At 48.4% G+C, this 57,671-nt stretch carries 37 protein-coding genes (1 of these 37 running past the window's edge); 15 read left to right on the forward strand and 22 right to left on the reverse strand.

What is annotated here, in order from left to right; translation table 11 throughout:
- Positions 1–328: 328 nt before the first annotated feature.
- Genes tsaB through rseP form a run of 6 tightly spaced genes read left to right on the forward strand, consistent with a single transcriptional unit; the run spans position 329 to position 6,015 of the window.
- Positions 329–1,018, forward strand: coding sequence for a tRNA (adenosine(37)-N6)-threonylcarbamoyltransferase complex dimerization subunit type 1 TsaB (tsaB, locus tag BLU97_RS00005; protein WP_013063291.1), 690 nt, complete (start codon positions 329–331; stop codon positions 1,016–1,018).
- A 21-nt stretch (positions 1,019–1,039) separates the two neighbouring features.
- Positions 1,040–1,630, forward strand: a complete 591-nt coding sequence (locus tag BLU97_RS00010) for a DUF4290 domain-containing protein (RefSeq protein WP_074759677.1) — start codon at positions 1,040–1,042, stop codon at positions 1,628–1,630.
- A gap of 5 nt (positions 1,631–1,635) precedes the next feature.
- Positions 1,636–2,940: a UDP-N-acetylglucosamine 1-carboxyvinyltransferase gene (gene murA, locus BLU97_RS00015; RefSeq protein ID WP_074759679.1), complete on the forward strand. Its 1,305-nt coding sequence runs from the start codon at positions 1,636–1,638 to the stop codon at positions 2,938–2,940.
- A 4-nt stretch (positions 2,941–2,944) separates the two neighbouring features.
- Positions 2,945–3,454, forward strand: coding sequence for a ribosome maturation factor RimM (rimM, locus tag BLU97_RS00020; RefSeq protein WP_074759681.1), 510 nt, complete (start codon positions 2,945–2,947; stop codon positions 3,452–3,454).
- Entirely contained in the window at positions 3,451–4,608 is a 1,158-nt protein-coding gene (locus BLU97_RS00025; protein ID WP_074759682.1) for a 1-deoxy-D-xylulose-5-phosphate reductoisomerase, read from the forward strand. The genes rimM and BLU97_RS00025 overlap by 4 nt, the downstream gene beginning before the upstream one ends.
- 6 nt (positions 4,609–4,614) lie before the next feature.
- The gene (rseP, locus tag BLU97_RS00030; RefSeq protein ID WP_074759684.1) at positions 4,615–6,015 is read left to right on the forward strand and encodes an RIP metalloprotease RseP; all 1,401 of its coding nucleotides are present in this window, start codon (positions 4,615–4,617) and stop codon (positions 6,013–6,015) included.
- Positions 6,016–6,173: 158 nt separating this feature from the next.
- Here the strand turns inward: rseP and BLU97_RS00035 are convergent, their stop codons facing one another.
- The 5 genes from BLU97_RS00035 to BLU97_RS00055 are packed head-to-tail and all read right to left on the reverse strand — an operon-like array spanning position 6,174 to position 18,492.
- Positions 6,174–8,393 (reverse strand): glycoside hydrolase family 2 protein, encoded by a 2,220-nt coding sequence (locus BLU97_RS00035; RefSeq protein ID WP_074759686.1) that lies wholly within the window; start codon positions 8,391–8,393, stop codon positions 6,174–6,176.
- 1 nt (position 8,394) lies between these two features.
- The gene (locus BLU97_RS00040; protein ID WP_139208663.1) at positions 8,395–13,017 is read right to left on the reverse strand and encodes an alginate lyase family protein; all 4,623 of its coding nucleotides are present in this window, start codon (positions 13,015–13,017) and stop codon (positions 8,395–8,397) included.
- Positions 13,018–13,026: 9 nt separating this feature from the next.
- Positions 13,027–13,626: a hypothetical protein gene (locus BLU97_RS00045; protein WP_139208665.1), complete on the reverse strand. Its 600-nt coding sequence runs from the start codon at positions 13,624–13,626 to the stop codon at positions 13,027–13,029.
- A gap of 32 nt (positions 13,627–13,658) precedes the next feature.
- A complete protein-coding gene (locus BLU97_RS00050; protein WP_175456269.1) occupies positions 13,659–15,332 on the reverse strand; it encodes a RagB/SusD family nutrient uptake outer membrane protein in 1,674 nt (557 codons plus the stop codon).
- Positions 15,333–15,354: 22 nt separating this feature from the next.
- On the reverse strand, positions 15,355–18,492 hold the full coding sequence (locus tag BLU97_RS00055; RefSeq protein WP_074759692.1) for a SusC/RagA family TonB-linked outer membrane protein: 3,138 nt from the start codon (positions 18,490–18,492) through the stop codon (positions 15,355–15,357).
- Between the two features lie 266 nt (positions 18,493–18,758).
- On the opposite strand from BLU97_RS00055, the gene BLU97_RS00060 reads away from it, so the two are divergent.
- Both BLU97_RS00060 and BLU97_RS00065 read left to right on the forward strand, forming a co-directional pair.
- A complete protein-coding gene (locus BLU97_RS00060; protein WP_175456270.1) occupies positions 18,759–21,482 on the forward strand; it encodes a triple tyrosine motif-containing protein in 2,724 nt (907 codons plus the stop codon).
- A gap of 44 nt (positions 21,483–21,526) precedes the next feature.
- A complete protein-coding gene (locus BLU97_RS00065; RefSeq protein WP_254771621.1) occupies positions 21,527–22,426 on the forward strand; it encodes an AEC family transporter in 900 nt (299 codons plus the stop codon).
- Here the strand turns inward: BLU97_RS00065 and BLU97_RS00070 are convergent.
- Positions 22,380–23,513 (reverse strand): ComEC/Rec2 family competence protein, encoded by a 1,134-nt coding sequence (locus tag BLU97_RS00070; RefSeq protein WP_175456271.1) that lies wholly within the window; start codon positions 23,511–23,513, stop codon positions 22,380–22,382. The genes BLU97_RS00065 and BLU97_RS00070 overlap by 47 nt on opposite strands.
- 136 nt (positions 23,514–23,649) lie before the next feature.
- Between BLU97_RS00070 and BLU97_RS00075 the strand changes: the two genes are divergently transcribed.
- Together BLU97_RS00075 and BLU97_RS00080 are read left to right on the forward strand one after the other, a co-directional pair.
- Positions 23,650–24,645, forward strand: coding sequence for a TerC family protein (locus BLU97_RS00075; RefSeq protein ID WP_074759699.1), 996 nt, complete (start codon positions 23,650–23,652; stop codon positions 24,643–24,645).
- Positions 24,646–24,648: 3 nt separating this feature from the next.
- Positions 24,649–25,719 (forward strand): M20 family metallo-hydrolase, encoded by a 1,071-nt coding sequence (locus tag BLU97_RS00080; RefSeq protein ID WP_074759700.1) that lies wholly within the window; start codon positions 24,649–24,651, stop codon positions 25,717–25,719.
- A 19-nt stretch (positions 25,720–25,738) separates the two neighbouring features.
- Here BLU97_RS00080 and BLU97_RS00085 read toward each other — a convergent pair whose 3' ends face one another.
- The 4 genes from BLU97_RS00085 to dut are packed head-to-tail and all read right to left on the reverse strand — an operon-like array spanning position 25,739 to position 30,273.
- The gene (locus BLU97_RS00085; RefSeq protein ID WP_074759702.1) at positions 25,739–27,349 is read right to left on the reverse strand and encodes a murein hydrolase activator EnvC family protein; all 1,611 of its coding nucleotides are present in this window, start codon (positions 27,347–27,349) and stop codon (positions 25,739–25,741) included.
- A 17-nt stretch (positions 27,350–27,366) separates the two neighbouring features.
- On the reverse strand, positions 27,367–28,230 hold the full coding sequence (locus tag BLU97_RS00090; RefSeq protein ID WP_081352782.1) for a DUF4292 domain-containing protein: 864 nt from the start codon (positions 28,228–28,230) through the stop codon (positions 27,367–27,369).
- Positions 28,230–29,822, reverse strand: a complete 1,593-nt coding sequence (locus tag BLU97_RS00095; protein WP_254771622.1) for a tetratricopeptide repeat protein — start codon at positions 29,820–29,822, stop codon at positions 28,230–28,232. Before BLU97_RS00095 ends, BLU97_RS00090 begins: the two co-directional genes overlap by 1 nt.
- A 13-nt stretch (positions 29,823–29,835) precedes the next feature.
- On the reverse strand, positions 29,836–30,273 hold the full coding sequence (gene dut / locus BLU97_RS00100; RefSeq protein WP_074759705.1) for a dUTP diphosphatase: 438 nt from the start codon (positions 30,271–30,273) through the stop codon (positions 29,836–29,838).
- Positions 30,274–30,424: 151 nt separating this feature from the next.
- On the opposite strand from dut, the gene dgt reads away from it, so the two are divergent.
- Positions 30,425–31,762, forward strand: a complete 1,338-nt coding sequence (dgt, locus tag BLU97_RS00105) for a dGTP triphosphohydrolase (protein WP_074760358.1) — start codon at positions 30,425–30,427, stop codon at positions 31,760–31,762.
- On the opposite strand, the gene BLU97_RS00110 is transcribed toward dgt, so the two are convergent.
- From BLU97_RS00110 to BLU97_RS00165, 12 genes are all read right to left on the reverse strand, one after another.
- Entirely contained in the window at positions 31,755–32,906 is a 1,152-nt protein-coding gene (locus BLU97_RS00110) for a glycoside hydrolase family 18 protein (RefSeq protein ID WP_081352783.1), read from the reverse strand. The genes dgt and BLU97_RS00110 overlap by 8 nt on opposite strands.
- 14 nt (positions 32,907–32,920) lie before the next feature.
- A complete protein-coding gene (locus BLU97_RS00115) occupies positions 32,921–34,276 on the reverse strand; it encodes an IPT/TIG domain-containing protein (protein WP_081352784.1) in 1,356 nt (451 codons plus the stop codon).
- 34 nt (positions 34,277–34,310) lie between these two features.
- On the reverse strand, positions 34,311–36,005 hold the full coding sequence (locus tag BLU97_RS00120; protein ID WP_074760359.1) for a RagB/SusD family nutrient uptake outer membrane protein: 1,695 nt from the start codon (positions 36,003–36,005) through the stop codon (positions 34,311–34,313).
- 10 nt (positions 36,006–36,015) lie between these two features.
- Positions 36,016–38,793, reverse strand: coding sequence for a SusC/RagA family TonB-linked outer membrane protein (locus tag BLU97_RS00125; protein WP_074759710.1), 2,778 nt, complete (start codon positions 38,791–38,793; stop codon positions 36,016–36,018).
- Positions 38,794–38,827: 34 nt separating this feature from the next.
- A complete protein-coding gene (locus BLU97_RS00130; protein WP_074759712.1) occupies positions 38,828–40,783 on the reverse strand; it encodes a RagB/SusD family nutrient uptake outer membrane protein in 1,956 nt (651 codons plus the stop codon).
- Positions 40,784–40,794: 11 nt separating this feature from the next.
- Positions 40,795–43,926 carry a SusC/RagA family TonB-linked outer membrane protein gene (locus BLU97_RS00135; RefSeq protein WP_074759714.1) on the reverse strand — a complete coding sequence of 1,044 codons (3,132 nt, stop codon included), beginning with the start codon at positions 43,924–43,926 and terminating at the stop codon, positions 40,795–40,797.
- A gap of 180 nt (positions 43,927–44,106) precedes the next feature.
- On the reverse strand, positions 44,107–45,378 hold the full coding sequence (locus BLU97_RS00140; protein WP_074760360.1) for an MFS transporter: 1,272 nt from the start codon (positions 45,376–45,378) through the stop codon (positions 44,107–44,109).
- A gap of 13 nt (positions 45,379–45,391) precedes the next feature.
- On the reverse strand, positions 45,392–46,123 hold the full coding sequence (locus tag BLU97_RS00145; RefSeq protein ID WP_074759716.1) for a 6-phosphogluconolactonase: 732 nt from the start codon (positions 46,121–46,123) through the stop codon (positions 45,392–45,394).
- 12 nt (positions 46,124–46,135) lie between these two features.
- Positions 46,136–47,080, reverse strand: coding sequence for an ROK family protein (locus tag BLU97_RS00150; protein ID WP_028911368.1), 945 nt, complete (start codon positions 47,078–47,080; stop codon positions 46,136–46,138).
- A gap of 19 nt (positions 47,081–47,099) precedes the next feature.
- Positions 47,100–47,882, reverse strand: coding sequence for a DNA-binding response regulator (locus BLU97_RS00155; protein ID WP_175456272.1), 783 nt, complete (start codon positions 47,880–47,882; stop codon positions 47,100–47,102).
- Positions 47,883–47,956: 74 nt separating this feature from the next.
- Positions 47,957–50,812, reverse strand: coding sequence for a ThuA domain-containing protein (locus tag BLU97_RS00160; RefSeq protein ID WP_081352785.1), 2,856 nt, complete (start codon positions 50,810–50,812; stop codon positions 47,957–47,959).
- Between the two features lies 1 nt (position 50,813).
- The gene (locus BLU97_RS00165; RefSeq protein ID WP_074759721.1) at positions 50,814–51,620 is read right to left on the reverse strand and encodes a ThuA domain-containing protein; all 807 of its coding nucleotides are present in this window, start codon (positions 51,618–51,620) and stop codon (positions 50,814–50,816) included.
- A 380-nt stretch (positions 51,621–52,000) separates the two neighbouring features.
- On the opposite strand from BLU97_RS00165, the gene miaB reads away from it, so the two are divergent.
- The 4 genes from miaB to BLU97_RS00185 form a co-directional block, all read left to right on the forward strand.
- Positions 52,001–53,335 carry a tRNA (N6-isopentenyl adenosine(37)-C2)-methylthiotransferase MiaB gene (gene miaB / locus BLU97_RS00170; RefSeq protein WP_074759722.1) on the forward strand — a complete coding sequence of 445 codons (1,335 nt, stop codon included), beginning with the start codon at positions 52,001–52,003 and terminating at the stop codon, positions 53,333–53,335.
- 27 nt (positions 53,336–53,362) lie between these two features.
- Positions 53,363–55,189 (forward strand): ABC transporter ATP-binding protein, encoded by a 1,827-nt coding sequence (locus tag BLU97_RS00175; protein ID WP_074759723.1) that lies wholly within the window; start codon positions 53,363–53,365, stop codon positions 55,187–55,189.
- A gap of 61 nt (positions 55,190–55,250) precedes the next feature.
- Positions 55,251–56,987: an LTA synthase family protein gene (locus BLU97_RS00180; protein WP_175456273.1), complete on the forward strand. Its 1,737-nt coding sequence runs from the start codon at positions 55,251–55,253 to the stop codon at positions 56,985–56,987.
- Positions 56,984–57,671: the 5' end (the start) of an LTA synthase family protein gene (locus tag BLU97_RS00185; protein WP_074759725.1), read on the forward strand. The gene runs 1,193 nt beyond the window's last position; the window shows 688 of its 1,881 coding nt (coding positions 1–688); the start codon lies at positions 56,984–56,986; its stop codon lies off the right edge, out of view. Before BLU97_RS00180 ends, BLU97_RS00185 begins: the two co-directional genes overlap by 4 nt.

A 57,671-nucleotide genomic window follows, 5' to 3' on the forward strand; every position in this document is an offset into this window, starting at 1 on the left:
GTGCTTGTCAGGTGGTGTTCCTGATTTGCGGGTGCAAAGGTACGGCTTTTTTTGAAACTACCAAAACTTTTCGAGAGAAATTTTCATTTTTCATGCATTTTTCTGGTCGCTCTTGATAGATATCAATCGCAAAAACAGCTTCACATTATTATATATTATATAGACGGCGACACCATGCGCCAAAAACCGTGAGTTAATTCAAAACCCCTCGTGAATTAATTCATTGCCCTTTTTGAATTAACTCACACGTTAATTTCTGATAAAACGATGGTGATTGGGAAAAATTTGCGTACCTTTGCACTTTATTAGTATAGGTTAATTAAAAAGTATGTCGACGATATTACATATTGAAACCAGTACGGATGTTTGTTCCGTTGCTGTTTCGGAGGATTCGCATGTTATCTTCCAGCAAGAAGATCATAGCGGACCTAACCACGCAGAAAGTTTAGGTACCATGGTTGACGAGGCTCTCTCGTTTACCGATAATCACGCCATCCCTTTTGATGCGGTGGCTGTAAGTTGCGGTCCTGGCTCATATACCGGACTGCGTATTGGTGTATCGATGGCTAAGGGTATTTGCTACGGCAGAAACCTGAAGCTGATAGCTGTTCCTACACTGGAGCTGCTTTGCGTACCTGTATTATTAAGAGAGATTCCAGAAGAGGATGCCCTACTCTGTCCCATGCTCGATGCCCGACGCATGGAGGTGTATGCCGGTATCTACGATCGCGCCTTGAAACCTGTTCGTGAGATTGGCGCCGATGTGGTAACGGCCGAGACTTACAAAGAGTATCTGGATAAGCACCCTGTGTACTTCTTCGGTAACGGTGCCAAGAAGTGCATGGAGACCATCAATCATCCCAACGCCCACCTGATTGAGGGCATAGAGCCACTGGCCAAATGGATGCAGCCCCTGGCCGAGAAACGATTGTTGAACAACCAGACAGAGGATGTAGCCTACTTTGTGCCTTACTATCTGAAGGACTTTGTGGCCAAACTACCCAAGAAGCTCCTTTAATTAAGAATTTAGAATTTAAAGATGGATATAAAAGGATTAGATTACAACACACAGCGCGAGAAGCTGGTGATGTCGGAATACGGACGTGAGATCCAGAAGATGATTGAGTTGGCCTGCGAGCTGCCCAACAGAGAGGAGCGCCTGCAGTGTGCCCAGACCATCGTGAAGCTGATGGAGACCAAAAACCCACAGCTGAAAGAGAACGATGACTACGAGCAAACACTCTGGAACCATCTGTACCTGATGAGTCACAGAGAGTTGGAGATTGACTGGCCTTACGATATCAGCGAAGCCGACAAGATTCTTTCGAAGCCCCAGCCTATGAAGCTGCCTCAGGAGAGCGTGCGACTGCGCCACTACGGCAGATTGGTTGAGGAGCTCTTTAAGAAACTGAAGACTATGCCCGATGGTGAAGAGCGCGATGCGTTGGTAAGATACACAGCCAACCAGATGAAGCGCGACCTGGCTCAGTTCGGACATGGTTCGATGGACGATGAGCGTGTGGCCAGCGACCTGGCTCGCTTTACCGACGGCGCCATCCAGATTGACCTGAATGCTTTCAGATTTGAGAAAGTGGCTCAGGCAGATGAGAAAAAGAAGAAAAAGAAGTAACCTATATGGCATCATTTATCATTGAAGGCGGCCATCTGCTGCAAGGAACCATCACACCACAGGGTGCCAAGAACGAGGCCCTGCAGGTAATCTGTGCCACATTGTTGACAGAGGAAGAGGTGATTATCCGCAACATCCCGAACATTCGCGATGTGAACAACCTCATCCAGCTGCTACGTGATATTGGTGTGAAGGTAACCAAAAAGGAAGAGAATACCTATACCTTCAAAGCCGACGAGCTGAACCTGGATTACTTGCAGAGCGACGAGTTTGTGAAGAAGTGTGCTGCACTGCGAGGCAGCGTGATGATGATTGGTCCGCTTTTGGCCCGTATGGGTAAAGCCGTTATCACCAAACCTGGTGGCGATAAGATTGGTCGCCGTCGTTTGGACACCCACTTCTTAGGATTCGAGAAACTCGGTGCCACCTTTAACCGTGTGGAAGGACGCGACGTGTATGAGATCTCGGCCAAACAGCTGAAGGGCACCTACATGTTGCTCGACGAGGCATCGGTAACAGGTACAGCCAACATCATTATGGCCGCCGTATTTGCCAAAGGAACAACCACGATATACAATGCAGCTTGTGAACCCTATCTGCAACAGCTTTGTAAGATGCTGAACAGTATGGGTGCCCGCATCAGCGGTATCGCCTCGAACCTGCTCACTATCGAGGGGGTTGACAGTTTGCATGGCACCGACCACCAGATTCTGCCCGATATGATTGAGGTAGGCTCGTTTATCGGTATGGCAGCCATGTGCGGCAATGGCGTTCGCATCAAAGATGTAAGTGTTGAGAACTTAGGAATCATCCCTGATGCCTTCCGTAAGTTAGGTGTAGAAATCGAAGTTGAAGGCGATGACCTGTGGATTCCCCGTCAGGATCATTACGAGATACAATCGTTCATGGATGGTACCATCATGACACTGGCCGATGCCCCTTGGCCCGGCTTGACTCCCGACCTGCTGAGTGTACTGATTGTGGTTGCCACCCAGGCTCGCGGTAGCGTGCTGTTCCACCAGAAGATGTTTGAAAGCAGACTGTTCTTTGTGGATAAGTTGATTGACATGGGTGCCCAGATTATACTTTGCGACCCACACCGTGCCGTAGTGGTTGGTCACGATAGAAAGATTACCCTGCGCGGCGGTCGTATGTCGAGTCCTGATATCCGTGCCGGTATTGCGCTGCTGATTGCAGCCATGAGTGCCAAAGGTACCAGTCGCATCGACAACATCGAGCAGATCGACCGCGGTTACGAGAATATCGAAGCCCGTCTGAATGCTCTGGGTGCGAATATTGTTAGAGGTTAGAAATATGATAAGACGCGAGGACGTATATAAGATAGGTAAGTTGGGTAAGGCGCACGGCGTGAAAGGAGAGATTAGTTTTCTCTTCGACGACGACGTGTTCGACCGTACCGATGCCGACTACCTGATACTTGATATGGATGGTATCCTGGTACCTTTCTTTATAGAGGAGTATCGTTTTAAGACCGACGACAATGCCCTGATGAAGTTTGAGGGTATCGACACCCAAGAGCGTGCCAGAGAACTGACCGGCTGCGAGGTTTACTTCCCCCGTGAGATGGCAGAAGACGACGAGGAGCAGCTTTCGTGGGCAGCCATCGTGGGCTTTGAACTCATCGATGCCAACACCGGCAAGGTTGCAGGAAAAATTGCCTCGGTGGATGATGCCACTATCAATATCCTCTTCGAACTGGAAGACGGCAAACTGATTCCAGCTTCAGAAGAGCTGATTACTAATGTAGATACAAAGAAACAACAAATAATAGTAAAACTGCCGGAAGGCATTTTAGAATTATGAAGAAACAAATAGCCATTCTCGGCTCTACGGGGTCGATAGGAACACAAGCACTCGAGGTCATCGAGGAACATAGCGACCTGTACGAGGTCTATTGTTTGACTGCTAATAATAAGATAGAGTTGCTGGCCGAGCAAGCTCATAAGTTCAAGCCCGCAGCCATCGTGATTGCCAACGAGGCACGTTACGACGAGCTGAAGAGCCTGATGAGCGACATGCCCGACGTAAAAGTATATGCCGGTGCCCAGGCACTGAACGAGATTGTAGAAGCAGGTCCCATCCATATGGTACTCACAGCGATGGTTGGTTTCGCAGGACTGAATCCCACCATCCATGCCATCAAGGCCGGTAAGACCATCTGCTTAGCCAATAAAGAGACGTTGGTGGTTGCCGGTGAGCTGATTCTTCAGCTGGCCCAGCAGTACCACACTCCTATCCTACCAGTAGATAGCGAGCACTCAGCCATCTTCCAGAGTCTGGTTGGCGAGGATCAGAACCCTATAGAAAAAATTCTGCTCACCGCTTCTGGCGGTCCGTTCCGTCTGAAGTCGATGGAGGAGATTGCTCACGTAACCAAGGCCGACGCCCTGCGCCATCCAACATGGGACATGGGGGCTAAGATTACCATCGATTCAGCTTCGATGATGAACAAGGGCTTTGAGGTGATCGAGGCCAAGTGGCTGTTTGGTGTGGACGCCAAGCAGATTCAGGTGTTGGTTCACCCCCAGAGTATTGTTCACAGTGCCGTTCAGTTCCAGGATGGTAGCGTAAAGGCCCAGTTGGGTGTGCCCGATATGCGTCTGCCCATCCAGTACGCCTTCTCGTTCCCACAGCGTTTGCACCTGAGTGGCGAGCGTCTCGACCTCTTTAAAACCCAGCATCTGGAGTTCTTCGAGCCTGACTTGGAGAAGTTCCGCTGCTTAGCTCTGGCTTTCGAAGCTATCGACAAGGGTGGAAACATGCCATGTATCGTGAATGCAGCTAACGAGATTGTGAACCGTGGATTCCTGGAGGACAAATGCGGATTCCTGCAGATGGGCGACATCATTGCCGAGACCATGCAGCGTGCTACCTTCGATAAGAACCCCAGCTACGACACCTACATCGCTACCGATGCCGAGGCCCGTCGTATTGCTACAGAACTCATGAATAAATAATCAACAATGGATATCTTTTTAATTAGACTTTTACAATTCATGCTGGCCATTGGCCTGCTGGTGCTGCTCCATGAGGGTGGCCACTTCTTCTTTGCCAAGCTCTTTGGCATCCGCGTAGAGAAGTTCTATCTCTTCTTCGACCCCTCCATCTGGAAGTGGGACGGCAGTCTGTTTAAGATCAAGCCTAAGAACAGCGACACACAGTATGGTGTAGGTTGGTTGCCATTGGGCGGCTACTGTAAGATTGCCGGTATGATTGATGAGAGTTTTGATACCGAACAGATGAAACAGCCCGCACAGCCTTGGGAGTTCCGCAGCAAACCTGCCTGGCAGCGTCTGCTGGTGATGATTGGCGGTGTATTGGTAAACTTCCTGCTGGCCCTGTTCATCTACTCAATGATACTGTTCTACTGGGGCGACACCTATATCCCCACCAAGAACATGACCTTGGGTATGAAGTTCAACACCGAGGCTAAGCAGTACGGCTTTAAGGATGGTGATATCCTGGTAGGTACCGAGAACGGCGAGTTCAAGGACTTCAGTGCTGATATGTACCGTGCCCTGAGCGAGGCTACCCGTGCCGACATTATTCGTGATGGTAAGGCCATGAGCATCAAGTTGCCTGGCGACATCAATCTGTTAGGTATGCTGAAGGCAGAGCCCTCATTCGTTCGTCCACTGATTCCTGCCGTGGTTGACAGTGTGATTGAGAACACCCCTGCTGCCAAGATGGGATTGCAGAAAGGTGATAAGATTGTAGGCATCAACGGCAAGCCTGTTGACAGCTACAATGAGTTTACCGATCAACTCGGCATACTCGAGGATATGATGACAGCCGCCAAGACGCAGGCCGACAGCCTGAAGGTGCGCACTGCCACGATTGTAGTTTCGAGAAAGGAGATAGGAGGAATGAGTAAGGAGGATACGCTTGCTGTTACTCTGACACCTGATTTGAAACTCGGCTTCATGGTGCAGACCATCGCTGGCATCTACCAGCCCATCACCAAGGAGTATGGATTCTTTGAGAGTTTCCCTGCCGGAATAGCATATGGCATCAACGTGCTGAAGGGTTACGTGGGCGACATGAAGTATGTGTTCACAGCCGACGGTGCTAAATCGATTGGTGGTTTCGGCGCTATCGGCAGTCTGTTCCCACCCATGTGGGATTGGTATCTGTTCTGGAAGATGACCGCCTTCCTCTCAATCATCCTCGCCTTCATGAACATCCTGCCCATCCCAGCCTTGGATGGTGGACATGTACTGTTCCTGATTTATGAGATGATTACCCGCAGAAAGCCTTCAGAGACCTTCATGATCCGTGCCGAATACTTCGGATTCGGATTGCTCATCCTACTGATGGTATTTGCCAACCTCAACGACATTCTTCGTTGGTTAGGTTACATGTAGATTTTTTTAGCAAAAATATACAAAAGTATCACTTTTTGCTATAACATCCTATACATCAATAAGATACGAGAGTGATAGGTAATATCAAACCATCACTCTCTTTTTCTTATCATCTTTCACAACAAAACAACTTGTTTTGCTATCTAAAATCTATTGTTTTACCTTGTAAGATGTATTGTTTTAGAGCACAAAACAAGTTGTTTTGTTATCAAAGATATATTAGATAGCCTTGCAAAGACTATTGTTTTACCCTTGATATCCACACGAATGGCAGCTTTACCATTGGCAGCTTGGATGCGATAAGAACCAGTGTTGGTACCTTCGTTCTGGTGCATCAAACCATCGCCAACCATCGAAAACTCCACCCAATCCTTTGAATCCAAACAAGGCACCCCATCTTGGTCGCATATCTGCGCTGTCACCAAACCATCCTGACAGGTCAGTTTAATCTGTGCAGGTGCGCCCCATTTGGCCGTTTGGTAGTCGCATGTGATCTCATCAGTCAGGCGCCCCGACACTGCACGGATGTGATTTTTCCCAGCCACAAACGGCACCATCCAATGAAAACCCTGTGCGGGATAATCGGTCAAAGAGCGCTGTTTCTTACCATACGACACGCCGTTGACAAAGAGTTCCACCTCGGGTTCGTTCGAATATACCAGCACCTCTTTCTGTTCGCCCTCATTGCCCCAGCGGATAGGCCAGGTATGTCCATAGATATGCAGCATCGGTTTTTTCGACCAATAACTCTGAAACACATAATAGCTCTCCTTAGGTGTGCCATCGCGCTGGCAAACGCCCTTCTGATTTACATAGGGTATCGGGTTATTGGGGCGCAAGGGGGTACAAAAGTCCTTAAAAGTCCAGAAAGCCGACCCCGTCAGGTTGGGCATCTGTGCCTGTTCTTTCAGATGCCAGTCAAATAATCGCACCATATAACTCTCCGACCAATCGCCATTTCTGTCGCCAGCTTCTATGTCAAATCCGCTTTCTGCATGGCGCCCAGCATGACTGTCACCGCCCCATTCGGCATGTAAGAAACGCGGGAAACGGTTGATAGCCGTCTGTTCCATCTCGCGATAATCGGTAAACCTACGTGCATACCAACCAGCCCAGATGGAAGGCGAATATACATCCACGATGTCGGCACAGAAATCACAGCGCCGAATGGTGGTGAGGCGATTAGCATCCAACTGATGCGCCAGGGTATTCAGCGAGGTCATCAACAGTCGGATGCCCAGGGTGTCCACCTTCGTCCCGAAATCGCCCGGCCAGTCGTTCTCATTACCTAAGCCCCAGAGAATCACCGAAGGGTGATGGCGATGTTGCTGAATCATATTGGTCAGCATGCGATGCGCCTGTGCCTGATAGCGCTCGCCCCCCACTCCGCCTCGGCACCAGGGAATCTCTTCCCATACCAGTAAGCCCAGCGAGTCGCACAACTGTAGCACCAGATCATTCTGCTGATAATGCCCCAAACGGATAAAGTTTGCCCCCATATCCTTGATTTGTTGCATCTCACGACGAATCTGCTCGTCGGTCATGGCAGCCCCTACCCCAGCATGGTCTTCATGGCGGTGGGTACCGTTAAGCAGCAGTCGGCGACCATTGAGATAGAACGGTCCATGCGTTTTAAACCCGAATGTACGCAATCCAAAATGTTTCTCTATCTGCTGCTCACCATAACGGATGCGAGCCGTATAGAGTTGGGGATGATCCACATCCCAAAGCACAGGCTTCCTGATGGTAATCGGTCGACGGTTGGTACCCTTAAACACGCGTTTGCCATCAGGCGCCATGATTTCTACCTGGAGTGGGTACTGCTGATCGATGACCACCTGGTTTCCACACACATCGATACATACATCTTCGATATACTGCTTGGGCATATACAACAGATTGACGTGACGATAGAGGCCACCATAAAGACAGAAATCTGAGAGGTCCGAAGGTATCATCTGCACATCGCGACTGTTATCGCAGCGCACCACCACAGGCAGTCGGCCATTGCCATAACGTGTGATATCAACCGTCCAACGGTCGTAGCCACCCACATGTGTGCCAACAAGCATCGTATCCACATACACCTCGGTCTTCTGTCCTGCGCCTTCAAACTCCAGTAGCGTATGCCCTCCAGAATACGGATTCGCAACCTGTAACGTGGTACGATACCAACCGACACCCTGATAATACTTTATATCAGGGTTCACCCCATCGAGGGCATTATAGCAATGAGGCAGGTTTACCGACTGCCACGCATGAGCAGCATCCTGGCGTGCAAACTGCCAACCGGCATCAACACAAAGTTTAACCTGCGCGCTGGCAGAAGTCGCCAGCACACAGGCCGCAAGTATGAATCGAAAAGAATGTTTCAACATATTATAATCTCCTTATTTTAATACCCGACAAAGCAGTAACCGATGCCATAGGAATCACCAGACGGCTACCGGTATGATTCACAAAAAGTCTGCGTCGTGTAGCCACACCACCACCTCGTGCATCCTGTCGGCCTAGCAGATAAGCACTCGACGATTGGGACTTGCGAGGTTCTACCAGCAACAGTTCAACCTCATACCATCCTGTCGGCACGTCAAAGCAATAAGCCTCCATATTCTCGCGCATGGTCTGGTAGAGCGGGCCATCAGCCGTTAGCTGTATCTCCGTCTGCGTTTGAACAGCCTGACCACCGATATACCCCCAGCTACCCTCGCGGTATGGCTGGTCGGGCAACCAAGTAAGTGCAGAGGCATCCGACTGGAAATAGCAGTTACTCCCCACATTCACAGCAATCTCACCAGAAGGCTGTGCATAATTTACGATGGTCATATCCTCCACACCGTCAGCAACGGCATGCAATGTATTCCTGCCACAGGCAAAAGCCACATCAAACACGGTCTGATGGTTCTCAACCTTCTTTCTGCCTAACGAGCGGCCATTATGTATCAGCTCTACTTCCGACTGGTTTGAATATACTTTCACAGGCATCACGCACTCAAACGAAGTACGTTCAGACCAGTCGCGTGTGGCAATGTGAACCACCGGTTTCGGCAACCATGAGGCTTGGAAGAAATAATAAATGTCCTTAGGCTTACGGTTGTTGGTTACCAGACCTTTATTGTTAATGCGGGGCATCGACTCATCACGATTGGCCGAAGCAAAATCGATGAAGTTCCAATAAGCAGCGCCACAAACATAGGGTGTTTGTTCTATCACAGGCAGGTAATGCTCGGCGTAACGCTGCTGGTATTCCATCGAGAAGTCGAACGCCACGGCATTGACAGGCTGATGCAGTCGGCGGTCGCTACCTGCTCCATACTCGCTCACGATGATAGGATGCGACGGCTGCTGACGATGCTGGCGATCCAGGAAGCTCTCAAAATCATGCATATCCGAACCATACCAACCCTGATAAAGGTTCCAACCCACCACCTGGGGGATATCACTCAAGCCCACCTTATTATAATCGTTGCTACCATGAAATGCCATCACGCTCACACGTGTCGGGTCTTCTTCACGAACGATATCCTCCAGGCGACGTGCCAATTGCAGTGTGCGCTGAATGGTAGCATCCAGTTGTGCCCCCTGATAACGGCGTTGCGTCTGCAACAGGATTTCATTCATATAGCCCCAGAGAATCACAGAGGTATGGTGCTTATGCTGACGAATCATCTCACGCAACTGACATTCACAATTCTTGGCAAAGGCATCGCCTTCGGGTACGATATCCACCACAGGAATCTCCTCCCATACCAGCATACCCTCGCGGTCGCACATCTCCAACAGGGCCTCATCCTGCGGATAATGTGCCAGGCGCACAAAGTTGACGCCCATCTCCTTCATCAAACGGAAATCGCGGCGATGCTGATCGTCATCGAGTGCGATACCGAAAGGTTTCTGGTCCTGGTGAATACAAACACCATGTAGTTTATAGGGCTGACCATTCAGCAGAAAGCCCCGCTCGGCATCGAAAGCATACCAACGGATACCTACATAACGCTCCACGCGGTCGAAAACCACCTTACCATCGCCACGTTGTAGCGTGGTAACTACCTTATATAAATAAGGTGATTCGGGCGACCACAGCCGGGGATGCTTGGGCAGGGGTAATTCCAGGCGGATACTATCTGCCGTCTGTTTTCTACTTTCCGATAGCAGATGTCCTTCGGCATCCAGCAATCTGGTCGTCACCTCACAGTCGGCAGCCCCAACCACCCTACAGTCAACAGTCACCTGACAAGTGTCGGCAGTCACGTTCACGCCATCCAACAGTTCAAAATGCTGTGGTGCCTTCTCTACCAGCCACACATCACGGTAGATGCCGCCCATAAAGGTAAAGTCAGCCGAGATGGGGGCAATGGTCTCATCCTGATTACCCACTTTTACCTGTAGCGTATTAGCACCTTCGTGCAGATAAGGCGTGAGGTTAAAGGCAAACGCCGTATAACCGCCCACGTGCTGGCCAACGGTATGTCCGTTAACCAGCACCTCGGCATGTTTAAAGGCCGCATCTATCTTCAGCCACGTTTCATGGTCATTTCGCTCCCACATCAGTTGCCTCTCGTAAGTAAAAGTACCCTTTTGGTAGTCCTTCACCGTATAGGCATCGACATTCCACGTATGTGGCAGGTTAACGGGTGTTCCCTCGAATGTCCAACCATCGTTCAGGCTCCTCGTCGGCCAGTCAGCCGTCTGCCAGCCCGAGCGGTGCAGCGCCTCCAGAAAATAATAATCGGCATAGTTAATAGGCACATCAATCTCATCTTTGGCAGGATAGTTGCCTGTAGAATGTAGAAGCAGGAAGCCTTGCATGGTATTAGGTTCAGACCGATATCCTGACAACAAAGACGAGATGATTTTATCAGCGATACGCCGATATTCCTGAGCTTGTTGGACATCAGAAAAAGTGGCCAGTTCATAGAGTCCCGACGCAAAGACAGCTGCCGCCGATGCGTCGCGAGGAGCATTGGGAATGGCAGGATCGCGCATATCCCAATAAGGTATCAGGTCGGTCGGCATCTGCTGCTGGCCAAAGAAGAAACGGGCAATTTTCTGAGCTTGGCGCAGATAGGCCTCATCATGGGTATATCGATAGCACATGGTGAAACCATACAAGCCCCATGCCTGACCACGACTCCACACCGACTCATCGAACAGTCCCTGATGGGTGATACGCTTGATGACCTTACCATTCTCGGGATTGTAGTCAACCACGTGATACGACGAGCCGTCCTCACGGAAATGATTTCGCAGTGTGGTATTGGCATGACTCACTGCCATGTCGTAATAGCGCCGGTCGTTGGTGAGTCGCGACGCCTCGAACAGCAGTTCCAGATTAATCATATTGTCGATAATCACAGCAAACTGCCAACGGTCGGGCGTGCCCCAACTCCAGCTGCGGATACACCCCACCCGCTCGTTGAAACGCGTGGCAAGTGTCTTAGCCGACTGTATCACCACATCACGATAGGCCTGATCGCCAGTCAAGCGATAAGCCTGACCAAACGAGTTGTACATCATGAACCCCAAGTCGTGCGTACCGCCATGATACTTCACGTTCTCAATCAGCCACGTGTTCTCTGCTGCCTTTTCACGCCAGAAATCATCTTTCGAGTACTCATACATCTGCCATAGCGAGCCAGGGAAAAAGCCCGAGCACCAGTCGCGCATGCCAACCAGACGCAAAGAGCCGTCTTTCTCCACACAGCGTGGCATCATCCTACTTTTGTCGGTCGCATGCTGTCGAGCAGCCTCGGTATTCTCCAGCAGGTAGCGCAACTGTGTGTCGGCAGCCGCAAAGGCATGATCCATGCTACCTGGTTGGTAATACAGCAGGAAGAACCTATCGGCAAAATGCTTCACCACATGCTGCTGCGCCAAACGCAGATAATCAGTGCGTTTCGAATCCAACAGATACAAGCGATACAAGTCTTTGGCAAACAGGTTCTGCTTATAGTCCCACTCGCTAATCTGCTGATAAGGCCACGCCTGCACCTGTTTTCCCAAATACTGGGCCAGGAAATCGGCGGCTTTCTCTAACAGCGGTAGCGCTTCGGGCTGCATGCTGAACGATGCAGCGCGCGCTATCTGAAACACATCGATGATATGACTCAGGTTATACTGCGAATAGCCGAAAGCCAACGTGCGACGCAGTTCACGGGGCTGTTTGCCATCAGGTGCTATCTGTGGCACCATTCGCTTGGTAAAGAATTCACTCAGATACTGTTTCAATACCTTCTGATGACCTACATATCTGGCATAGGCTATCACCTGAACATCGCGCGCCGTAGAATGATTATTCAACTGCTGCCCTTCCTCGATACCTTGTTTACTGGTCAGTATCCAATTCAAGAACTGGGCAAACCAGCGCTTCATGCTTTTAGAATCGTTGACCGTAAACGCTTTTGAATGCTCTAACAATTGCACCGCATCCAGCATCTCTACAAAAGAGTAGCCATCAATCACCCCATAGCAGCGCCCCATACCGTCAAACTTACCTGGGATGGTTTGGGCATAGTTCAGATGAGGATTCATACGGGTGTGCTTATTGATAAACCACACACGCAACTGCTCGGTAGCTTTCTGGGCATAGCGCTCGTCGTTACTGAAGTACCATGCCAGCGCCAAGGTGGTGACACGTCCAGCCATCTCAGCCAGTTTGGGACGATCATAATGTTCGAGTTCGGGATTCGACTCGCCATCACGCACCACATAAGGCAATCCATCCGGCTCGTTGGGATCAGGCCAGTAGTAGCGCGACAAACTCAGATAATCGTGTTTATTGCCACTTACAGCTGCTTTCTCCTTCATCATCACCGACACCGGTTCGGCAGTCATCAACCTGTCGGCGCTGCTTATCAGCTGGTGATAGGCCGTAGCATAGGCCGGCTGCTCCAGGCAGGATTTCACCTGGGCCAGGTGCGCGCTGTCCCAAATAGACTGCGCACCTGCCTCGGCAACTAACAAAACCAACTGTATGAATACAACTAACCTATTCTTTATCATACCAAGCAATTACTGAATAGTGACTTTTACCTTGTAGTTTTGTGTAAAGCAATGTACCTCGTACTGACTATTGATGTTGTTAGGCGTATAGATCACGCCATCGGTCGAGCCATTCGAGATTCTCACCTTACCATCGGCATCTACATCCTTCGGGTCGAAAGTAGTGATTGTTACATCGCCCTTGGCACCGTTAAGCGCCTTCAGGTAGATGTGCTGCACACGATGGTTGTTGGTTGTATCCGTGCCCGTAAGCTGCCATGTCATGGCGAAAGCACCTTTGGCGTCCTGCTGCAGTTGATGGCCATCAGCATCAACAATCAGGAAATCGGTGCCCAACGTCAGGGAGTTATCTACATAATAGAAAGCCTCAGCATCGAAAGTACGCGCCCCCGCACACCAGAACTGAACAGGTATCTCTACCGTCTGTCCCTGAGCTACGGTATAGCCCACACCATTGTTCAGTCGGCCCCAGTCTTCAAAGCCGAAGTAGAACACATTCTCTGTTTCGGGATTATCGTTTCCCCAGGCATCATCGCTACAGCTTGAGAGCGACATGCCCATTATCATTGTGCACAAGGCACAAGCAATTATATGATATATCTTTTTCATAAATAAGCTTCTTTTGAGTTTGTTTTTATTGTTTACCAGCCGGGATTCTGTACCACATTGCCTTCGGATGTAGCAATCTCATAGGTTGGTATCGGGTAATAATAGTCTCTGCTGGTATCAAACGAGCGTGTTCCAGCCTCCTCTATCACATAGATATCGGCTTGATCGCACACTTTCTGGCCCTTATACATTCCGCCCTCGGTGGTCAGCCTGCTCTGCAAGTCCTCGCGCTGGGCACTGGTGTCGTCTTCATGATACTTCAGTCCGAGCATGGTTACTGGCAGCACCTTTTCGGCAATCTTCCAGCGGATGATATCGTTGTAGCGCAGACCTTCGTCGATAAACTCTACCAGGCGCTCACGACGAATCTCATCCAGGATGTTCAAACCATTCTGCTTGGCAAAGTCATTGGTGAGTTTAGCCTCAAAGCCACTACGGGCACGTACGGCATTCACCGTCTGGTTCAGCTGCTGGTCGGTGATGCTGCCATTCAGTTCATACAGCGCTTCGGCATACGACAGCAGCACCTCGGCATAACGGATAATCATCTTATCCACAGTCTCTTTGCTGTTGGTGGTCCACTCATCGAGCATAAAGCCCTTCTTGATGCCATAGCCATTGCCATGCTGATTGCTGAACGGGGTATAGCCGCCTTTGTAGGCCTCCTCATCCTTATGATAGATAGTCATAGCCAGACGTGGATCGCGGTTCACGAACACATCATCGTAGCGGGTCTCAGGTATCATAGCCAATGTACTCTTTTCGCGAGGCAGACCATCGGTATAAAGATACTGGTCGATGGCCTGACGGGTGATGCTCACACCATTCTCCAACTGTCGCGAGTTACCATGCATAATGGTGGCACCGGCGCCATTAGGACCATACACCTTGACAAACACGTTCTCCTTGTTCTGACGCCCCTCGCCATCAAAGTAGAACAGCTTCTGATAGTCGGGATAAAGCGCATGCTTCCCGCTATTGATGATACGCTCAGCAGCGTCTACTGCCACCTTGAGATGTGCTTTCGGGTCGCTGGTCAAACCATGATACTTAGCAAATGTACCCTCGTAGAGGCCAATACGCATCATCAAGCCACGTGCAGCCGACTTCGATACGCGCCCCCAATCGGCATCACTGCTCACGGCATCAATCTCGGGCAACCACTCCTCGGCAAACTTCAAGTCGCTATAGCACTGTTGGATAACCTCTTCGCGGGGTGTGCGTGGCATCTTGATATCAGGATCGCCGGTAGAGTCGAAAGCCTTCAGTATCAGGGGTACATCGCCATATTTCTTTACCAGATCGAAGAAGTGGAAAGCACGGAAGAAGTAAGCCTCGGCCATCCAGCGGTTCTTCTGGGCATCACTCAAAGGCGCCTGACTGCCCTTGGTGATGATGTTGTTACAGATACCTATCTTATTATAAGGGTTGGTCCAGTCGCCTGATGTCGAAGGCAGACTCCAGTTGCCGCTCGATGTGCCGTTGGCTGCTGTGCCGATAATATCGTCGGCACGACGGTCGTGGTCGAAACCAGGCAGATCCACATATAGTTTATTACAAGCGCCACGCAGGTCGGTCTCACTCTGCCAGAAGGTATTATCGGCAAGTGTTGTTTCTGGCAGGCGGTCCAACTCACAGCTCGTCAGCAGCATGGCTCCACAAGCCATACCTACAGCACATATTGATTTAAATATATTTTGTTTCATAATAACTTCAACTTTTCAATTCTTACAAAGTCACGTTTACGCCAAAAGCCCAGGTACGAAAGAAGGGATAGTAGTTACGTCCCACATTGTTGCCCGACTCTGGATCGAACACCTTCAGGATGTCTGACTTCTCCCATACATCATTACCGCTGATATAGACACGCAGTTTCTGGATATAACGTTTAGATACAGGGATGGTATAGCCCAGCGTGATGTTCTTCAGTCGCAGATAAGCTGCATTCTGCACCCACTTATCTGATGGCTGGAAATTGAACATATCGCCATTATAGTTGTAAAGACGTGGCCATGCAGCCTGCTGATTATCCTCAGTCCAATAGTCGCGATGGATGGTCCAAGGCATCTGGTAGGTGCGCCCAAAGGGGGCGATGGCTTCGGTATCTATCAGTAGTTTGCGTTTGCCCACGCCCTGGAACATCATCGAGAGGTCGAAACCCTTCCACTGAGCCGAGAGGTTCAGGCCGTAGAGATAACGTCCGTTGGCATCGCCCAGATATACCAGGTCGCCGTGGTTTTCCTTGGTTCCATCGCCAGCACCTACCTGATGACCTATGTTACCATCCTTATCAGGCAGCGCAAGATAGCGCACATCACCACCATTCACCTTACCATCGCTGAACGACTTGTAGCCAGGATGGTCCTGCTTGTACTGTTTGTACTCATCAAGACTGCTCCAGTAGCCATCGGTTCTGTATCCCCAGATGGTGTTCATGGCATAGCCTTCGAGCAATCCTACTGTTCCGGCATAAATCACATCGGCACCGTCGTATTCCATCAACTTGTTCTGAGCGTCAGAGATATTGAATGCCACCTGATAACTGAAGTCGCCAATACGGTCGTTCCACTTCACTTCGAACTCCCATCCCCATGTCTTCAGCTTACCAACATTCACATTAGGAATGCCGATACCGATGGTGTGTGGCAACTGCAGTTTCGACAACATGTCGTTGTTGTACTTCCAATAATAATCGAAAGAAGCGTTCAATCGGCCGTTCAGCAAACCTAAGTCGATACCCACGTTAGTGGTCTCGATGGTCTCCCAAGTCTTATCCTTCGAGGCCAGCTGACTCTGATAATACGATTTCTCACCCATATACACCGTGCTTTGAGCGATGGTAGGGATATAATCGTAGAGCCCCAGGATGGCACCGTTACCAAGTTGTCCCCACGAGGCACGCAGTTTCAGGTTGCTCACCCAGTCGAGTTTGAACCACTCTTCCTGACTGATACGCCAGGCAGCCGATACTGATGGGAAAGCCTTCCAACGCTTCTCTGGAGCCAGGCGCGATGAACCATCGTAACGGATGTTGGCCTCGAACAGATAGCGATCGGCATAGTTGTAGTTCAGACGACCGAAGTATGACATCATCGACCATGGAGCGATGTTATCCCCCAGCGTGGTGTTGGTAGCCTCGGCTGTGTCGTAATAGTTGAACGAATAGAAATCGTTAGAGTTCATGTTCCTGGCGGTAGCCGAGAACTCGTCCTTGCGGTAGTTCTCATACGAAGCACCAGCCAACAGTTTGAAGTTATGACGCTTCACGTCGAACTCGTAGTTCGCGGTAGCCTCAAACAGATCGTGGAAATCGTTGTTTTTGATACGATACAGCGAGTTGGGATTATTATAAGTCTGACGAACATTATTGCCAGTCATGCCATACCATACCAGATAATGGCGCTCGGTACGACCGGTATAATAGCCAGCACGGCGACTGGCATTCAGGTTGATGCGCAGCCCCTTCACCAGATTTTTAATCGTCAGGTCGCCCTTACCAATAAAGGTTTCATAAAGTGTTTCCGACAGTCCGCCCTCCTTCATCACCTGGATGGGGTTGAACTGCAGGTCGCCGTTATAGGGGTTCACATCGTAGTTCACGTCGTCGGTTGGGTTGTACACCAGCTGTCGGGCACGCGAGCCATACAGGTTATTCAGAATAGCACCTGCACCCGCCGAAGGCACGTTGTTTTTCTTCGACTGGTACTGCATGTTCACCCCCACGGCAATGTACTTATTCAGTTCGGCATTCACCTTGGCATGCAGGTTCACACGGGTATTATCGTTTTTACCATACTTCAGCATACCATTCTTATAGAAGTAGTTGCCCGAAATCAGGTAGTTGATATTCTTTGAACCACCCGACACCGAGATGCTGTGATTGGTCTGGTCGGAGTGATTACGCGTACCCTCGTCCACCCAGTTAGTGGCCGAGAACTGATCCCAGCGACCATTGGTGTTGTTAGGACGATAGTTAAAATTGCGGTTGCCCACCCAGCTCGACTGCTCTGGGTTCCACTCAGGTTTACCACCCTGATTCTGGCGACCGATGTTGATCCACTCCTGCTCTTCCCAGGCAGTCAGGCGCTCAGGCATGTTACCAGGCAGGTTGGTGGCATAATAACCGCTATAACTGATTTTGGGTTTGCCCTCACCACCATTCTTAGTGGTAACCAGCACCACGCCTGCAGCAGCACGGGCACCATAGATGGCACAGGCCGAGGCATCTTTCAGCACCGAGATACTCTCGATATCATCAGCATTGAGCAGCGACAGGTCGCCCTCTACACCATCTATCAGCACGAGTGTTGAAGTAGAGTTGACCGATGAGAAACCACGAATACGCATGCCACTGGTCTCGTTACCTGGCTCACCACTGCTACGCAGCACAGCCACACCAGGCAGTTCGCCCTGCATGGCATCCAGCACATTACTTGATGGTTTAGCAGCCAGTTTCTCGCCATCAACAGCCGACACCGCACCCGAGAGATTCACCTTCTTCTGTGTGCCATAGCCCACAACCACAATCTCACTCAGCGTCTTGTCGTCTTCGCTCATCAGAATCTCACCATGAGCCTTGGCTACCGGTAACGTCTGACTCTTGTAACCGATAAACGAAAACTGGATGGTGGCACTGGCTTTTACACCCGACAGTGTAAAATGACCATCGAAATCGGTAACGGTACCATTCGATGTTCCTTGCACCAGCACACTTACACCTATCATCGGCTCGTGCGTGTTCTTATCCAGCACGGTGCCTTTGATAGTCTGGGGGCTTTGTGCCCAAGCACCTACTCCCATGAGTAACAACATACAGCTCACCAGTAGCAGCTGTACGCTTCTTGTTGACAATGTTTTTTTTCTCATATAAAAACAGGTATTTAGTTTGATAATAAAAAAATTGATGGTGCAAAATTACGTCTTATCTGCACTCGCCACAAACTTTCGGCCACATCTTAATTACTACAAACCTGCAAAAGCACTACATCATCTATTTCTCAGCAAAATCCTATTCAACTATGAATCAAGCTGTTACAAAAGTAAATCACTACATCAGCCCCCATCATTATTTTCTCACATATTATTGCACGATTCAATAATTATGCTTATCTTTGCCGAAAAATATGATAGGTATGATGAAATGGTTATTAGCACTCATTGCCTTCGTTGCAATACCAGTGATGGCCCAGACGCCTTGGCAGCGGGCTGTGGTTAACTATTCGCGCCAATCTTACCAGTCGGGCAACCAGAACTGGCAGATAGGTCAGAGTCCTGAAGGATGGATGTACTTTGCCAACAACAACGGTCTGCTGGAATACGATGGCACCAACTGGACCACCTACCCCCTACCGGGCAACACCAAGGTGCGTTCGGTGCTGCCTGTAGGCGACACCATCTATGTGGGTGCCTTAGGACAGTTCGGCAGATACATCCGTAATGCCAAAGGAAAAATGATATACCAGAATCTATCAGGAAAGGCCAACCAGAAAGAGCGTGTAAACATCTGGCATATCCACCGCATTGGCAACGACACATTTTTTCAGAGCGATGAGGCCTTTTATATCAACAATGATAAGATGCGGCTCGACTGCCGTCCTGGCGTACACTACTCGGCTGTGGTGTACAACCGACTTTACGTCACCTCTTACAAAGAGCTCTCGGTGCTTGTGGGCAAAAGGTTCGTACCACTGCCAGGCATCGACATCCGCAAAACGTCCGACATCGTGGCCATACTCCCCTGGCAACAGCAGTTGCTGATTGTGACAAGCCACAAGGGACTGTTTACCTACAGTCACCATCAACTACGACCTTTCGCCATTGCTACCGATATCGACAACCTGCAACTATCGTGCGCTGCATTGTCGGGATCAACGCTGGCCTTAGGAACCATGCAGGACGGGGTGATACTGATTGATATGAACCAGCATAAGGTGGAACGCCTGTCAACCAACAACGGCCTGCAAAACAAAACCGTGCTCTCGGCCACCTTCGACGCCGACAAGAATCTATGGCTGGCACTCGATAATGGTCTCGACTGCGTTCAGCTATGGTCGCCACTCCGCTTTCTCAACAGTCGCCAGTCGCCCATCGGTAGCGGCAACTGCAGTGTGAGCTATCAGGGCCAACTCTACCTGGGTACCAATCAAGGACTTTATGCCATGACCGATGGAAAGATAAGATTCATTGAGGGCACTGGTAGTCAGGTACTGTGCCTCGACACCATCGGTGGTCAGCTCTTCTGCGGCGGGCGCCAGTTCTTTCTCAGCATCAACGACCAGCACATCACCCACTACGGCAACCGCGGTGTGTGGGCCGTACGCCCATTGGCAGGCCATCCCGATGTGCTGTTAACCAGTTCGTATTGGGGCCTGCGCCTCATGCGTCGCTCATCACAAGGCTGGCGCATGGCCGAAGAGGTGAAGGGCGCCGGCATCTCGGCCAAGACGCTATATATAGAAGATATTACCAATGCTGTGTGGGTGGCCAATAAGGAGAAAGGCCTTTACCGACTGGTGCTCTCGCCCAATCTGCAGAACGTTGTCAGTAAGAAATGTTACAACTCAGCCACGCTGCCCAAGGGCGACAATGTTTTTATTGCCAAGGTGAATGGTGAGATGGTGATAGCCAGCCGACAAGGTTTGTTCCGCTATGATGCCAGCCACGACCAGCTGGTACGCCACACATCGCTCGAGGAACAGTTAGAGGGGCATACCGCCTACACCTATATCTCTCAGACGCCCGACGGACATATCTGGTATGCCACCGATGGTGCCATGCATGTGAGCAACGGCAAGTGGCACCGCAGCTATCTGAACAACTGTTTGATGGAGGACTTCGAGAGCGTGAGCTATACCAACCGACAGCAAGCCGTGATAGGCACCGAAGACGGCTTTGCCCTACTCTACACCCAACAGGCACAGGACAGCACACGCGCCATCCTGCCCTACATACGTCGTATCATCATTGGCAATAACGCCGACACACTCTACTATAAAGCCGAACAGCCACACATCAGTTGGAGGAATAACTCCATACGCTTTGAATACAGTGCCAACAGCTACGACCCTTCGCAAGCCGTGCGGTTCAGCTACTGGCTCGAAGGCTCTGACGAACAAGACTGGAGCCCATACACCCGTCGGCACGTCAAGGAATATACCAACCTGACCGAGGGGCACTACACGTTCCACGTCAAAGTGATTAATCCCGACGGCAGCATTGGTAACGAAACCAGTTTTGAGTTTACCATCCTGCCACCCTGGTATCGCTCCTGGTGGGCCTATGCCCTTTATATCATCAGTATCATGGCAGCCATCTATGCATTGTATCATCGCATCATGAAGAGCAGGCAGCAACTGATTAAAGAGAAAGACGAACAGATTGAGAATCTGGAGGAAGAGAAGCTGCAGATAGAACTGCGCGCCCGCCAGGACGAACTGGTACGTTCGCGCATGAATGTGGTACGTAAGAACGAGATGCTGCAGGAGATTAAGAAGACTGCCGTGAGCATCAACAACGGACTGAGCGAGGAAAACCTGCCAGCCATCAAACGGCGTGTGGTGCGACTGATCGGACAGATTGATACGAATATCGAACACGACGACGACCTGGAAGCCTTCCGCAACTCGTTCGACAACGTGCATCATCACTTTCTGAAGACCCTTGGCGAGCGCTATCCACAGCTGTCGCACAAAGAAAAAATGCTTTGCGCCTACATCCGTATGAACCTGATGTCGAAAGAGATTGCGCCGCTGCTCAATATTTCCATCCGTGGTGTAGAGATAGCCCGCTACCGCATTCGCCAGAAGTTAGATTTGGAGTCAAAAGCCAACCTCACAGAATTCCTGCAGAATTTGTAGCATAACTAAAGAAAAAGTTGTACCTTTGCACCATGTTTGTAGTGATGATGACACTGTTTGTCATAGTATTAGTGGGCTATGGCGCAGGCAAATTGGGATATTTAGGAGGTGATTTCGACAGACAACTGTCGAGATTGGTAATCAACATGACGTGTCCGGCGCTGATTCTGTCGTCGGCTATGACGGGCGAACTGCCTGACCGCGAGTATATTCTGCCGTTATTACTCATCAGCGTTATTACCTATGCGGTGCTTACAGGTATTGCCTTTCTGTTGCCACGCTACCTTACCAAGAAGAAAGACGACGAAGGTGCAATCGGTTTTGCACTGATGTTTGGTAATGTGGGCTTTATGGGCTACCCTGTGGTGGCATCGATATTCGGACACGAGGCCGTGTTCTATGCAGCGGTGCTGAATGTAGTAAACACATTTGCAGTGTTTACAGTGGGAACTATTCTGATTACAGGTAAAAATGAAGTGGAAGAGAGTAGATTTGAAAAGAAAGTACTCTATTCTACGCCAATGCTAGCCTGCTACCTGACCATGCTGATAGTAGCATTGCGCATTGATAATATCCCCGAAGCCATCAGCGCACCACTCACCATGATCGGTAATATCACCGTGCCTGCAGCACTGTTGATTATCGGTTCATCGATGTCGAACCTCCCCATCAAATCGCTATTAGGTAACACCAGCGTTTATGCTACCACACTTTTCCGACTGGCCATACTTCCCATCGGCATCTACTATCTGTGCACGCTTTTAGGCTTCTCGCAGTTTGTAGTAAACATCAATACGGTGGTGATTGCCATGCCTGTTGCTACTTACGGCACCATTCTGTGTTTAAAATACGGCAAAGATACCACGATGATAACCGAGGTAACATTTATTACCACCCTTATCTCCATGGTGTCCATCCCATTATTGGTTTTATTCTTTCTATAAGCAGATAGCAACAAACAATCAGCACATAGATAAACACAACCTGAAGGATGGTTGGATGCAAGTTACCGATACTGGCACCCGGCAAGTTAGCGATGGCATCAAGTGCCGCATTCAATCCTTGCACTATATATAATAATAGGTACGCGAGGGACGGGAACAACAATACGACTACCGACAAGCACAAAATAAGAAATGCCGCAGGCACCACCAGGAAGTTAGTGAGCAGGAAACAGGTGGAGAACTGCGCGAAGTAATAGGCAATTAATGGAGCTACGCCCAACTGCGCCGCCATTGAGACAGCTACCATCCCCCAGCCTTTAGCCACCCACGGATGTTCCATATAGTATTTATCGGAAAAAACACCGGTGAATACTGGCACAAACAGCAGGATGGCCCATACCGCCATAAACGACATCTGAAATCCCACATCAAACAGCCAGGCAGGATTCCACAGCAACATCACCAAAGCCGTAAACGCCAACACGTTGACCGACATTTTGTTTCGGTGCCCGATGGATAAGATACCATAGATGGTAAGCATCACAGCCGAACGCACGGCACTGACAGGCATGCCTACCAGCAATACAAACGCCCATACGACCAGGATGGAGAGCAACTGCGACACAGCCGGCCATCGCCGTCGAGGCAGCAACAACGACAACAGCATGTAGATGATGCCTAAATGTAAGCCGCTGAGTGCCAATACATGTGAGGCACCACTCACAGAATACATACTTCTAACCTCACGCGTCAATGCCGTCTTATCGCCTAACGACATAGCTGCCACCACCGCATAGGCGTCACCATCGAGTCCACCATCCTGATAACGCTGCAACAACTGTTCGCGCTGCTCGAGGAAGAAACTCCTGGAACGGTCGAAACGCGACTCTGTGGATGCATGTTCAGATGTTTGCTGATGATACTGCATCACACACATCCCCAGCAACAGGCAACATACCAGAATGGCCACCGACTGTGCATGGGCCTGTTTATACAGCAACAAAGTCACGAACACCATGCCCACCAGCACAGGCAGAATGGGAACAGGCAGCCACACATAGTGAGCAATGACGATTCCAATCATCATACTAACCGTTACTGGCGCCACCGGACAAGTATCAAATATTCGACTTTGCATACCAAGTTACAAAAGTACAACTATTTTTGGGAATATAAGAAATATTTCGTAACTTTGTCGCCGCAAATATAATAAAAAAGAAAGTATGGAAATGGTTCATATACCTATTTGGGCGTGGATATTATTCTACGTGTTAGTGTTTATCATGCTGCTCATCGACCTGAAGTCGTTTGGTAAGAAAGGGCAACACGAGGTGAGCGTATCCGAGGCGCTGAAGATGACTGCCGTATGGATTGGCGTATCGTTAATATTCTGTGGCGGCATCTATCTGTTTTACCCAGGCGACGCCCACGAGAAAGCGATGGAGTTTCTGGCGGGTTATCTGATTGAGAAATCATTATCGATGGATAATCTGTTTGTATTCCTGATGCTGTTCTCGTTCTTCGGGGTGCAACGCAAGTACCAGCACGAGGTGTTGTTCTGGGGAATTTTTGGTGCCTTGGTACTGCGCAGCATCTTTATTTTTGCCGGTACCGCAATGATAGCCCAGTTTGAATGGATATTAGGCTTGTTTGGTTTGTTCCTGATTTATACAGGCATCAAGATGTTCGGACATAACGATGAACAGGTTGACCCATCGAATAATATCTTTGTGAAGCTTTTCAAGAAGTTCTTCCCTGTGACCGACCAGATGCACGAGGGTAAGTTCTTTATCATCGAGAACGGCAAGCGACTGGCTACGCCCCTGTTTATTGCACTGTTGGTGATTGAGACTACCGATGTGGCCTTTGCCGTTGATTCAATCCCTGCCGTATTCTCAGTGAGCCGCGATCCGTTTATCGTGCTCACCTCCAACATCTTCGCCATTCTGGGTCTGCGTGCCCTGTACTTTGCATTGGCAGCAGTCGCCAGGTATTTCACCTATCTTAAATATGGGTTAGGTATCATCCTGAGCTTTGTGGGTGTAAAAATGCTGTTGGCCATGAACGAATACGTGAATGCATTCGGCGAGATGATTGGATTAAGTATCAACATGCCACACATCGAGGTACCTACCACACTTTCGTTGGCCATCATCTTCGGCGTTTTGGTGTTATCGATGCTACTATCCGTATGTGTATCAAAAGCAAAAACCAAATAAAATATGGAAAACAAAAACTATCTTTACGATGCCGTAGCCTTACTGAAGGAGCTTATTGCCATTCCTTCGGTTAGTAGAGAAGAGACGAGAGCTGCCGATAAGCTGGCTGATTTCCTGAATATGTGGAATCTGCCATTCGGTCGCGAGGGTAACAACCTCTGGGTGGGCTGTCCTGATTGGGACAACAATCGACCTACCGTGATGCTCAACGCCCATATCGACACCGTAAAACCCGTTAGCTCGTGGACACGCGATCCATTTTCACCAGATCAGGAATACGACGTAATCTATGGTCTGGGCTCAAACGACTGTGGTGGCGGACTGGTTTCGTTATTGCAGGCTTATCGCATTATGCTCTATCACCCTCGCAACTATAATCTGTTATGGGTAGCCTCAGCCGAGGAAGAGATATCTGGACAGAACGGTTTGACCCGCGTGCTGCCCTTTCTGCCTAAGATAGATGTAGCCATTGTAGGCGAGCCTACAGGCATGCAACCCGCCATTGCCGAGAAAGGACTGATGGTGATTGATGGTTATGCTCACGGCAAATCGGGCCACGCTGCCCGTAACGAAGGTGTAAATGCTATCTACGAAGCACTCGATGATTTGGTTTGGCTTCGCGATTACAAATTCCGTAAGGTGAGTCCACTGTTAGGTCCTACGAAGATGACGGTGACCATTGTTGAAGGCGGTACCCAGCATAACGTGGTGCCCGATACGCTGCATTTTGTCATTGATGTACGCACCAACGAGTTCTATCAGAACGAATATCTGTTTAACTTCCTGTGCAAAAAGATGACCAAATGCGAGTTGCGCGCTCGTTCGTTCCGTCTGCACTCATCGGCCATCTCGCCCGAGCATCCGCTCATTAAGAGATGTATCGACAGAGGCATGCAGCCCTTCGGTTCGCCCACACTGAGCGATCAAGCGCTGATGCCATTCCCATCATTCAAGTTGGGCCCAGGCGAGTCGAGCCGCTCACACTCTGCCAACGAGTTCATAAAGATTTCGGAAATTGAGCAGGCTATTGATACCTATGTAGCCCTGCTAGAAGGGCTAGATTTACTAGGATAACTAGCCGGGCAGGGCCAGGCTATCTAGCCAACCAGCCCTCAGGGTTCAGTTTTGCACTGCCTTTGCGTAACTGGAACTGCATCAAACCCTCAGCACCCACACGACCAAGTGTCTGTCGGGTGCTTACTTTTTGTCCGCGGCTCACGTTCACCGAAGCCAAGTCGCAATAAACCGACAGATAGCTACCGTGACGTACAATGACTACAGTGGTGCCGGCATAGCTGAACACAGCACTCACCTCGCCATCAAACACACATCTCACAGCAGCCCCGGGCTGTCCCTTGATGTCGATACCTTTCTTATCGAGTGTTACATGTCCCTTCACATCGGTTACGTGATTGGTACCAAAGTGGTTCACGATGCGATAGCCGCCTGCAATAGGCATGGGTAATCTGCCGCGGTTGCTCTCAAAGTTACCACTCAGTCGGCGGTCTTCGCTTGAAACGGTATAAACCTCTGTTTCCGACTTACGCGCCTCGGCCACCTCTTTCTCATGCGCTTTGGCATCGGCAGCCGCCTTACGCTCGGCAGCCAGTCGGGCACGTTCTGCCTCAGCAGCAGCGCGCTCGGCAGCCGCCTTCTCTTCAGCATTCTTACGGGCAGCAGCCGCACGGGCTTCGGCCTTGGCTTTCTCCTCGCGAGCCTTCGCCTCAGCAATACGTCGCTCGTTCTCCTTACGAGCCGCTTCGGCTGCAGCCTGTTTGCGGGCCAGTTCCTCAGCCTTACGTTTAGCCTCAGCCTCAGCAGCCTTACGCTTAGCTTCAGCCTCAGCACGAGCTTTGGCACGCGCTATCTCTTGGGCAATCAAACGGTCGATCTGAGCATTCAACTCAGCATCGCGTTTTTTCTGTTGGTCAATGATTCCCTGAATAGTTTTCTGCTGTTTCTGCAACGAAGATACCATCTTCTGCTGCTCTTCCTGCTTACCCTCGAGCGAACGGCGTTCCTGTTCGTCTTTTACCAACAGGTTGTTCTTTTCTCTCTTGGTATCCGTCAGCTCACTATGCGCCTCAGCCACCTGCTCTTTCATCGACTTCACTGCCTCGGCCTGATTCTGCTGATAGGCAGCATACTCACGCACAAAACGCAGTCGTCGGTACATCTGCGACAGGTTCTTAGCACTGAACACAAACATCAGGCGACTCTGCAGATTACGGTTGCGATGCATGTACTTCATCGATTTGATGAAACGCAACTTACGCTCTTCGAGTTCCTTCTCGAGTGTTACCAGCTGTACCTCCAAAGTATGGATATTACCATCAAGACGATTGATATCATGACGGATGGTATCAATCGACTTACGCTTATCGGCAATCTCGTTGTTGATAATCAGCAGGTTCTGCAAACGTTTCTTAACATCACGCTCGTTGGCTTTCAACTTGCGCTGCTGCTCCTCAATCTGCTTGCGTACCCTTTGCTGCTCGGTCTTCAGACTGTTAACCGTTACAGGCTGCTTGGATGCAGAACTCTTGGTGGTTGTCTTCTTACCTTTACCCGTAGATTTCTTGCTGCCCGACTTCTTAGTTGTGGTAGCCGTACGTTTTTGCACAGACTTTTTTTTCGCCTGCTGTGCAATAGCAGGCGAAGAAAACGAGATGAGTGCTATCAGCACCATCGCGATATATCGCATACGTAACACTCTATTCATCATAGAGCCATGAAACGGCGGAGTATCTCGTCAACTGTTACCTCGCGATACTTGTTAGAAACTTCGGTTCGTGCATCCCATTCGGTATCATTACCCAGATAATTCAAGGTCATCCCCAACTTCACTTCCTTATCAGGAGTGGTGAGCGTAATAAGATGCTTCTTGGGGAACATCTTACGCCCAAACACATCGTATTCGGAATAGTCCCAGTTAAGCTGGGTATTACCATTAAATCGGTCCTTATAGAGGATGTTGGCCATACGGATCAGTGCGGTATTCTTGCTGGCCAACCAACTATAATCCATTTTTCCCTCTTCGAGATTGATAATCATATCGTCACCACTCTCGATGGTGGTAAACTTACCTTCGCCCTCCTTGTTATTCTTTGCAATCACAACGGCCTCGCTACCCTGATTGGGCTTGAAAAGCTCGTTCCAGAACAATGCCTGAATAGCCGAGAAGTTCAAACCGCTATTACGCAGGAAATCTACCTGGCGGTAAGGAGCCTTCAGGTACTGCTTATTGATACGGTCCATAATCAGCACGTAATCCTTGGTGAACTCAAGACGTCCGGCCTCAACAAATCCAAAGGCCATCAGCTGCAAACGGATTACATCGTTACGACGCATTTTCAGATTACCCGTCAGCGTAATCTTCTGCGGACCAACCTCAACCGAGAACTTCACCTTCGAGGTGATGAACTTGTTGGTTTGCTGGTTATCACGCACCTGACTCACAAAGTCGGTAGTCTGACGCTGTTCAATGATTGGCTTCACCTCTTTCGATTTCTTGAATATACCACATGAACTAAACATCAATGGCAATGCCAATACGGCAATTCTTACGATACTTTTCAGTTTCATTATTGATTTGCTTTTTGTTTTATTTTTTCTGCATGTTCCTGAATCACAGAGTTGTCGATCGACTCATCCAGATTCTGCAACGCCTGGTCGATATATATCTTGGCCTCAGAGTAGCGACCCAGCATATACAGTATCCAAGCGTAGGTATCTAAGTAAGTAGCATTCTTGGGTTCAGCCTTTACGGTTTTAAAGCTCATCTGCTCGGCCTTAGCCAACTGTTCACCACTTTCGCTTAAGAAGTAGGCATAGTTATTTAAACAGCCCATGTTATCATCTTTCCATTGCAAGCAACTATCATAAGCCTCGTAGGCCTCCTTCATCAAGCCCTTCTGATGCAGAATGTCGCCCATCACTGCATAGAAATCGGATACGATAGCAGGATCACTGTCTTCCTTGATCACACCGATACCATTCTTGAAGGTAGAAAGGGCAGCATCAAGACTGTCGCGACGATAGTAGGCGATACCTTGATAATAATAAAAAGCCATCTCGTCGGGGTTGTACTGTCGGGCATCCTGACAGAGCGCTATCACACGCTCCATATCATCAGCCTCCCAGGCATAACCAATCAGCTGCAAACGGGCCGAAGAATTATCGGGTGCCAGTTGCAAAGCCTTGGTCAGCACCGTAGCGATGGTATCCTTTGGCATTTTCTTTACATTCATATACGAGGCACAGAGGATGGCCATGTGCTCATCGGTCTGAGGCTGTTTCAGAATCTTGTCGAACAGCTGCAGTACACGGGTACTGTCGCCACCCGCATTCTCGCTGGCCGAAATCTCCTGTCGCAACAGCAGAATCTTCTCGTCGATGGTGGCATTGCGGTTCAGCAGCACACGCTCAGTGAGCGAGTCGGCTATCTCGTGATGGCCTAAAGCCTGATGATAGGTACGCAGCGACATCAGCACACGGTTGTTATCAGGTTCATCCTTCAGAATCTTGTCGTACACCTTCAGTGCCTTTTTCAACTGTCCGTTCATCATCAACGTCTCGCCATACAAAGCCTGATAGTTTCCATCGTTAGGGAACTTCTCGGCCAAAGCCTTTATCTCGGCAATCGCCGCTTTCTTGTTCCCCTGTCGGGTATATATCTCACTCTTGGCTACCGACAAGCGCTCGCTCTTGCCATCGATGGCTTCGATACGGTTCAACACCTCGACGGCTGAATCGAAATCGCCCACCTGCTGATACAGTTGGAACAGCATCTCCAACAAATCTTCGCGCTCTTTGTCGCGCTCATAGATTTTCTCCACTACAGGGATGGCAGCCTCGTAATCCTGCTGACGGATGTACGCCTGCGCCAATGTTTCCATATAGGTGGCGTTATCCGGATCAAGTGCAGCCGCCTTCTGGATATAAGCCAGACTTTTCTCGCCATCCTTCAGGGCGTTATAGTACTGTGCAAGAAAGTAGTACGCTTCGGGGGCATCGGGATTAATCTCCAGACAATGACGCAGCAAATCAAAGGCTGCATCATTGTTTCCTTTCTGGCGCTGCATCATGGCTTCAAGAAAAAACTGATCGTACTCACGCTGTCCGTAACCAGTGGTTACAGAAAGCAGCAACAATAACGACAGTCCGATTTTCTTCATTCGCATCATGATTCTACTTTACACCAGTATGACCATATCCACCTTCGCCACGCTCGGTTTCATCCAATACCTCTACCGATACAAACTCACCCTGCTCGTGACGTGCAATCACCATCTGGGCAATACGCTCACCATCCTCGACAACAAAGTCCTCGTTCGACAGGTTGATGAGCACCACACCAATCTCGCCACGATAGTCGGCATCGATGGTGCCCGGTGTGTTCAGAACGGTGATACCCTTCTTCAGAGCCAGACCGCTGCGCGGACGCACCTGTGCCTCATAGCCTGCAGGCAGGGCGATATGCAAGCCTGTTGGGATGAGTCGGCGCTCCAGCGGTTTCAGTGTAACGGGTTCATCTATATTAGCTCTCAGATCCATACCGGCACTCAGCGCAGTAGCATACTGCGGCAAGGGCTGGTGACCTTTGTTTACAACTTTAATTTTCAGCATCTTTTAAAATAGTATTTTAATCCACGTGCAAAGGTAGTGCTTTTAGCTTAGAAATCACCCTTTCGTAGCCTATTTTTTTGATTTTTTCGTTAATTTCTGCGAAATATGCCGCTACTGCGCTTATTTTTCGTACCTTTGCACCCTGATTATGATGAATTGGCAACAACTGATATCTAACAAGCGTCTCGGTCAGGAGCATCGTCATCCTGAGCGCCACGACGACCGAACAGAGTTCAAGCGCGATTACGACCGCTTGATTTTCTCTGCTCCATTCCGTCGTTTGCAGAACAAAACCCAGGTGTTTCCACTCCCGGGAAGTATCTTTGTGCACAACCGCTTGACCCATTCGCTCGAGGTGGCCAGCGTGGGTATGTCGCTGGGCAACGATGTAGCTGCACAGCTTACGAAGAAACATCCTGAGCTGAAGGATCAGCTGTTTCAGGAGATCGGTCAGATTGTAGCCACCGCCTGCTTGGCACACGATTTAGGCAACCCGCCTTTTGGGCATAGCGGCGAGAAAGCCATACAATCGTTCTTTACCGAAGGTGCCGGTTACGATCTGCAGCGTCAGGTAAGTGCCAACTTCTGGAACGACCTTACCCATTTTGAGGGTAACGCCAATGCATTCCGTTTGTTAACACATCAGTTTAAAGGTCGTCGTCCAGGTGGATTTGTCATGACTTATTCTACGCTTGCCAGCATTGTAAAATACCCATTCTCATCGAGTGCTGCCGGCAAGAAGGGTAAGTTTGGATTCTTTGATTCCGAAAAGGTGTATTATCGCCGCATTGCCGACGAACTTGGCATCCCTTGTCAATCTGAAGTGGGCGAGCCACTGCGCTACGCCCGTCATCCGCTGGTTTATCTTGTCGAGGCAGCCGATGATATCTGTTACGAGATTATGGACCTTGAGGATGCCCACAAACTTAAAATTATTTCGCATGCCGACACCATGCAGTTGATGCTGGGTTTCTTCGACGAAGATACCCAGCACCACATTCTGAACCGCATTGCTGAAGAAGGTGTGGATGACAACAACGAGAAGATTGTTTACCTGCGTGCCTGCGTGATTGGCAAACTCGAGAACGAGTGTGTACGCGTGTTTGTGGAGCACGAGGACGAGATACTGAGCGGAGCCTTCCAAGGCAGTTTGATCGACCATATCAGCGAACTGCCCCAACAAGCCTATAAGCATTGTTGCGAGCTCTCGGTTCAGCACATCTACAAGAGTCGTCCTGTACTCGATGTAGAGTTGTCGGGTTATCAGATTATCCAGACGCTGATGGAGAAGTTTATCAATGCCGCCGTTCACCCCGAGCGTTTTTACTCTAAGCACCTTATCAGTCGTGTGTCGAGTCAGTATGATATTGATGCGCCCGACCTTGAAACGCGTATCATGGCGATTATCGATTATATCAGCGGAATGACCGATGTGTATGCACTCGACGTATTCCAGAAGATCAACGGCATCTCACTGCCTATTATTTAAAATTCTGATAATACTTTCGCCCGTTCTTGATATATAAGCCTCCAGATTTAGGTGAAGTAATGCGATGTCCCAGAAGGTCGTACAATCCCGTATTGCGGTCGTCAGTCTCATCTAAAGTAAGTACTTCGGCTATACTTTCAGTGAGAGCACTACCTACCAGTTTTTGGTAAACAGTAGTGCGCTCAGTACCTTGATTATCATCATTACAATACTCCCAGTACATACCGCCAGCAAGATGGTTATCTAAGATATACTGACACTTGATGGCAAGCGAACGGTCGTCATCATAGCCATAGGCAAACTTACCTTTGGAATCCGTTACATAGGGAACTTTCGCAACATCATCCCAATGATCGGTCCATTTTCCGGTCTCAATGCCCCTCTTAATCTCCTCCAGCGAAATCTGGCTACCAGCACCGCTGTTACCATAGAAAGGCATTCCCATGACCAGTTTGTCGGCAGGGATACCAGCTTTCAGATGGTGCTGAATACTCTCATGAGCTACCAACCAGCCATTGCCTACAGTACCACCACGATACAGCGCCGAATGATGGTTGGGAGGGCCCGACATATCGTAAGTCATCACATTCACGAAATCCAGATATTCTATACATCCCTTGAAATCGTAGTAACCAGGATCGGCCGAAGAAGCCATTGTCAGCAGATATTTCTCACCTAAAGCCTCACGCAAGTCACGCATCAGAAGAGTGTAGTTCTTTTTCTCATCGCCAGGAGATTTCTCCCCACTAGAGTTGTTACCAGGAAATTCCCAATCGATATCAATCCCGTCGAGATGATTATTCTCACAGAACTTGACACACGACTCTGCAAAAATCTTACGCCGTTGAGCACTGGATGCCATCGGTGTAAAATTACCACGTCCCCAGCCTCCAACAGAAATCAAAACCTTCAACTGCGGATTCTTTTCCTTGAGTTTCACGATCTTCTGCAAGCGACTTGTGTTATCACAATATACTTTGAAGTTATCACCCACACCGCCAAAGGCATAGTTGATATGCGTCATCACCATCGGGTCAGGAATAGTCTGCGTCCATGACGTCACATAGGCAACCACAATTTTACCAGCAGCCTCTGTTGTAATCCAGTAATTCAGACACAACAATAAAAATAAAAGTTTTCTCATTTCTAACAGGATGTTTAATCAGTTTTTATCTGAATCTTAGTGATGGTGATATCGCCACCAATGATAAGCGCTGTATCTGAACCACCATTCATGGTAGCTGCCATACCTTCTGAAATTTCAAATTCCAAGAAATCTTCACCTGCAGAAAGTACAATATTATTATCGCTTTCGCCACCATCGCGAATATAAGGAGCTCCCCACCATCCGTCGCACAAACAGAAAGTCTGCGGTGCATCATGGTGAGCAAAAGTAAACCTTATGATCTGCCCAGCCTCGGGTGTGATGCCCGAAAGATCGAGCTCGGAAGCAGGAAGATACCACCACCAGCCCGTCGTGTACTCACCCGACCAGAGTGTGGGATACTCACGAAACAGTTCAATTTTCTTCAGCGTGTAGTTACCACCACCAATGATGATGCCACCACCAGCAGTCAACGTTTCAACCATGCCCTGTGATATAGGAAATTCCAGTTCGGTGGTGCCTGCTGCTACCCACACGGTGTTATTACCCTGCCCATCAACATTAGGTGTACCCCAATTGGCATCACAGACACACACGCTGGCACCATCCGGATTATCAAAGGTTAGACGCATCATCAGTCCTTCGCGAAGCTGAATACCTTCAAGATTCAACTGATCTGAGCTCAGATACTGCCAATTAGCCCAATCATAAATATAGACATCATCTTGCCAGATGGGGACATATCTCTCACCGCCAGTCTCTTCGGTACCTCCTGACACCTCGTCAGACAATGTGACCTCTGGCAGACTGTACTTCTTCCCGCTACAATCTTCGAGAACCACCTGGGCTAGTCCGGCCTTAACGCCCATGGGAGAATAGATTGAAAGAGCCCCTGTTGCCTTACGTCTAAACAGGTTGGCATTAACCACAACCTCATGCCCATCAGCACCAGGGAAATAGGCTTTAGTCATAAACTCGAGGTCCTTTCCATAGACTTCAACACACTCGTTGATTTTGATGGGTTGATCGAGTGGTGCTACGCGCAAAGGAGCTGGGGCGCCGACAGTCAGGCGCATAGGAGCTTCGGCCGATTCACCATTGGCTTCGACGATGATGGCTCCACCCCCTGCTGCAATACCAGCAGGGGTGGTTACTGTCATATAGTCGTTGCCCAACTTATTGATGTTGTTCACAGCGACATTGCCTGGGAACACAACTGACGTGGCACCATCAAGTCCCGTTCCTGTGATGGTGACAACCTGACCTTCCATGACTTTCGTGGGTAAGACAGACTTCACTTCAAGTAGCTGGTTGGCATCAACAGCATCGTCATGACTGCATGAGGACATCACCAGAACTGCCAGCGCTGTAAGACATGTGGCCAGAAGGCCTGTAATATATTTCTTCATCTTTTACTTATTTATTGATGTGATTGATTGAATTTTACCAATTGGGGGTCTGATTCAGACGACTGTTTTTCTGAATCTCAGACTGCGGGATGGGATAGAGATTGTATTTCTCGTCCCACTGGCGACTCTTAGTAATCCTATTAAGAATCAAGTGACCATTGTTGTCCAACTTGAATGAGGCCACGTCCACATTCTTAAAGAAAGCTGCACCTTTCTTCCAGCGGCGCACATCCCAAAAGCGCTGACCTTCGAAAGCAAGTTCCACCATGCGTTCACGCATATAACGCTCTTCGAAACCTTTGTTGCCATGAAATTCCGGCATCATAATATCAGGACGGTTGCGGAGCACATTAACAGCCTCATTAGCCGACAAGCCGAATTCTCCCTTTTCATCGGCATTACCATAGTAGTTGTACATCGCCTCTGCATAGTTAAGATAAACTTCGGCCAGACGCATCACAATCCAATTGTGGCGTGTGGAAGTCTGGTTATTAGCGGTGGTGATACAGTTACCATCAACAAACTTCTTCAAATAGTAGCCAGTAGGGGTAGCACCATATTTGGGCGCACCATTGAAACCATTCTGATAAGTCTCTATAGCGATTTGCTGAGCCGTATTGGCTGGCCATAGGTCGCCATTCTTTACAATTGTCAGTGCAAAACGCGGGTCAAGACCATCGTATGGTGTCTCGGTAGTCACATCAACATCACCTGGATGTTTCTCTTTGAACGTCCTGCCATCGGTCTGATATTCGTAAGCATCGACCAATGCCTGTGTGGGACAATTGCCCGAGTTTCCGTTCTCCACGCCGACAGGATAATTGTTGCACTCGAAGGTATTGCTGGCCTGAGTACCAAGGACAAAGATAAATTCGGGGTTCGTAAAAGTATCATGCCCCCAAAGGTTGGCATAGCTACTGAGTTTGTAGCCCCAACGTTGTGCATTATCAATAATCACCTTGCTGGCAGCAGCAGCCTCTTTCCACAGTTCTTTATTACTATTTGGATTAAACAGAGGCGAGGCCTGATAAAGCAATACGCGGGCCTTCAGAGCAAGTGCTGCGCCACGTGTTGCACGACCTATCTCCTGTCCTGGAATATCTTTGTACGAAACAGGCAGATATTCTGCCACAGCATCTAACTCATCAATAATAAACTTAAACACCTCGCTGGCTGGTGTGCGTTCCACGCTGTTGGCTTGTTCATTGGTCAGACTTGTAGTCACCAAGGGGACATCCCCATAGGCTCGTACCAGCTCAAAATAAAAATAGGCACGAAGGAAACGCAACTCGTAAGGAAACAGTTCGAATTGCTGCACCATATTCTGATAGTCGGGGGCATACTCATAATCCGACAGATCAATCTGATGGATGCGCTCAAGATACATATGTATCTGCGTGATGGCACGATAGGACCTATCCCATGTATCACGGAAGGGGTTAGATGGGTTCCATCCACCATTGTAATAGTTGTGAATGGCAGAGTATGAAAGCGAGAACTCAGCCTCATCCGTAGCACTGGCTGTCATTGCCCCCATACCATAGAAGTCATCCTTAAACTCACTTGGCATTTGTGCATAGACATCATAGACCAGAGCCTTAACGCCATTAAGAGGACTATTATAAGTCCACGCCTCATCACGACTTGAAGCCTCGTTGTAATCCAAGTCTGCACAACCGGCAAAAAACATTGTTGCCAAAGCCCAAAAAGACAATTTTATCTTATTCATAATCATCATATTAGAAAGTTAATGTAACACCAATGTTGACACCTTTGAACATAGGATAAGCGGTAGAAAGCACCTCAGCATCCATGGCATCGACATTATCGAAAGAAAGGAGGTTCTCGCCCTGCACAAACACCTTGGCACCTGTCAGTGAGAGTTTTGAGAGCACCTTGGCAGGAACTTTATAGTAAACCTCCACATTGCGCATTTTCAAGAAATGAACAGGCTTTATCCACACATCGCTTGCTTGATTGTTATTACTGCTATTCAGGGTTGTCAAACGTGGGTAGAGCGCTTTGTCGCCAACCACATCCCAGCAGTTATTGAAGTAGTCAACAGACAGATTACCGTTATTGGCCATACCACCCCATATGGCAGAAGGGAGTGTCTTCATATAATTACCCGTACCTTGGAACCAAGCATTCAGACCAAGTCCTTTATACTCTACCCCCACATTGAATGCATAGTTAAGTTCCGGGATGCCAGTAGGACCATCCAGACTGGTTTCATCGAAGGCATTGATAACCTGGTCGCCATTCAGGTCTTGGTATTTAATATCACCAGGTGTTACTACAGAATATTCCTGACGGTGGCTGGTGTTAACATCATCCTGGTTCATAAAGAAACCTGCCGACTTGAGTCCCCAAGCCTCGTTCACACGATGCCCCACAGGATCGAGCAAAGGATAAGTAGGTGTGCCGATATATCTGGTTACCTCATTGCGTGCCCATGATAAGTTGGCTCCAATATGAAGATGGAGGTCGCGCACAATCTGCTTGGCATATTTGGCCGCAACCTCAAAACCATAGCTCTTAACCTTTCCCACATCATTATATGACGACTGTATGCCTACTACCGAAGAGTTTTCATTGCTTGCAGAGAGCATGATATGACTGCGAAGCTGATAGAAAGCATCAAACGAGAGGTCGAGGGCATTTGCCAGACGCAGATCGGTGCCCAAATTGAAGTTTGTTGATGTCTCCTGTGAGAAATCGGTGGTAGGAAAAGAGCCAAGCGAGGCGCCCCATGTCGCGCTATAGTCATTACCAATAATCACATATCCATGCGAAGCATCCCAAGTGGGGAGCCACATGCCATAGGTAGGCATATAGTCGGTATGCTGTATGCCTGCCGAGGCGCGCAACTTGCCATAACTGAGCAGATGTTCATGGTCATTGGCATAGATCCAACCGAGCGATAAGGTGGGTGAGAATGCCCATTTTGTAGGATAGGTGCGATTGGAGCCATTACCAGCAAGTACAAGGTCGGCTATATAGCGATTCAGAAAGTCGTAGTGGAAGACACCCATGATATTCCGACGATAGATGGTGTTTCCCCGTCCGTCGGCACTGGAACCGCTATTGGTATAGATGGCTGTGGCACTGAAATGGTCATCGCCAAAGAACGACTGCTTATAGTGGAGTCCTATGCTGGATTTGGCTTTCCACCACTGACCGGCATTCCAATTACTGAAGGTAAGGTTAGTCTCCTTATTGCCGAATGTGGTCAGGGCAACATGACTGATATCACCGATAGCACCAGTGTAGCGTTCGTAACCATATTCATGCGCCTTGTGCATGTTCTCTGCATAGATCGAAGAGTTGGCATAGCCAGCACTGACAAACAGGTTCAAACCTTTGAGTAGGAAATCCAGACTCTGAGTCAGCTTAGCATCTACCCACAGTTGGCGCTGGTGAGTCTTATAGAAGCCTGACTCCTGAATTTTAGCAATGGGGTTAGCATCGCCAAAGGTCTCGTTACCACCCCACACACCTGTTGTTGTCATCAGGGGAAAGGCACTTGCCGGCAGACTATAGATAGCATAGACAGCATCGTCAGCCCCTAAATCAGAAGGGCGTTTGGTTTCCTGGAACATTCCAAAGAGGTTCACCGACATGAGCGTTGTCTTAGAGAGATTGAAGTCGAGATTAGTACGGATGTTTGCCTTCGATTGTCGCAGCTGCGCATTATAGTCGGTCAGTTTAGTATCCCTCAAAGCCCCTCGCGCATCGGTATAATCAATATGTGTATAGTATTTCACCTTAGCCGTTCCTCCATAGACAGAAAGATACGCATGATCTTCCTCTGCTTTGTTTTTGAAAGTCAGATTACGCCAGTTGATGTTGGGATAGAAGTATGGATCAGAACCATCCTTGAAGAGGTTCAGTTCCTGTTCAGTATATGCTGGTGCAAGTCCGTCGTTGATGCGTGCACGATTGAGTGCAGTAACATACTGGTAGCCATTCACCATATCCGCAAATTCCGGACTGAACAAGAACTTATGTCCATAGCCAGCCTTCACATGCGTTTTACCTTCAGCACCGCGTTTCGTCTTCACAAGTATGGCGCCATTGATTCCCTCGTGACCAAGAAGAGCAGTTGCCGCAGCATCTTTGAGCACAGTAACACTCTCTACCTCCTCTACGGTCAGGCGGTTGATAGGTCGCTCATAACCATCCACGAGTATCAGGATACTTTTGTCATTGAGTGTATGATAGCCTCGGATATTAAATGAAGCCCCCTTATCTTCGTCACCAGAGAAGCCACCTGTAGAAAGAGCCGTGAGACCAGGAAATCGCCCATAGAGCGCCTGAGCAAGGTTGGCTGCTGAAGTTTGCTGCAATTCTTCGCCTGTGACTGTGGTTGCGGAAGCCGTGCTAAAAAAATCGCTGATTTCCACACCATATCCCAAATCATAGGCATTTGCATTCTTATCGTTGAGTCTCACCTGTGCATTTGCCGTCAGAGAGAAAGCCACCGCTGCAACGATCAACATTCTATTTGTTTTCATATTCTTTAAGTCTTATTGATATTTTTATTCCGAATTACCAACCGGGGTTCTGGTTCAGACCATAGCCCTTATTGATTTCATCTCGTGAGATAGGTGAAAGATACCATTTATCGTTCCACTTGCTGGTCTGGCTATTGGTATCCCACCATACACGGATATTATTGGTACAAGGCACCTTTTCATAGATACAGTCAGGCCATGGTTCGCCAGGCTGAAGGCTCGTATCGCCATGATAGTCAGCAGGTTCCATCTTCTTACCATTGGCATCCTTACGCCATACACGTAATTGGTGCACCTGCTTCTTAAAGATATCTGATCTCTTGTAACGTATCAGGTCATACCAACGAGAGTCTTCATATCCAAATTCGCAAGCACGCTCTTTGAAAAGTTGCTCGATAAAGTTATCTTTGTTGGATGTGAGGTTGAGTTTTGGATTCATCACCTCTACCTTACCTAATCCTACACGTGCACGTACCTTATTCATTTCGTCGCAGGCTTTCTGCAAGTTACCTGTCTGTGCCAATGCCTCAGCATAGCAAAGGTGAATATCAGCCATACGCAGATAAGCATAATTGGTGGGATAGTAAGCAGCATAACCGTTGTCACGGAGATATTTAAATAGTTTCAGTCGTGTTGACCAAGGGTTATCGGTGACTTGGGGATTGAAGTTCTGATCGACATTACCACCCTGCCAGATTTCTGTGCTCGACAGTCCGTTATACTGTTCAACCAGATTATTGCGATTCACCACCATCGTCTCATAGAGACGTGGATCGCGATTGGCAAAAATATCCACATTATCGGAGTTATCAGTATTGAACACATCGTCGTAAGGGAAGTTACGTCCATCAGCCATACCAAACATCTCCATGTACTCTAGGGTGAAGAGGGCCATACCAAACTCATCCATACCTTCTACGTTCCAGTCACCATTCCAGGCATTGTTACCAGGACCAGCATGCACTTCAATCACCTTCTCGCTGTTGCCACGGAACCAGTAGGCTGCACGGAAAGCATTACAATAGTCTTGTTCAGTATTACCTTCAGGCTGAACAAGAGCGAAATAATTGCCATTCGCACTATTGGCCTGGAAGAAATCCTCGCAAGCCTTGAGCGCCTTCTGCCACAAATCCGCCTGATAGCCACCTGTCCATATCTGGTGAAGGTCCTGATTCTCTTCATGACGCGTAAACTGCAGATAAGGCTGGTCGCTATTGAACAAAGGAGAAGCCACGAAATTCCAGAGTTTCACACGCAGACCATAAGCCGAGCCCTTAGTCAGTCGACCAGAATTCGAAGCCTGGTCCTGAACATAGAAGGGCAGTCCTGGTTCATCGATGGCCGCCTGAAGGAGCTGGTCGATAAATTCGGCAGTTTCGATAACGCTCATACGTTTGCCATCTACGATATCAGCAGCTTGGTAAGAACGATCTACTTTGGGAAGACCACCGAAATTACGGAAGGCATCGAAATAGCGCGAGGCCATGATAACATAGACCTCACCACGCAACTGACTCTTCTCTGATTCGCTCAAGTCGGGAACACGATCGATATTCTCCATAAAGATCCACCCTTCACGAATCGTACGCCAGATGCCAGCACGACTATTACCATCACCATTAGCAATAAAAGGGAATTTAACAAAACCGCCATTATCCTGATCTGTTTCAGTTAGGTCGCCACCATAGTATTTTCCCAAATTATGCCATCCACAGTATGACTGACAGATATCAGTAAGCGCATCGGGATGCGAGTACCATACTGCACCAGTATAGGTGAAGGGGTTATGCATGGCACCATACATGTGCCAGAGAAAGCGTTTGGCACTCTCTCCTTTGACAAAAATGGTGTCCATGGTCACATCGACGCCCGGCTGCTTATCGAGAAAGCCATTTCCAATATTTATATCATCTACACACGAAGCCAGTGAGCTCGCAGCAACACAGAGCATGGCAGCGGTCTTCATTTTGAGTTTTTGGATATAATTCATTGTCTTGATTGTTAGAAGTTAAAGTTAATTCCGAAGTTATAGACGCGAGTCATGGGGTAACGCGTGCTACCATAACCGGCTTGCGCCTCTGGGTCATTAGCCTTGAAACTTGTGAAAGTAAGAAGGTTGTAGCCATTGGCATAAACACGGATATTATTGATGGGTATTCCTGGTATGCGGAACGAATAGCCAATTTCCATGTTCTTCAGACGGATATATGATGCATCAACCATCCATGGAGACGAAAGGGCGCCATTATGCTCACGTGCCGATTTCTCAAGAGAGATGCGAGGCAGTATAGCATTCAGATTGTCTGCCGTCCACGAGTTATCATACACCCACTTGTTCAGCATCGACTGGTTGCCAGTACCAAAAGCTGGTGTATAGAATGAGCTCAGCTGACGGTTGACGTGGGTAGCCCCCACCCAGGTCATGGAAAAATCGAAACCTTTCCAGTTGAGTGTTGCGTTAATGCTACCAGTATATTCTGGAATGTCGCTATAGCCGATGGCATGCACATCATTGGCATCCACTTTTCCATCACCAGTATAATCGACAAACACACTATCACCAGGACGCAGCGTTATCTGTTGGTCAGGCATGTCAACACCATAAACATCCTTGTAATGCTGTTCGGTTTGACCAGGCACATAGAATTCAAAGAATTCATAGCCGAAAGGCTGTCCTACAGGATGTCCTGTATGATACATATGGGGGAACTCCTTCTTCACTTCGGCCATCTCAACAATCTCATTACGAGCAAAAGCAAAAGTTGGCGCTATAGAATAGCTCACCTCACCAATCTTATCAGCCCAGCGCAACGTAATCTCATAACCATGGTTCTTCACACGACCGAAATTAATCGAGTTGGGTTTCAAAGCAGAGATACTGGCAATGGTGGTCTCATTAGAAACGAGGATGTTCTTACGATCTTCCCAAAAGAGGTCTAAACCAAAACTCAAACGGTCGTCGAAGAAATGAATGTCGAAACCATAGTTCTGTTTGGTGGCAGTCTCCCAAGTCACATCGGGATTACCATTGGTAGATTCGCGTGCACCCGGCATGAATGAGCCATTATTGACACCGAAGTTACCTGTACGGTCGTTGGTCCACCAGGCACCACCATTATTATTGTAGAATTGCCAAGTACCAGGCAGATAGAGGAAACGTCCTATTCCCTGGTCATTACCAACCTTACCGACTGAGCCACGAATCTTAAAATAAGAAATGACTTTGCGGATAGGTTCCCAGAACTTTTCAGACGAGGCTATCCAACCAAGAGAAGCTGATGGGAAGAAGCCGAAACGCTTACCTCGGGCAAAGTTCTCTGAGCCATTGTAACCCATATTAAAGTCAACCATATACTTTGTCTGATAGTCGTAAGTCAAACGTCCCACCATACCTACGTAGCCACGAGGGATAGAATTATACTGACCGCCAGGATAGTAGTTTTTGGATTCATTATAAAGGACGAGGGCTCCAAAATTATGGTCACCAAACTTACGAGCATAGTTCAGGCTCGCCTCAGCATACCAGTTTCTACCACCCCATTTCGATTCGCTGTAGCCAAGCGGCCACGAGTCACCTTGACGGACATACGCAATCTTTGGCGAGCCATCATCATCATATTCGCCTTTGACGATAGTAGCCTTATAGTTGATACCACCACCCGTGGTACGAGCCTTTTGCTGCGTATAATCAGAGTTATAGGAGCCCTTGATACGGAAATCAAGACCCTTGGTAATAAAATCGAGTTTGAGCTTATACTGCAGGTCGAGATTCACTACACTCTGACGCTGTGTGGTATAACCATGCTCGTAGATGAGTCCTAGACCATCTGAGCCTACAGCACCCACCAGATCGGGATCGGAGACAATACGTCGCCCTCTGTTGTCAAGACCATAGCCCGACATAGGTGTACCGTTATTAAGCAGTCCCTCTACGCCAAAGACTCCCGACTGGCCGTTATACTCGCCATTACCGATAGAGTTACGACGCCCAATACGTCCACCGATGCCAATAGAGAGCGTGCTCCGTTGGGATAAATCAACATCCAGATTAGCACGGAAATTATAACGACGGTATTTGAAGTTGGCATCATCACTCTGCCCGAAAGTCTTGAACAGTCCATTTTGGTTGAGCATTCCTGCAGAAACAAAATATCTGGCACGTTCTGTGCCACCCGACACATTAATATTATATTGGTCTTGCCAGGCATGATCATTCATCAGGTATTTGAACCAGTTGGTGCTTGGATAGACCGTAGGCATATCCATATCCTTCCAGTGTTGGATAGCTTCCTTCGAGAATTTCCATCCATCTTCGGCCACCCCTTCCACCTCTTGGGCATGGTTATAGGCAGTAGCATATTCATAAGAGCTGGCAGGTTCGAGAAATCGGGATATCTGTTGCAGTCCGAATGAGGTTGTCAGTGAGATGGTTGGTTTCCCCACGGCACCACGACGGGTAGTTACAAGGATAACACCATTAGCACCACGCACACCAAAAACAGCCGTTGCAGAAGCATCTTTGAGGATTGAAATATCCTGCACCTCGTTCGGGTCAATCTGACTGAACTCACGCTCTACCCCATCTACCAACACGAGCGGTTCGGCACTATTGAAAGAGCCTATACCACGGATGCGGATGACAGGATCATCGCCACCAGGAACACCAGTGTACTGCACCGACTGCAGGCCAGGCAACTTACCAGTAAGGGCATTACCCAGAGAGGCAGCAGGTGACTTCAGGAGTTCCTTTCCACTCACGTTTGACACGGAGCCTGTCAGTGTGACCTTACTCTGCTGACCATAGCCAATTACCACTAATTCGTTGAGCATCTCATTACTTGCCACAAGAACCACATTCATTGGTCTCGTTGTCGCTTTCATTTCCACAGATTTGCAACCAACGTAAGAGAAGACCAAGGTCGTACCCTTGGGAACTCTCGACAAAAGATAATTGCCTCCGACATCGGTGACTGTGCCCTTCGACTTGTCTTTGATTTGCACAGTGGCACCAATAATCGGTTCGTTCTGCTCGTCAGTAACACAACCTCGCACATCAATCAAGCCTTGTGCAAGGCACACTCCTTGTAGCAACAAGGCCAACAAGAGGAGACTCATTTTGCATAACTTTCCCATTCAAAATAACATTAGAGTTAATAATAATTGTTTGCTTCGACTTTTTAGTTTTATTACGGGGAGCAAAATTAGGCCTTATACACAAAAAAGAGGTTAACAAAATGACAAATAGTGTAGAAAAACTATCATGCTACACATATTTGTCATTTTATTAACCTTCACTATCAGAAAGTAAGCCCCTTAAAGAGCTGATTGCCGGACTTTAGAACCTATGAGTGCATAGAAAAGCATGACCAACTCGCCGAAAAGAACGATGGACCACGACCAACGCCAATGGCCCATCCAGTCAGCCAGTAGGCCTTGGAGAAGTGGCAACAGGGCACCGCCAACCACTCCAATCATGAATACACCAGAAGCTACAGAAGTATATTTTCCGAGTTTTGATACAGCCAAAGTAAAAATGGCTCCCCACATGATGCTGTGACATAGACCTACCGCCACCAATATCCATGGGTTATTAGTCAGCATAGCCATTATAACCAATAAACAGGCCATCGTTGTGGTAAATATCAATTGGACACGAGGATGGATGGTGCTGAGTGTGCTTCCCAACAATCTTCCTACCAACAGGCCACCCCAATAGAGTGTTGCCATCAACGTGCATACAGAAATGTCTAATCCAAGATCCTCGCTGACATAGAGGTTGATGTTTGTACCAATACACACCTCACATCCCACATAGAAAAAGATAGCCACCACGCCATACGCCAGATGACTGAAAGACCACACGCTTCTCTCCAGCTTCTCACCCATTTCGTGATGTGTCCCCTTTATATCTGGAAGAGAGAGGCGAAGCAGAATAAAAATGATGATGAATACAACAGCCGCCAATACCAGGAAAGGCACCATCAACTGTTGGATTTTCACTTCTTCCAACGCAAGACCACCAAACACAATGCCCGACACAAAATAGGGGGCTATCGTAGTACCTACCGAATTTGCTGTACCACCAATAGCCAGGCGTTGCACTGCCTGAGTGCTTTTAACGTTACAGGCTGTAAGGTAAGGATTGATCACCACTTGCAGAATAGTAGCCGAAGCTCCGACAACAAAGGATCCTAACAGGAAAATAAAGAATCCGCCAGGAATGCTATGATCATTCAACTGTAATGCAGCATCAGGCAGATGCATTGTAAACCATGAGGAGAGGAAAAACAATAGCAATCCAATGGTCATCACCATGAGCCCACGTATGAGTGTGCCCTTGTAGCCATAACACTCAATCCACTTTGATCCCAATCGGCCACAAACGGGATAAGCCAGAAACCAAGAGAAGGTTACCAGTGTGGTTAGAGTGTTTTTAAGGCTACCTGCATCTGAAAGGAAAGCCGCCTTGAGAGGCCCTTGGAACTGTCCGTTGGCTGTAGTTAGGAATCCTACAATCAAAAAAAGAAAGACCATTGTGAGGAATGGTCCAAAATAGTTTGTCTGCGGTTGCAATTTTGAATTCATATCAATCATCTTCTTAACGTTTCACAAATTTAGCAGCAGCAGCATCCAACAAAAACTCGCATTGAGGATGAAGTTGAAGTACTGAGGCTGGCACTGCTCTTGATACAGGACCATATAACATTCTGCGCACCATATCGGCCTTATGCGCCCCCTTAGCCACCAAAACGATTTTCCTGGCATGCATGATATCCTTGATACCCAGTGTGACACCACCCAAAGAGAGACTTAGAGGAGTCTGTGTTTCCTGGCGAATGCGCACCTCCAGCTCGTCATTCATCCTCGTCGTCCAAGCCACACTCTCAAATGGTGTACCTGGTTGATTGAATCCCAGATGTCCATTCTCCCCTAATCCAAGCATCAGGAGATCGATTCCCCCACGCGCTTCTATACTATCAACAAATGTTTTACAGTCTTTTTCCCAGTCAGAACTCATGGTGGGCAGCATCAGAAAATGGGCATTATCGATGCCCAAGTCGTCTATCAACTCCGTCTTCAACATCGTATAACAAGCACCAGCATAAGTTCGGGGCACATTCATCACCTCGTCCAATCCGAAAAACGTAACGTGACTGACATCAAAAGGCGTTCTGTGATGTTGTTCCACAATTTTGCGGTGCATATTCTTAGTCGTCCTGCCTGTTGACAAACCGATAACGCTATCTGGTTTTAATAGTATCTGCCTGATGACACGTTGTGAGGCAGTCAGATCGAAGACCGACTCATTCTCTACGATAGTAATACTCATCATACCTATGGATTATTTAGAATTCATGGATATAGCCGCAGCACCTAAGAGACCTGCAAATTGCGGGTCAAGTTTGGTAAGTACAACACCATTAGATACGAATCGCATGGTAACAGGATGCAGATAGTGCTCAATATGTTCAAGCATGAAGCCATCTGCAACTACGCCACCTCCTAAAACCACCGTGTCGGGATCGGTCATTCGCACCAAGTTCATAATCAGATTGGCTAAGGCCTCAGCAGCATTGTCAACCAGCACTCTGCATAAGGGGTCATTCTGTCCATAGAGGGCAAAGATATCTCTCACGTCAACGCGTTCACCATTCACTGTAGGAATCTGCAATGCAGTAGGATATTGTTTCTGGAGTAAACGGGCACAACGGTCGAAGCCCATACCGGAAGCAATAGCCTCCACACAGTCAACTCGACCACATGGACATTTCACGCCCACCTGAACTCCCACTCTCACATGCCCCACTTCGCCAGCATTAAAATGACTACCACGAACTTGTTGCCCATTGATAACGAGACCAGCAGCGATGCCCGTACCAACGTTGACATATAAGAAGTTACGTGACACCCTACCATGCCCCCACATCATCTCTGCACGCGTGGCACTCTTCACATCGTTGTCAATAAAGCAAGGCATACCGTACGTTTCAGACAGTTGCTGTGCCAGAGGCATTGGGTAGGTTCGCTCGGGATCAATCTGCTGCCAGATACCCTGCTCATAGTCAACACGTCCTATCAATCCAACCCCCATTGCTACGGGCGGCTGCTTGTACCAACCCACCTGATGGATATAATCATCCAAAGAATGACGGATAATATCAAAAGCCACCTGCTGATTGAAATAGCCAGAGTCATAACGCTTGTGATTGTAAATGTTCCCTTGGCCATCAACCTCGCCTATCAGGAGTTTAGTGCCGCCTAAATCTAAACCTAAATAAGTTTCCATATTTGTTTTATTTTATTGTTTATTTCATCATCTTACTTGGAGAAAAGCCAAATTGTTTCTTAAAACAGGTGCTGAAGTACTTGGGATCATTATATCCCACTTTTACTGCTACTTCTGCTATCGTCCATAGTTTCGCTTCCAATAACCTTTTCGATTCATTCAGTCTGAATATTCGCAAATAGTCATTTGGACAGTGCCCTGTTGTGGCTTTGATTTTGGTAAACATAGCCGTACGGCTCATCCCCATTTCCTGGCAGATATCATTAATCTGCAACTCGCTGTTGGACAATTGCGCCCTGATAACCTTATCAAGTCTTTGCAGAAATTCCAAATCACTCGTTTCCTTGACAGCGCCAGACTTGCTCAGATCCGGAAGTCCTTTTGTTGGTTCTTCGAGTACAATTCCTATTCTGGCTTTCAGTATCGACATGTCGCAGGGTTTGGTGATAAAGTCTTTTGCACCAGCCTCCAAACCATAAACGATATCGGTACTATAGGATAGCGACGAGAGGAATACGACTGGTAGCATACAGGTTTCTGCATCTTCTCTGATGGCATGACAGAGTTCATCGCCACCCATATCCTGCATCAGGTATTCGGATATGACAAGGTCGGCTTTGATATCCTCAATCATATGGATAGCCTGCTGTCCACTCTTCACGAACACCAAGTCATAGTCAGACTGCAAACCTGCTTTCAGATTCGTCTCTGTATCCTCATCCATACCCACCACTAGAATTTTTTTCTTGATATGGGTAACTACTGTTTCTGGACGCGACGCCTTACAGTCAACTTCATCCATCTGCCGTCTCCTATGAAGGAGCCAGACGACAACTGCCAACAGCAGTATATTGAAAAAAATACTTATCCAAGTAATCATAGCTTCATCAGTTCAGCTAACAGAGATAACCACTTGCCTGCCGAAGTAAGCCACACCTCTTTATAACAGGCATTATTCGTCATCGGGAAATAGGGCATATCCTTATCCACGATAGCACGAATGCCTACGGGCATCTCACCTACGATTTCTCCTGACGAGAAACTGTCTTGAGAGGGATAGCGATGACCTTCGCCATACATGAGCGACTGGCAGAATGGATTCTTGCCAAGTGTCCAATAGAGTTGCTCTATAGCAATATCACTCAGTTCCTGATCATCCAGGAATCTGCCACAAAGTGCAGCAGCCTTACCCGAAGCAAGTATCAATGCCTCGTTGCCATCAAAGATATCTGTCCACAGAGGGAAGCGACGCACACTCTGATCCTGATAGATACCACTAGGAATCATCCCATAAGGCAGAGTTACCTTCATGATTTTTTTGAGATACTGACCGTATAATGTTAAGGCATACTGCCAATGGTGGAAATCCTGATGTTGACGCTGACTCTCACAAAGAGCGACAAGCGCCTGGATAGGCAGTTGTTCTCTCGACTGGTGCATAAAATGCACTATAGACTGGTGCGTACTGTCACGATAGAAGTAGCCAGCCATCTCACCTGACTGCTCTTGACACATCAATGTATAGTGAATGTATTGCGCGGCCTTGTCAGCATAAATTTTTTCACCTGTCAGCTGGTAGAGCATGGATGCCGACCACGAGGCAGCAGCCATCCATATGCTCTCAGGCATGCCATAAGTATGCTCCATTTTAATTTTAAAGGTGTCGAGACCATGAACCAAGAACTGACTATCTGCAAAGCCAAAGTCCTCAATGGCCACCTGTTTCAACTGCTCATCGTTTAGCTGCAAGGATGCATAAGCCTCATAAGCAGCATAAAGATAGTTGTCGAAGGCATGATGCTGTTTACGTACAGTATGGATATCATCCTCTGTACCAGCGATACCATCAGTCCAGTGAAGCAGTCCTATACTACTGGCTCGCCATCCATCACCCATGCGGGTGTTCATAAGTTGCCGAAGCCCGTGCTGGGCCTCGTCGAGTAAACGTTCGGCCAATTGTGGATGGAGTTGTTTGCACACCTGGTATGCTTCAAGCAATGCAAATGTCACATCACCAGTCTGAAGTGTTTGCTGCGACAAGTCGCCTGCATCATGCCAGCCACCGCCGTAGCTGAATGGCTGTCCATTGTGATCACAGAACACATCCGTGTGGCATCTGGCATGGATACCATCAACGACATCGCCACAACGCTGACAACGGATAAAATTCAGCGTTTTCCACATGGTACCGTCCAATGCATGCCGACTGATAGGAAATGGTGCCGAATGTAAATCGTCTAATACCAGACTATAGATACCCTCTCGCTGAAAATCGGAGAAATCGATGACAGCCAACTGACTGTTGAGAGTAGATGGCACCACTTGCGTTGTTCCCTGAAACACTACCCGATGTGTCTGTTCATCGATGAGTTTGAAATTTCCGCCCTGACCAGCCACCAATGCTGTCTTAGGCCCCATTGTAAAATAGCCAGACATTGAATAAGCCATCTTTCCTGGTGCCACCTGCCAACCTGCAGTCTGCTCTGGCTGTGCCACACGTTCCAGTTGCATGTTACGGATTTCGTAATGAATAGAGTCCTGTTTAGAGAGATTTCTGCCCTTGATGTCCGTATAAAGTCGTATGTCGGTGACCTCTTTACGAGGCATCTCTTCTATCTGATAGATTACATGCTGCCAAACCTTTTTCTCCACATTCACCAAATGAGCTCCCCCCCCACTGTAAGGATGGCTATCTACAGCCACATTTACATTAGCGATACCAGCATCCAAATCTGTACGGATATCAAAGGAGATACGATTCCAGTCCTCCAGGTTATGGTTATTCAGAGGAATGGTGATACTCGATGTACCATAAATGGCATAATCTGGATCATCTTTCGGACCTATGGCTCGCTTTCCAGTGCTGACAGGCAGTGCCAACACCCATTTTCCATTGATCATTTTTGAGGCAACGATGGGCTGAGCCTTCATTTCGCTTTCTAGTGATGCTTCTGCATAGCACTTCATGGGACGGTTCAGCACCCAGAGAAGTGCGTTGGTAAACATTCTGACGAAATCAGGATTATCAAAAAGTGAGGCACTATGCCCTATTTGGAAATATACATTACGAGCAGGTTTACTGAGGTTAGTCCAGATAACAGGGTGATCGCCCATCTTCACACCAGAAGCTGGATGATAGGTATTTTCATCCACACTTGCCAGCACATGCACATGTCGCCGAGGCGTCTGATCATAAGTGTACCATTCGTCTTCCTTTATCAGAAACTTTGGATTGACACCCGACATCACAGGATGCCCTGGATCTTCCACTATCACTTGTCCATCGGCCTTCTCTGCAATGTAATTCTGGAATCGGATGCTTCCAAGAAAGTCACTGAACCACAGCCACATAGGATAGCCGTCGAACTCACCTAACAGCGATGCATGATGGAAACCAATCCATGCTACAGTCCCCTTATCAATAGCCTGTTCGAACTCTTTCATGGCCACCTGACTCCATACATAGGGCGGATAATTCAGTTGCACCACCAGATCGTATTGAGCGATGTCACCAGCTTGCAATTTGTTACAGTCATCAAGTTCTGTGATGCTGAAATTCATTTCTTCTGCCTGCTGGTGCAGCCAGCGCAGTCCCGTTTGGGTAAAAGCATCATGCTGCCCTCCCAATTCGGCCAGCACCAGCACGCGCTTTTGTGCAGCCATCAGGTCTATCATATGGCACAGTAGCACAAGTACTATCCATGCCCATCGTCTCACCAATATCGTTTTCATACTATTTCTCAAAAGGATTGCCTTTAGGGTCACAGCTTACCACCCACCTGAACGCATTCGTATAAAGCATATTCTGCGTGGCCTCCATGAAACTCTCGTCACCATGTCCCATATTCAGATAAATCATTCGATATCTTTTGTTTGTCCACACAATAGGAAAATCGCCTGACTTCACCACATCCTTAATACCAAAAGGATACATCTTAGATGATATCGACACCAGAATTTCTACATCTTTATCCTGACGAGGCGATGTGGTCCATTGATAATATTCTGAGGCAGGCGCCACATACTGTTCAGGTAGCGTGCGTGTAACAGGATGCTCAGATGTTTCCACTCTGACCAAAGCAGACTGTGGTGGCCATTGATTACAGAGGAATGAGCCACAACCCAAGAACTCGGTCATCCAGGGCCATTCGGCCTCGTTAGCCCTAAACGCAGAGGCGTGGAACCCCATCCATCCACCTCCATTCTCCATATAGGTCTGAAAAGCTTCACGTGTCTTCTTGTCAGCTATTCCATAGTTACACATAATGATGATACTATAGTTTTGCAGACTATCACGATAATCACCCAGATTGGTGGTCACATCCAACAGATAGCCTTCTCCATACGTCAGTTTATGAAAAAACTGAATAGCCTGTTTATCAAACTGCACATGAGCCTCTTCGGCTGTAGGTTCATAACACAATAGTGCCTTGAATCGAGGCCCTTTGGCATAGTTAGCCGGATAGTCTTCAGTCTGAGCATTCAAGTTCAAACCATTAACGAATAGCAATGCTGTTAAAATTAGTTTTAGAATCTTCATTTTTTATCTTGTTTATTAGTCGCGCTGCAAAAGTATCACATTCCCGTGACATAGAAGTTTAATAATTGACAAATCGAGTAGAGAATCTGTCATTACTTACAAAAAAAGTCAGTTATTCATCTTTCTATCGGTACAAAGTTACAAAAAATAATCCATCCTGTTCATTCACAAAATAAAGATGTGGATAAAAACAAAACTGCCAAAACGTAACGATTTGTATTTAAACCATTTACGTATCTGCACCAGCTATGACAATATAGATTCAGTATGGATAAATGGATGGCATTATAGAGTTTGCGAACAACTCTGTTCACGACATTAACATCTTTTTTGCATAAAATACACATATCTCGCAAAAGTTTTGTACCTTTGCAGGCGAAATGAAGAAGTTATATATTGAAACCTATGGCTGCCAGATGAATGTGGCAGACTCTGAAGTAGTTGCATCGGTGATGCAGATGGCTGGTTACGAAACCACAGAGACCATCGACGAGGCCGATGCTGTATTCTTGAATACCTGTTCTGTTCGTGATAATGCCGAACAGAAGATTTTTCACCGTCTGGATGCGCTGGATGCTGAGCGCCGTCGCCGCCAGAAGGCAGATCCTGAAGCCAATCGCATGCTGATTGGCGTGTTGGGTTGTATGGCCGAGAGGGCTCAGAACGACCTGCTCGACAACCACCACTGCGACTTGGTGGCTGGTCCTGATGCTTATCTCTCACTGCCCGACCTGATTGCGCAGGCCGAGTTGGGACATAAGGCCATGAATACCGAACTCTCTACCAGCGAGACTTATAAGGATGTGGTACCCCAGCGTATCGGCATCGGTCATAAGATTGGTGGTTTTGTGAGCATTATGCGTGGTTGCAACAATTTCTGCCACTACTGTATTGTGCCTTACACCCGTGGTCGTGAGCGCAGTCGCGATATCGAGAGTATCCTGCGCGAGGTGCGCGACCTGCGCGATAAAGGCTATAAGGAGGTTACCCTGTTGGGGCAGAATGTCAACTCGTATAAGTTCGAGGACATTGATTTCCCCACGTTATTAAGAAAGGTGGCCGAAGAGGTGCCCACCATGCGCGTGCGCTTTACCACATCGCACCCCAAGGACATGAGCGACGAAACCCTGAAGGTGATCGCCGAGGTGCCTAACGTTTGCAAGCACATCCACCTGCCCGTACAGAGTGGTAGCGACCGCATTCTGAAGTTAATGAACCGCAAATACACCCGCGAGTGGTATATGGATCGCGTACATGCCATCCGTCGTATCATCCCCGATTGCGGTCTTTCTACCGATATCTTTGTAGGTTATCACTCCGAGACAGAGGAAGACCACCAGCTGTCGCTCGACCTGATGCGCGAGGTGGGTTACGATTCTGCCTTTATGTTCAAATACTCCGAGCGCCCAGGCACTTATGCCTCAAAACACCTACCCGATAATGTATCTGAGGAAGAGAAGATCCGTCGACTGAACGAGCTCATCGCGCTACAGACCGAGATGAGTGCTATCCAGAACAAGAAGGACGAGGGTAAGGAGTTCGACGTGCTGGTTGAGGGCTTCTCAAAGCGCAGCAGAGAGCAGCTCTGCGGTCGTACCGAACAGAATAAAATGGTGGTCTTCGATAAGGCCGGTCACCATATTGGTGAAACTGTTCGTGTGCGCATCACCGGTAGTACCAGTGCCACCTTATTAGGAGAGGCGGTGGAAAAGTAAAAGGGTAAAAAAGTAAAAAGTAGAAAAGTGAAAGAGTTCCTGAACGTACTTAGGCGGTTTGTTCCTCCATACAAGAAATACCTGGTGGCATCGGTAGTGTTCAATATTCTATCGGTTATCCTGAATGTCTTTTCGTTTGCAGCCCTGATACCTATCTTGCAGATTATCTTCAAGACTGGCGATGGCGATACAGCAACCGCCCTGATGGCATGGGATTGGGCCAACGCGCAGGAGGTGTTGATGAACAACATGAACTACTATGTCAACCAGCTCATTGCCGATCTCGGTCCTACCACCACGCTTCTCATCATCGGTCTCTTCCTGGCCTTTATGACCTTCCTGAAGACTGGTGCCTACTTTCTGTCGTCGGCTACCATCGTGCCCATCCGTACAGGTGTGGTTCGCGATATCCGCAACCAGCTTTATCAGAAAATCAACACCCTGCCGTTAGGTTTCTTCAGCGAGGAGCGCAAGGGCGACATCATTGCCCGTATGAGTGGTGATGTGCAAGAGATTGAAAACTCGATTATGTCGAGTCTCGAGATGCTGTTCAAGAACCCCATTCTGATAGTAGGCTATTTCACCATGCTGCTGTTTATCTCATGGCAGCTCACCGTGTTCACCTTGGTTATCGTTCCCATCATGGGTTGGTTCATGGGTTGGGTAGGCCGAAAGCTCAAAGCCCAATCGGTAAAGGCTCAGGGCCTTTGGAGCGACACAATGAGTCAGGTTGAGGAGACGTTGGGTGGTTTACGCATCATCAAGGCCTTCTGTGCCGAAGAGAAGATGAACAAGCGTTTCGACGCCATCAACTCGGCCTATCGCAATGATATCATGCGTGTCAACATCCGTCAGTCGTCGGCCCATCCCATGTCAGAGTTTCTGGGCACTGTGATGATTGTGATTGTATTGTGGTTCGGTGGTGTGCTGGTGCTCAACAACCACACGCTCTCAGGACCTATCTTTATTTATTATATGGTGATGCTCTACTCGATTATCAACCCACTGAAGGATTTCTCGAAAGCCGGCTATAACATCCCCAAGGGACTGGCTTCGATGGAGCGTGTGGATAAGATTCTGATGGCCGAGAATACCATTCAGGAGCCTGCGTCTCCTAAACATATTGCCAGTTTCGAGCACCAGATTGAGTTCCGCCACGTATCATTCAAATATGGCGAACAATGGGTATTGAAGGATATCAACCTGGTAATCCCCAAGGGTAAGACCATCGCTTTGGTTGGTCAGAGTGGTAGCGGAAAATCAACAATGGTAGATCTCATCCCCCGTTACTATGATGTTCAGGAGGGCGAGGTACTCATCGATGGCATCAACGTTAAAGAGTTGGGTATTCACGATCTGCGCCAGTTGATTGGTAATGTAAACCAGGAGGCTATCCTCTTTAACGATTCGTTCCGCAACAACATCTCGTTCGGTGTGGATAACGCCACCCAGCAGCAGATTGAGGAAGCTGCCAAGATTGCCAATGCCTACGATTTCATCATGGCATCCGAGAACGGTTTCGATACCAACATCGGTGATCGCGGCGGCCGCTTGTCTGGTGGTCAGCGCCAGCGTGTGAGCATCGCTCGTGCCATCCTGAAGAATCCACCAATCCTGATTCTCGACGAGGCCACATCGGCCCTCGACACCGAGAGCGAGCGCCTGGTTCAGGATGCTCTAGAGCGCCTGATGAAGACCCGCACTACCGTAGCCATCGCACACCGTTTGAGCACCATTAAGAATGCCGACGAGATTTGCGTGCTACACGAGGGAAAGATAGTAGAACGTGGCACCCACGATGAACTGCTGAACATCGACGGTTATTACAAGAAGCTACATGAAATGCAGAGTTAGTTATCTGATAAAGACGTACCTCTGGACGGCTCTTGTGTTCGTCTTGGCCAAGTTGGCATTTATGCTTTTCTGCCGAGAGGGACACGAGTTCGTGTATAGCGATATATGGCAGGTGGTACAGCACGGACTGTCGCTCGACTTATCAACAGCCCTGTATTTCTTTATTGTACCTTTTCTCGCCACCATTGTCAGCATGTGGTACACAGGCCAATGGCTGTTCCGCATCCTGAAAGGGTATTACGCCTTGATAGCCATCGCTTTTGCTTTAGCTTTTGTGGCCGACACCAGTCTTTATCCCTTCTGGGCATTCAAGCTCGATGCCTCGTGCCTGCAGTACCTCGAAACACCCAACGAGGCTACAGCCAGCGTCTCTGTCGTCTATCTCATCTGGCGATTCACAGCGTTAGTGGTAGCAGCTGTTGTTATCTATAAGGGCTACGCTAACGCCCTATGTAGTCTGAATGGCGCTAACCGACCGAAGAGATCACTCAAAACAGCACTTATCAGCTTGGTTACATTCCTGATCATGGCACCATTGATAGTCATCGGTATTCGTGGTGGCTTAGACGAATCTACCACCAATATCGGTCAGGTATACTATTCGCAGAATCAGTTCCTCAACCACTCGGCTGTTAATCCTGTTTTCAGTTTTTTGGCTTCGTTAGAGAGGACCGCCAGCAACAATGAGAGTTACAACTATATGAGCGACGAGGTCTGTCAGCAGATTATCGATCAGCTTTATAACACTGAGAGTGTGGATAGTGACACCCTGCTGAACACACCAACGCCCAACATCATCGTGATACTGATGGAGAGCCTCGGCGGCGAGTTTACCGAACTCAGTGGTCGCAAGGACATCACCCCCAATCTCAACAAGTTGGCTGCTGAAGGTGTTTACTTTACCAACTGCTACGCTAACTCATGGCGCACCGATCGCGGCACCCTGTGTACCTATAGCGGTTATCCCTCGTTCCCCAACACATCCGTAATGAAGATGCCCGCAAAATCGCGCACACTACCTTGTATTGCCCGTTCGCTACGTGACGAGAAGCAGTACAACACCCATTATCTATATGGTGGCGACATCAATTTCACCAACATGCGCAGCTACCTGATTAGCGGCGGGTTCGACCAGCTTACCTGGAAGGCCGACTATACAACAGCCGAACAAAAATCAGCCGAATGGGGTGTACGCGATGACATCACCTTCGGCACCCTGTATGATATGGCCACCACTCTCCCATCGCCTTATCTCATCGGCTACTCTTCGCTGAGCAGTCACGAGCCGTGGGATGTGCCCATCAAGCATTTCGACGATGAGATTCTGAATGCTTTCTATTATCTCGACCAGTGTATTGGCGATTTCGTGACCAAACTGCGCCGCACAGAGGCTTGGAAGAATACGCTGATTGTGCTGCTGCCCGATCACGGCATCAACTACAAAGAGTACGACGAGCAGCATCCGCTACGCAACCGTATCCCGATGATTTGGGTTGGCGGCGCCGTAAAAGCTCCCCGCCGTATCGATACCATCTGCAACCAGACCGACCTGCCCGCTACGCTGTTAGCCCAGTTAGGTCTGTCGCATAGCGATTATACATTTAGTCGCGATGTGCTCAGTCGCACTTATACCCACCCTGTGGCCATGCATACCTTTACCGAAGGTTATTCGATGGTAGATAGCACTGGTCTCACGGTATTCGACCTGAATAGTCAGCGGGTTACCATTGGTAAGGGCGATATTACCATTGCTCAAGCCATTCTGCAAGCCGCTACAAAAGATTTAAATCAACGATGAAACATCTTCTCAGCAAGCCCTATGCCCCTATCGTGGCAGTTATCTGGAACATCCTGTTAGTCTATGTAGTTTACCAGATAGCACGATTGGCGTATTTCTTTGAAAACACCCAACTGCTGCATTATAACAGCGATGTATTTCGTGGCGGACTCCTGTTCGACACCTCGGCTATTGTTTATACAAACGCCCTTTATGTGGTGCTGATGATTACCGTTGGGGCATTTACGTTGAAAGGTCAGAAAGCCCTTAAGTGGCTGTATCTCATCATCAACGGTCTTGCTTTAACCATCAACTTAGGCGATGCGGTTTATTTCCAATACACTATGCGCCGCACCACCACGACGGTATTCGGTGAGTTCTCGAACGAGGGCAACTTGGGTAGCATTTTCGGCACCGAGTTTATCAACCACTGGTACCTGGTGCTGCTGTTTGTAGTAGTAATGCTAGGCCTTTACAAGCTGTATGCCCTGCCCCGACGCAAGCATGCAGCCAACTTAGCAAGCTTGCTGCTCATCGCGCCTCTGAGTATTGCCGGCATGCGCGGCGGTTTTACCACAGCCGTTCGCCCCATCACTGTATCAAACGCCAACCAATACGCCCAGCATCCTACCGATGCCGCTTTGGTACTCAATACTCCATTCTCGCTCATCCGCACCATCGGCAAAAGCGTATTCACCGTGCCCA

Source organism: Xylanibacter ruminicola, assembly GCF_900107775.1.
In the GTDB taxonomy this organism is placed as follows: Bacteria; Bacteroidota; Bacteroidia; order Bacteroidales; family Bacteroidaceae; genus Prevotella; species Prevotella ruminicola_C.

What these genes read in the sequence shown, in the direction of transcription:
- rimM (WP_074759681.1), top strand. Translation starts at nt 2,945, where the DNA reads ATGATAAGACGCGAGGACGTATATAAGATAGGTAAGTTGGGTAAGGCG.
- BLU97_RS00125 (WP_074759710.1), bottom strand. Translation starts at nt 38,793, where the DNA reads ATGAAAACAAATAGAATGTTGATCGTTGCAGCGGTGGCTTTCTCTCTG.
- dgt (WP_074760358.1), top strand. Translation starts at nt 30,425, where the DNA reads ATGAATTGGCAACAACTGATATCTAACAAGCGTCTCGGTCAGGAGCAT.
- BLU97_RS00120 (WP_074760359.1), bottom strand. Translation starts at nt 36,005, where the DNA reads ATGAATAAGATAAAATTGTCTTTTTGGGCTTTGGCAACAATGTTTTTT.
- rseP (WP_074759684.1), top strand. Translation starts at nt 4,615, where the DNA reads ATGGATATCTTTTTAATTAGACTTTTACAATTCATGCTGGCCATTGGC.
- dut (WP_074759705.1), bottom strand. Translation starts at nt 30,273, where the DNA reads ATGCTGAAAATTAAAGTTGTAAACAAAGGTCACCAGCCCTTGCCGCAG.
- BLU97_RS00115 (WP_081352784.1), bottom strand. Translation starts at nt 34,276, where the DNA reads ATGAAGAAATATATTACAGGCCTTCTGGCCACATGTCTTACAGCGCTG.
- BLU97_RS00090 (WP_081352782.1), bottom strand. Translation starts at nt 28,230, where the DNA reads ATGAAACTGAAAAGTATCGTAAGAATTGCCGTATTGGCATTGCCATTG.
- BLU97_RS00085 (WP_074759702.1), bottom strand. Translation starts at nt 27,349, where the DNA reads ATGCGATATATCGCGATGGTGCTGATAGCACTCATCTCGTTTTCTTCG.
- BLU97_RS00110 (WP_081352783.1), bottom strand. Translation starts at nt 32,906, where the DNA reads ATGAGAAAACTTTTATTTTTATTGTTGTGTCTGAATTACTGGATTACA.
- BLU97_RS00165 (WP_074759721.1), bottom strand. Translation starts at nt 51,620, where the DNA reads ATGAAGATTCTAAAACTAATTTTAACAGCATTGCTATTCGTTAATGGT.
- BLU97_RS00080 (WP_074759700.1), top strand. Translation starts at nt 24,649, where the DNA reads ATGGAAAACAAAAACTATCTTTACGATGCCGTAGCCTTACTGAAGGAG.
- BLU97_RS00155 (WP_175456272.1), bottom strand. Translation starts at nt 47,882, where the DNA reads ATGGATGAAGTTGACTGTAAGGCGTCGCGTCCAGAAACAGTAGTTACC.
- BLU97_RS00160 (WP_081352785.1), bottom strand. Translation starts at nt 50,812, where the DNA reads ATGAAAACGATATTGGTGAGACGATGGGCATGGATAGTACTTGTGCTA.
- BLU97_RS00055 (WP_074759692.1), bottom strand. Translation starts at nt 18,492, where the DNA reads ATGAGAAAAAAAACATTGTCAACAAGAAGCGTACAGCTGCTACTGGTG.
- miaB (WP_074759722.1), top strand. Translation starts at nt 52,001, where the DNA reads ATGAAGAAGTTATATATTGAAACCTATGGCTGCCAGATGAATGTGGCA.
- BLU97_RS00145 (WP_074759716.1), bottom strand. Translation starts at nt 46,123, where the DNA reads ATGAGTATTACTATCGTAGAGAATGAGTCGGTCTTCGATCTGACTGCC.
- tsaB (WP_013063291.1), top strand. Translation starts at nt 329, where the DNA reads ATGTCGACGATATTACATATTGAAACCAGTACGGATGTTTGTTCCGTT.
- BLU97_RS00040 (WP_139208663.1), bottom strand. Translation starts at nt 13,017, where the DNA reads ATGATAAAGAATAGGTTAGTTGTATTCATACAGTTGGTTTTGTTAGTT.
- BLU97_RS00140 (WP_074760360.1), bottom strand. Translation starts at nt 45,378, where the DNA reads ATGAATTCAAAATTGCAACCGCAGACAAACTATTTTGGACCATTCCTC.
- BLU97_RS00150 (WP_028911368.1), bottom strand. Translation starts at nt 47,080, where the DNA reads ATGGAAACTTATTTAGGTTTAGATTTAGGCGGCACTAAACTCCTGATA.
- BLU97_RS00025 (WP_074759682.1), top strand. Translation starts at nt 3,451, where the DNA reads ATGAAGAAACAAATAGCCATTCTCGGCTCTACGGGGTCGATAGGAACA.
- BLU97_RS00180 (WP_175456273.1), top strand. Translation starts at nt 55,251, where the DNA reads ATGCTTTTCTGCCGAGAGGGACACGAGTTCGTGTATAGCGATATATGG.
- BLU97_RS00050 (WP_175456269.1), bottom strand. Translation starts at nt 15,332, where the DNA reads ATGAAACAAAATATATTTAAATCAATATGTGCTGTAGGTATGGCTTGT.
- BLU97_RS00010 (WP_074759677.1), top strand. Translation starts at nt 1,040, where the DNA reads ATGGATATAAAAGGATTAGATTACAACACACAGCGCGAGAAGCTGGTG.
- BLU97_RS00065 (WP_254771621.1), top strand. Translation starts at nt 21,527, where the DNA reads ATGATGACACTGTTTGTCATAGTATTAGTGGGCTATGGCGCAGGCAAA.
- BLU97_RS00075 (WP_074759699.1), top strand. Translation starts at nt 23,650, where the DNA reads ATGGAAATGGTTCATATACCTATTTGGGCGTGGATATTATTCTACGTG.
- BLU97_RS00130 (WP_074759712.1), bottom strand. Translation starts at nt 40,783, where the DNA reads ATGAATTATATCCAAAAACTCAAAATGAAGACCGCTGCCATGCTCTGT.
- BLU97_RS00095 (WP_254771622.1), bottom strand. Translation starts at nt 29,822, where the DNA reads ATGAAGAAAATCGGACTGTCGTTATTGTTGCTGCTTTCTGTAACCACT.
- BLU97_RS00035 (WP_074759686.1), bottom strand. Translation starts at nt 8,393, where the DNA reads ATGTTGAAACATTCTTTTCGATTCATACTTGCGGCCTGTGTGCTGGCG.
- BLU97_RS00135 (WP_074759714.1), bottom strand. Translation starts at nt 43,926, where the DNA reads ATGGGAAAGTTATGCAAAATGAGTCTCCTCTTGTTGGCCTTGTTGCTA.
- murA (WP_074759679.1), top strand. Translation starts at nt 1,636, where the DNA reads ATGGCATCATTTATCATTGAAGGCGGCCATCTGCTGCAAGGAACCATC.
- BLU97_RS00060 (WP_175456270.1), top strand. Translation starts at nt 18,759, where the DNA reads ATGATGAAATGGTTATTAGCACTCATTGCCTTCGTTGCAATACCAGTG.
- BLU97_RS00045 (WP_139208665.1), bottom strand. Translation starts at nt 13,626, where the DNA reads ATGAAAAAGATATATCATATAATTGCTTGTGCCTTGTGCACAATGATA.
- BLU97_RS00070 (WP_175456271.1), bottom strand. Translation starts at nt 23,513, where the DNA reads ATGATGATTGGAATCGTCATTGCTCACTATGTGTGGCTGCCTGTTCCC.